52 protein-coding genes and 1 other RNA gene (1 of these 53 running past the window's edge) are annotated in these 57,671 nt (G+C 41.1%); 49 read left to right on the top strand and 4 right to left on the bottom strand.

What is annotated here, in order from left to right; translation table 11 throughout:
* The first annotated feature begins 17 nt into the window (after positions 1–17).
* The 11 genes from ACP8HI_RS14105 to ACP8HI_RS14055 all read left to right on the top strand — a co-directional run bounded on the left by ACP8HI_RS14105 (position 18) and on the right by ACP8HI_RS14055 (position 11,162).
* Positions 18–167, top strand: a complete 150-nt coding sequence (locus tag ACP8HI_RS14105) for a YqzL family protein (RefSeq protein WP_438346867.1) — start codon at positions 18–20, stop codon at positions 165–167.
* A 33-nt stretch (positions 168–200) separates the two neighbouring features.
* Positions 201–956: a DNA repair protein RecO gene (recO, locus tag ACP8HI_RS14100; RefSeq protein ID WP_438346866.1), complete on the top strand. Its 756-nt coding sequence runs from the start codon at positions 201–203 to the stop codon at positions 954–956.
* A 340-nt stretch (positions 957–1,296) separates the two neighbouring features.
* Entirely contained in the window at positions 1,297–2,184 is an 888-nt protein-coding gene (gene glyQ, locus ACP8HI_RS14095; RefSeq protein ID WP_438351836.1) for a glycine--tRNA ligase subunit alpha, read from the top strand.
* The gene (glyS, locus tag ACP8HI_RS14090) at positions 2,177–4,252 is read left to right on the top strand and encodes a glycine--tRNA ligase subunit beta (protein WP_438346865.1); all 2,076 of its coding nucleotides are present in this window, start codon (positions 2,177–2,179) and stop codon (positions 4,250–4,252) included. The genes glyQ and glyS overlap by 8 nt, the downstream gene beginning before the upstream one ends.
* Before the next feature lie 229 nt (positions 4,253–4,481).
* On the top strand, positions 4,482–4,955 hold the full coding sequence (locus ACP8HI_RS14085) for a YaiI/YqxD family protein (RefSeq protein WP_438351835.1): 474 nt from the start codon (positions 4,482–4,484) through the stop codon (positions 4,953–4,955).
* Positions 4,956–4,995: 40 nt separating this feature from the next.
* The gene (gene dnaG / locus ACP8HI_RS14080) at positions 4,996–6,816 is read left to right on the top strand and encodes a DNA primase (protein ID WP_438346864.1); all 1,821 of its coding nucleotides are present in this window, start codon (positions 4,996–4,998) and stop codon (positions 6,814–6,816) included.
* A gap of 46 nt (positions 6,817–6,862) precedes the next feature.
* On the top strand, positions 6,863–7,999 hold the full coding sequence (rpoD, locus tag ACP8HI_RS14075) for an RNA polymerase sigma factor RpoD (protein ID WP_438346863.1): 1,137 nt from the start codon (positions 6,863–6,865) through the stop codon (positions 7,997–7,999).
* 320 nt (positions 8,000–8,319) lie between these two features.
* Entirely contained in the window at positions 8,320–9,093 is a 774-nt protein-coding gene (locus ACP8HI_RS14070; RefSeq protein ID WP_438346862.1) for a tRNA (adenine(22)-N(1))-methyltransferase, read from the top strand.
* On the top strand, positions 9,069–10,184 hold the full coding sequence (locus tag ACP8HI_RS14065; RefSeq protein WP_438351655.1) for a Nif3-like dinuclear metal center hexameric protein: 1,116 nt from the start codon (positions 9,069–9,071) through the stop codon (positions 10,182–10,184). Before ACP8HI_RS14070 ends, ACP8HI_RS14065 begins: the two co-directional genes overlap by 25 nt.
* Before the next feature lie 80 nt (positions 10,185–10,264).
* An RNA gene (rnpB, locus tag ACP8HI_RS14060) (RNase P RNA component class A) lies at positions 10,265–10,674 on the top strand.
* A 203-nt stretch (positions 10,675–10,877) separates the two neighbouring features.
* Positions 10,878–11,162: a hypothetical protein gene (locus ACP8HI_RS14055; protein ID WP_438351654.1), complete on the top strand. Its 285-nt coding sequence runs from the start codon at positions 10,878–10,880 to the stop codon at positions 11,160–11,162.
* A gap of 189 nt (positions 11,163–11,351) precedes the next feature.
* Here the strand turns inward: ACP8HI_RS14055 and ACP8HI_RS14050 are convergent, their stop codons facing one another.
* Positions 11,352–13,304 (bottom strand): S8 family peptidase, encoded by a 1,953-nt coding sequence (locus ACP8HI_RS14050; protein WP_438351653.1) that lies wholly within the window; start codon positions 13,302–13,304, stop codon positions 11,352–11,354.
* Positions 13,305–13,506: 202 nt separating this feature from the next.
* Between ACP8HI_RS14050 and ACP8HI_RS14045 the strand changes: the two genes are divergently transcribed.
* The 11 genes from ACP8HI_RS14045 (at position 13,507) to ACP8HI_RS13995 (ending at position 23,454) form a co-directional block, all read left to right on the top strand.
* Positions 13,507–13,725 carry a DUF1540 domain-containing protein gene (locus tag ACP8HI_RS14045; RefSeq protein WP_438351652.1) on the top strand — a complete coding sequence of 73 codons (219 nt, stop codon included), beginning with the start codon at positions 13,507–13,509 and terminating at the stop codon, positions 13,723–13,725.
* Between the two features lie 35 nt (positions 13,726–13,760).
* Complete coding sequence (locus tag ACP8HI_RS14040; protein WP_438351651.1) at positions 13,761–14,192, top strand: hypothetical protein; 432 nt, start codon at positions 13,761–13,763, stop codon at positions 14,190–14,192.
* A gap of 472 nt (positions 14,193–14,664) precedes the next feature.
* A complete protein-coding gene (locus ACP8HI_RS14035; protein WP_438351650.1) occupies positions 14,665–15,375 on the top strand; it encodes a lytic transglycosylase domain-containing protein in 711 nt (236 codons plus the stop codon).
* A gap of 105 nt (positions 15,376–15,480) precedes the next feature.
* Positions 15,481–16,632 carry a cysteine desulfurase family protein gene (locus ACP8HI_RS14030; protein WP_438351649.1) on the top strand — a complete coding sequence of 384 codons (1,152 nt, stop codon included), beginning with the start codon at positions 15,481–15,483 and terminating at the stop codon, positions 16,630–16,632.
* A 6-nt stretch (positions 16,633–16,638) separates the two neighbouring features.
* Positions 16,639–17,865 carry a tRNA uracil 4-sulfurtransferase ThiI gene (gene thiI / locus ACP8HI_RS14025; protein ID WP_438351834.1) on the top strand — a complete coding sequence of 409 codons (1,227 nt, stop codon included), beginning with the start codon at positions 16,639–16,641 and terminating at the stop codon, positions 17,863–17,865.
* A 91-nt stretch (positions 17,866–17,956) separates the two neighbouring features.
* The gene (locus ACP8HI_RS14020) at positions 17,957–18,616 is read left to right on the top strand and encodes a TerC family protein (protein WP_438351648.1); all 660 of its coding nucleotides are present in this window, start codon (positions 17,957–17,959) and stop codon (positions 18,614–18,616) included.
* 186 nt (positions 18,617–18,802) lie between these two features.
* The gene (locus ACP8HI_RS14015; RefSeq protein ID WP_438351647.1) at positions 18,803–19,300 is read left to right on the top strand and encodes a hypothetical protein; all 498 of its coding nucleotides are present in this window, start codon (positions 18,803–18,805) and stop codon (positions 19,298–19,300) included.
* 174 nt (positions 19,301–19,474) lie between these two features.
* The gene (gene typA / locus ACP8HI_RS14010) at positions 19,475–21,313 is read left to right on the top strand and encodes a translational GTPase TypA (RefSeq protein ID WP_438351646.1); all 1,839 of its coding nucleotides are present in this window, start codon (positions 19,475–19,477) and stop codon (positions 21,311–21,313) included.
* Between the two features lie 43 nt (positions 21,314–21,356).
* A complete protein-coding gene (locus ACP8HI_RS14005; protein WP_438351645.1) occupies positions 21,357–21,653 on the top strand; it encodes a YlaH-like family protein in 297 nt (98 codons plus the stop codon).
* A 57-nt stretch (positions 21,654–21,710) separates the two neighbouring features.
* A complete protein-coding gene (locus ACP8HI_RS14000) occupies positions 21,711–22,796 on the top strand; it encodes an LCP family protein (RefSeq protein WP_438351644.1) in 1,086 nt (361 codons plus the stop codon).
* Positions 22,797–23,001: 205 nt separating this feature from the next.
* The gene (locus tag ACP8HI_RS13995) at positions 23,002–23,454 is read left to right on the top strand and encodes a pyridoxamine 5'-phosphate oxidase family protein (protein WP_438351643.1); all 453 of its coding nucleotides are present in this window, start codon (positions 23,002–23,004) and stop codon (positions 23,452–23,454) included.
* A gap of 43 nt (positions 23,455–23,497) precedes the next feature.
* Here ACP8HI_RS13995 and ACP8HI_RS13990 read toward each other — a convergent pair whose 3' ends face one another.
* Entirely contained in the window at positions 23,498–24,046 is a 549-nt protein-coding gene (locus tag ACP8HI_RS13990; RefSeq protein WP_438351642.1) for a YhcN/YlaJ family sporulation lipoprotein, read from the bottom strand.
* Positions 24,047–24,161: 115 nt separating this feature from the next.
* Between ACP8HI_RS13990 and ACP8HI_RS13985 the strand changes: the two genes are divergently transcribed.
* Both ACP8HI_RS13985 and ACP8HI_RS13980 read left to right on the top strand, forming a co-directional pair.
* Positions 24,162–25,493: a PhoH family protein gene (locus ACP8HI_RS13985; protein WP_438351641.1), complete on the top strand. Its 1,332-nt coding sequence runs from the start codon at positions 24,162–24,164 to the stop codon at positions 25,491–25,493.
* A gap of 346 nt (positions 25,494–25,839) precedes the next feature.
* Positions 25,840–27,036, top strand: coding sequence for an extracellular solute-binding protein (locus tag ACP8HI_RS13980; RefSeq protein WP_438351640.1), 1,197 nt, complete (start codon positions 25,840–25,842; stop codon positions 27,034–27,036).
* 12 nt (positions 27,037–27,048) lie between these two features.
* Here ACP8HI_RS13980 and ACP8HI_RS13975 read toward each other — a convergent pair whose 3' ends face one another.
* A complete protein-coding gene (locus ACP8HI_RS13975) occupies positions 27,049–28,149 on the bottom strand; it encodes a coiled-coil domain-containing protein (RefSeq protein ID WP_438351639.1) in 1,101 nt (366 codons plus the stop codon).
* Between the two features lie 152 nt (positions 28,150–28,301).
* Positions 28,302–28,538: a DUF2626 family protein gene (locus tag ACP8HI_RS13970; RefSeq protein WP_438351638.1), complete on the bottom strand. Its 237-nt coding sequence runs from the start codon at positions 28,536–28,538 to the stop codon at positions 28,302–28,304.
* A gap of 323 nt (positions 28,539–28,861) precedes the next feature.
* On the opposite strand from ACP8HI_RS13970, the gene ACP8HI_RS13965 reads away from it, so the two are divergent.
* The 25 genes from ACP8HI_RS13965 to ftsA all read left to right on the top strand — a co-directional run.
* The gene (locus ACP8HI_RS13965) at positions 28,862–29,512 is read left to right on the top strand and encodes an RsfA family transcriptional regulator (RefSeq protein ID WP_438351637.1); all 651 of its coding nucleotides are present in this window, start codon (positions 28,862–28,864) and stop codon (positions 29,510–29,512) included.
* A 128-nt stretch (positions 29,513–29,640) separates the two neighbouring features.
* The gene (locus ACP8HI_RS13960) at positions 29,641–30,621 is read left to right on the top strand and encodes a ketopantoate reductase family protein (protein WP_438351636.1); all 981 of its coding nucleotides are present in this window, start codon (positions 29,641–29,643) and stop codon (positions 30,619–30,621) included.
* A gap of 4 nt (positions 30,622–30,625) precedes the next feature.
* Entirely contained in the window at positions 30,626–31,015 is a 390-nt protein-coding gene (locus tag ACP8HI_RS13955; RefSeq protein WP_438351635.1) for a DUF3397 domain-containing protein, read from the top strand.
* 152 nt (positions 31,016–31,167) lie between these two features.
* Positions 31,168–32,847, top strand: a complete 1,680-nt coding sequence (locus tag ACP8HI_RS13950) for a peptide ABC transporter substrate-binding protein (protein ID WP_438351634.1) — start codon at positions 31,168–31,170, stop codon at positions 32,845–32,847.
* A 199-nt stretch (positions 32,848–33,046) separates the two neighbouring features.
* Complete coding sequence (locus ACP8HI_RS13945; RefSeq protein ID WP_438351833.1) at positions 33,047–33,979, top strand: ABC transporter permease; 933 nt, start codon at positions 33,047–33,049, stop codon at positions 33,977–33,979.
* A 3-nt stretch (positions 33,980–33,982) separates the two neighbouring features.
* Entirely contained in the window at positions 33,983–34,933 is a 951-nt protein-coding gene (locus ACP8HI_RS13940; protein WP_438351633.1) for an ABC transporter permease, read from the top strand.
* A gap of 11 nt (positions 34,934–34,944) precedes the next feature.
* On the top strand, positions 34,945–35,940 hold the full coding sequence (locus ACP8HI_RS13935; protein ID WP_438351632.1) for an ABC transporter ATP-binding protein: 996 nt from the start codon (positions 34,945–34,947) through the stop codon (positions 35,938–35,940).
* Positions 35,937–36,860 (top strand): ABC transporter ATP-binding protein, encoded by a 924-nt coding sequence (locus ACP8HI_RS13930; RefSeq protein WP_438351631.1) that lies wholly within the window; start codon positions 35,937–35,939, stop codon positions 36,858–36,860. Before ACP8HI_RS13935 ends, ACP8HI_RS13930 begins: the two co-directional genes overlap by 4 nt.
* 205 nt (positions 36,861–37,065) lie before the next feature.
* A complete protein-coding gene (gene bshC, locus ACP8HI_RS13925; RefSeq protein WP_438351630.1) occupies positions 37,066–38,700 on the top strand; it encodes a bacillithiol biosynthesis cysteine-adding enzyme BshC in 1,635 nt (544 codons plus the stop codon).
* Between the two features lie 23 nt (positions 38,701–38,723).
* On the top strand, positions 38,724–39,992 hold the full coding sequence (locus ACP8HI_RS13920) for an adenosylhomocysteinase (protein ID WP_438351629.1): 1,269 nt from the start codon (positions 38,724–38,726) through the stop codon (positions 39,990–39,992).
* Positions 39,993–40,352: 360 nt separating this feature from the next.
* A complete protein-coding gene (mraZ, locus tag ACP8HI_RS13915) occupies positions 40,353–40,790 on the top strand; it encodes a division/cell wall cluster transcriptional repressor MraZ (RefSeq protein ID WP_438351628.1) in 438 nt (145 codons plus the stop codon).
* Between the two features lie 20 nt (positions 40,791–40,810).
* Entirely contained in the window at positions 40,811–41,761 is a 951-nt protein-coding gene (rsmH, locus tag ACP8HI_RS13910; protein ID WP_438351627.1) for a 16S rRNA (cytosine(1402)-N(4))-methyltransferase RsmH, read from the top strand.
* Positions 41,762–41,807: 46 nt separating this feature from the next.
* On the top strand, positions 41,808–42,227 hold the full coding sequence (locus ACP8HI_RS13905) for a hypothetical protein (RefSeq protein WP_438351626.1): 420 nt from the start codon (positions 41,808–41,810) through the stop codon (positions 42,225–42,227).
* A gap of 18 nt (positions 42,228–42,245) precedes the next feature.
* Positions 42,246–44,498, top strand: a complete 2,253-nt coding sequence (locus tag ACP8HI_RS13900) for a penicillin-binding transpeptidase domain-containing protein (RefSeq protein ID WP_438351625.1) — start codon at positions 42,246–42,248, stop codon at positions 44,496–44,498.
* A gap of 95 nt (positions 44,499–44,593) precedes the next feature.
* A complete protein-coding gene (locus ACP8HI_RS13895) occupies positions 44,594–46,519 on the top strand; it encodes a stage V sporulation protein D (protein WP_438351624.1) in 1,926 nt (641 codons plus the stop codon).
* A gap of 43 nt (positions 46,520–46,562) precedes the next feature.
* Positions 46,563–48,047 (top strand): UDP-N-acetylmuramoyl-L-alanyl-D-glutamate--2,6-diaminopimelate ligase, encoded by a 1,485-nt coding sequence (locus tag ACP8HI_RS13890; RefSeq protein WP_438351623.1) that lies wholly within the window; start codon positions 46,563–46,565, stop codon positions 48,045–48,047.
* Complete coding sequence (locus ACP8HI_RS13885) at positions 48,047–49,441, top strand: UDP-N-acetylmuramoyl-tripeptide--D-alanyl-D-alanine ligase (RefSeq protein WP_438351622.1); 1,395 nt, start codon at positions 48,047–48,049, stop codon at positions 49,439–49,441. The genes ACP8HI_RS13890 and ACP8HI_RS13885 overlap by 1 nt, the downstream gene beginning before the upstream one ends.
* A gap of 29 nt (positions 49,442–49,470) precedes the next feature.
* Positions 49,471–50,436, top strand: a complete 966-nt coding sequence (gene mraY, locus ACP8HI_RS13880; RefSeq protein ID WP_438351621.1) for a phospho-N-acetylmuramoyl-pentapeptide-transferase — start codon at positions 49,471–49,473, stop codon at positions 50,434–50,436.
* A 2-nt stretch (positions 50,437–50,438) separates the two neighbouring features.
* Positions 50,439–51,860 carry a UDP-N-acetylmuramoyl-L-alanine--D-glutamate ligase gene (murD, locus tag ACP8HI_RS13875; RefSeq protein WP_438351620.1) on the top strand — a complete coding sequence of 474 codons (1,422 nt, stop codon included), beginning with the start codon at positions 50,439–50,441 and terminating at the stop codon, positions 51,858–51,860.
* Positions 51,861–51,911: 51 nt separating this feature from the next.
* Complete coding sequence (gene spoVE, locus ACP8HI_RS13870) at positions 51,912–53,009, top strand: stage V sporulation protein E (RefSeq protein WP_438351619.1); 1,098 nt, start codon at positions 51,912–51,914, stop codon at positions 53,007–53,009.
* A 5-nt stretch (positions 53,010–53,014) separates the two neighbouring features.
* Entirely contained in the window at positions 53,015–54,124 is a 1,110-nt protein-coding gene (murG, locus tag ACP8HI_RS13865) for an undecaprenyldiphospho-muramoylpentapeptide beta-N-acetylglucosaminyltransferase (protein WP_438351832.1), read from the top strand.
* 200 nt (positions 54,125–54,324) lie between these two features.
* Positions 54,325–55,230 carry a UDP-N-acetylmuramate dehydrogenase gene (gene murB / locus ACP8HI_RS13860; protein ID WP_438351618.1) on the top strand — a complete coding sequence of 302 codons (906 nt, stop codon included), beginning with the start codon at positions 54,325–54,327 and terminating at the stop codon, positions 55,228–55,230.
* Entirely contained in the window at positions 55,220–56,530 is a 1,311-nt protein-coding gene (gene murA, locus ACP8HI_RS13855) for a UDP-N-acetylglucosamine 1-carboxyvinyltransferase (RefSeq protein WP_438351617.1), read from the top strand. The genes murB and murA overlap by 11 nt, the downstream gene beginning before the upstream one ends.
* Before the next feature lie 58 nt (positions 56,531–56,588).
* A complete protein-coding gene (locus tag ACP8HI_RS13850) occupies positions 56,589–57,362 on the top strand; it encodes a cell division protein FtsQ/DivIB (protein ID WP_438351616.1) in 774 nt (257 codons plus the stop codon).
* 193 nt (positions 57,363–57,555) lie between these two features.
* Positions 57,556–57,671, top strand: partial view of a cell division protein FtsA gene (gene ftsA / locus ACP8HI_RS13845; protein WP_438351615.1) — the 5' end (the start) only. 1,150 nt of this gene lie beyond the right edge of the window; the window shows 116 of its 1,266 coding nt (coding positions 1–116); the start codon lies at positions 57,556–57,558; its stop codon lies off the right edge, out of view.

The raw sequence follows: 57,671 nt of genomic DNA, 5'->3' as shown, positions 1-57,671 counted from the left end.
GGAAAGGATGAATACGTATGCGAGATTTTTCGTGGAAGTATTTTGCGATGACTGGAGATGTTGATGCTTATTTACTATTTAAAGAAGCAGGTAATACATCAGATCCAGTGTTGTTCTCGTCCGATGTCACGGTCGAGGAGAAGGTTGATTATGAAGAGAACGAATGAGAAATTGCTCCGTGAATGGTTGGGGGAAGAGGCATGCTATACAGGGTGGAAGGGATTGTCATCCGCAGCATGGACTACGGTGAGGGCAACAAAATCATTACGCTTTGCACCGAGAACACGGGGAAAATAGGAGTTCTTGTCCGAGGTGCAAAGAAAGTGAAAAGCCGACATGCTGCCTTAACGCAGCTGTTTACGTTAGGAGAATATGTTTTTTTTAGAAGCGGTACAGGATTGGGTACATTGAATGCAGGTGAAATCACCGAATCTCATTATCGTCTACGTGGAGATCTCTACATGGCGGCTTACGCATCATATGCTTGTGAACTTCTTGATCGTATTCTCCATGATGAGGAGACAGGTAGTTTTTGGTTTCAGCAGTTGAAGGCATGTCTTGTTGCATTGGAAGAGGGCAAGGACCCTGGAATTATACTCAATGTATATGAAATGAAAATATTACAAACAGCGGGCTATGCTCCAGAGTTATATACATGTATTTCTTGTGAACTTTCGCGAAATGACGAAGAGCTACTGATAAGTCCCCAACTTGGTGGTGTATTATGTAGACAATGTCGTCATCTCGATCCGCAAGCTATGAAGGTTTCCCCACGGGGTCTTAAAATGTTACGTGTATTTGCACGACTTGATTTAAGGCAACTTGGAAATATTACTGTCAGAGAAGAGACCAAGGCGGAATTGAAACTGGTTATGAGAGCTTTTATTGATCTGCAATTAGGCGTGAAGCTTAAATCCAGAAATTTCCTTGATCAAATGGATAAGTATGAAATTTGACGAATGGAGTAATATCCATTAGTATGTTATAAGATTAAGTCAATTGTAACATGCGTTGATCGAGATATTTACGATTGTTGATCCTGTACGTTTAGCGAGCTAGGAATGGTGTAAGCCTAGCGGGGAGAGAATCGTGTAATGGCAACTCGGGAGCATGAAAAGAATAATAAAAGTGGATTGTGCTGAAGGTCTTAAGTTACAGCATAATCAAATAGGGTGGAACCGCGGGAATATAAGTTCTCGTCCCTATGTCTGTGCAGCAGACGTAGGGACGAGGGCTTTTTTGCTGTGCAGACGAAGAATTGTGAAAGTGATGCGAATGAGTAAAGGAGCGAGGCTAATGAATTTTCAACAGATGATTCTTACACTGCAGCAGTTCTGGGCAGAGCAAAACTGTATTATTGTCCAACCGTATGATACTGAAAAAGGTGCGGGGACGATGAATCCGATGACTTATTTACATTCGATTGGTCCAGAGCCATGGAACGTGGCTTACGTAGAGCCTTCTCGTCGCCCAGCGGATGGACGTTATGGAGAGAATCCTAATCGGCTTTACCAGCATCACCAATTCCAGGTTATTCTTAAACCTTCACCTGACAATATTCAGGAAATTTATTTAGAGAGTTTAATTCGTCTTGGTATTGATCCTTTAAAGCATGATATAAGATTTGTGGAAGACAACTGGGAAGCACCGACTTTAGGTGCGTGGGGTCTTGGTTGGGAAGTGTGGCTTGATGGTATGGAAGTGACACAGTTTACGTATTTCCAACAGGTTGGTGGAATTGATGCGAATCCTGTCGCTGTAGAGATTACATATGGGATGGAGCGTCTCGCGTCTTATATTCAGGATAAAGAGAATGTATTTGATCTTGAATGGGTGAACGGAATTACATATGGAGATGTGTTTCATCAAGCAGAATTTGAGCATTCTAAGTACACATTTGAAGTGTCTAATGTCCAAATGTTGTTCACATTATTTAATATGTATGAAGAAGAAGCAAATAAAGCTATGGAGCAACATTTAGTATTCCCTGCTTATGATTATGTATTGAAATGTTCCCATACGTTTAACCTGCTCGATGCTCGTGGAGCGATAAGTGTCACTGAACGAACCGGTTACATCATGCGTGTAAGAAACTTGGCACGCCAGATTGCTGCTACTTATTTGGAAGAACGTGAGAGATTAGGCTTCCCACTCTGCAAGAAAGGAGAGGTTAAACGTGGCTAAAGATCTATTGTTTGAAATAGGGTTGGAAGAAGTGCCCGCACGCTTTATACGTGCAGCTGTAGAACAGTTGAAAGAACGATTGGTTAACTGGCTAGATCATTCAAGAATCGCTCATGGGACGGTGCATGCGTACGCAACACCTCGTCGTTTAGCTGTTCTCGTTGAAGGTGTGGCTGAGAAACAAGAAGATATAGAGGAAGAAGCAAAAGGTCCATCCCGCAAAATAGCACAGGATGCTAGTGGCGAATGGAGTAAAGCCGCATTAGGTTTTGCTCGTAGTCAAGGAGTCGATCCTGCGCAATTCAGGTTCCAAGAACTAAACGGAGTTGAATATATTTATGTGACGAAGAGCAATTTAGGTGTAGAGACATCAAGTATTTTAGCAGAAGCATTGTTAAGCATTTTGTCTTCTATGACCTTCCCTAAAAATATGCGTTGGAGTGCCTATGACTTTAAATTCGTCAGACCTATCCGCTGGCTTATTGCCTTGTTTGGAAATGATGTGATTGATTTAGAGATAACTGGAGTGAAATCGGGAAATATAACACGAGGTCATCGCTTCTTAGGTGGTGAAGTGGTTGTTGCGGATCCATCTACATACTTGGATGTGCTTCGTACCCAGTCTGTCATTGCGAATATCGATGAGCGTAAAGAGATGATTGTGAATCAAATCGATGCCCTTGCAGAAGAGAAACAATGGAAGATTGCCGTTAAAGAGGATCTGCTTGAAGAGGTCTTGTTCCTTGTTGAGACACCAACAGTATTATTTGGAACGTTTGATCCTTCATTTCTAGAAATCCCTCAAGATGTTTTAATTACTTCTATGAGGGAGCATCAACGTTATTTCCCAGTATTGAATGACCAAGATCAATTGCTACCGTTCTTCGTTACTGTACGTAATGGGAATAACACCTCATTGGATGTTATTGCTAAGGGGAATGAGAAGGTACTGCGTGCTCGTTTGTCGGATGCGAAGTTCTTTTATCTGGAGGACCAGAAGCTTCATATTAAGGATGCCTTGTTGAAACTAGAAAATATTGTATTCCATGAAGAGTTAGGGAGCATTGCTGATAAAGTACGTAGAATCCGTCGTATCGCGGATAGTCTGTCATCTGCACTACAAGTTTCTCAAGAAGATGCAGAAGCAGTCAGTCGCGCTGCTGAAATCTGTAAGTTCGATCTTGTTACTCAAATGGTCTATGAGTTTCCTGAATTACAAGGTGTGATGGGTGAAGACTATGCACGTAAAGCTGGTGAGAAGGAAGATGTGGCGAAGGCTGTATTCCAACATTATCAACCACGCTTTGCTGGAGATGATACACCTGCTTCCCTCGTGGGTTCAATCGTTAGTATTGCTGACAAAATCGATACGATCATTGGGTGTTTCTCTGTTGGTATTATCCCAACTGGATCACAAGATCCATATGCCCTTCGACGTCAAGCACAAGGAATTGTACAAATCATGCTTGCGCAAAAGTTCCCGATCTCCTTGTCAGAGTTGCTCAATATAAGTATAGAAATCCATGGAAGTCTGCGTGAAATGAAGCTTTCTGCCGATGATATACGTAAAGCTGTAACTGATTTCTTCGGACTTCGTGTGAAAAAGATTCTTTCTGAGAATATGCGCTATGATGTCGTAGATGCTGTAATCTCAGCGGATTTCGATGATATAGCTTCTGTAGTCTCACGAGGCGAGGCTCTAATGGATGCTGTAAGTAATCAAGAGGATTTCAAGACGACAGTTGAATCCTTTAACCGTGTCAGTAACCTAAGCGGGAAAGCGGAACATCATATGATAAGCGAATCTCTTTTTCAAGAAAAAGGGGAGAAAGAGCTTTATAAAAGTTGGAACACGATCCTTCAAGACTACCATGTAGCATTACAACGACGTGATGGATTCAAGGCTTTGCAGATGTTAGGGGAAATTCGTAATGCCATTACTGAATTTTTCGATTCTGTTATGGTTATGGCAGAGGATGAGAAAATTAGGAATAATCGATTGGCACTTCTTGCTGCTATTGATCAAGATCTTAAGAAATTTGCGGATTTCTCAAAACTTGTGTTGTAACTATAAGAAAAATGGGTATATATATACGAAACGGTTTCTGTGCAAATAGTAAGAAGGTATAGCCCTTTCATCGATTTTCAATTAATTACTAGTTGATGGTAAGAAGGATTTTACCTAGTACAAAGCGTATATACTATAAGTGCGAGTTTTAAAATTCGCATATTCAGCACTAATGACTTTTTGAACAACCTCTATTAAGAAGTAAATTTAGGGTAGAATAGGTGATATTCTGGCTACACAGATAAATTGTCATATTGTCGTCGATGGAGATGCTTGTCCGGTTAAACATGAAATAGCTGTTACTGCACGCCGGTTTTCTGTCCCAGTTATTATGGTCTCATCTTATGATCATCTAATTCGAGAAGAAGAAGGCGTTACTGCTGTGCAGGTTGATCGCAGTGATCAAAGTGCAGATCTCTACATTGCGAACCATATTACACGTGGTGATGTCGTAGTGACACAGGACTATGGATTAGCTGCACTAGCATTGGCTAAAGGTTGTTACGTCATTTCTAACCGAGGATTGCAATATGGAGATAATGATATTGAATTAATGTTGGATCGAAGGCATCATCAAGCGAAGGCGAGGAGAATGGGCAAGCATTCTAAAGGACCTAAACCGATTACAGCAGATGATAAAATATTTTTTCAACACAATCTGACAAAAATTTTAGAGGGTTTGCAGGAGAACGATCAGTCGTAGCGAATAATATTTACGTGCTAAAGAGATGAAGGTGGTAAAGATGAGTGCCGGGCAAGGTAATATTCCGGAAAAAGTAATCGACTCTGTTTTGGAGCACAATGATATTGTCGATACGGTAGGTAAGTACGTTCATCTCACAAAGCAAGGAAAGTATATGAAGGGTCTCTGTCCGTTTCATTCGGAGAAGACTCCATCATTTACAGTGACACCGGAAAAGCAAATTTTCTACTGTTATGGTTGCGGCAAGGGCGGGAATTCCATTAAATTTATGATGGAAATTGAAGGATTATCATTTCCTGAGGCCGTAAAAATGATGGCAGAAGAAAGTCATATTGAAATGCCTGAAGTACAGGGATTTGCAGTCATTTCAGTTAATCCAGAGAGAGAAAGACTACTGCAAGCTTACGAATGGTCATCCAAATTCTTTCATTACTTGCTAAAGAATACGGAACATGGGAAACCCGCAATGGCGTATTTGAGGTCACGGGGATTCACCGATAAGATGATTGATCAGTTCCAAATAGGTTATGCACCAGACACGTGGAATACGTTGGTACAGTTTTTGACTAAACGTTCTTTCGATCTTGAAGAAATGGACAAGGGAGGATTATTATCCACTCGAAGTGATGGTACCGGTTATATTGATCGTTTCCGGGATCGGGTCATATTTCCCATTAACGATAGAAGTGGCAGAGTGATTGCGTTTGCTGGACGTGTACTTGGTGATGCCCAACCTAAATATTTGAATTCACCTGAAAGTCAGCTGTTTAACAAAAGTCGAATACTGTACAACCTACACCAAGCGAAAAACTCTATCCGCAAGCTGCGGCAAATCGTTCTGTTTGAAGGGTATGGTGATGTTATTGCGGCATGGGAGGCAGGCGTACAGAATGGTGTTGCGACGATGGGTACTTCATTAACGGAAAGTCATATTTCGATGATGAAGACGATGGCTGATGAATTATTGATTTGCTACGACGGCGACCGTGCTGGTCAGTCATCAGCTATGAAGAATATTCCTATGATTGAGAGTGCAGGGTTGAGAATTAAAATTGCTGTATTAAGCGACGGTCTTGATCCTGATGATTTTGTACGTAAATATGGGCCAGAACGATTTATGAGTCAAATTATTGATGGTGCTGTTTCAACAACAAAATTTAAACTTATATATCTGAAAAAAAACCATATACTGCTAGAAGAAGATGGGAAGATTGCTTATATGAAGGAAGTTCTTCCGATTATTGCAGCACTACCATCCTCGACAGAGAGGGAAGTATATCTGCGGGAATTATCTTCAGAACATCAGCTTTCATACGAAAGTCTGAAGCAGGATTGTAATCTAATTCGCCAGACGATGCAAAAAAACATGCCAGATGGGGATAATTTTGATCTTGGGTGGAATAATGGTAGGCATAAAAAAGAGAAGGTTTCTACTCCAACTTTACTACCAGCTTATCACACAGCAGAGCGAAGAATATTAGGTCTAATGCTTCAGGATGTTGAAGTCGCACAGTATGTGAGTGAGCGCCTCGGAGAAGCTTTTAATATTGAAGATCATGCAGCTATTGCTGCTTATCTATATGCCTATTATGCACAGGGTAAACACCCAGATATAAGCCGATTTATTTCATCCCTTCAGGATGATCGATTGGAGAAAACACTTAGTTCTATCTCAATGATGGATATACCCCGAGAATGGAATGTTGAGTTGTTGGACGATTACATTCGGGAAATTCATAAAGTTCCACAGCAACAGGTAATAGGACTGAAAAAAGAAGACATGATGAATGCGGAGCGTTCAGGTGACTTTTTACGTGCAGCACAAATAGCAAGTGAAATTATTGCCCTAGAGAGACAGTGAATGATCGTTATGGTTGGATTGTTTCTAGGGAGGAGGGAGTCGAATTATGGCGAATGATCAACGTACTGAAATAGAGACAGAATTGACTTTGGATCAAGTTAAAGATCAACTGGTTGAGCAAGGTAAGAAGAAATCGACATTGAATATGAAGGATATTATGGAGAAATTGTCACCATTTGATCAGGATCCTGAGCAAATGGAAGAGTTTTACGAACATTTGAGTGACTTGGAGATTGAAGTAGTCAATGAAAATGACGAAGAAGAATCGAACACTCTCCGTCCTAATGATGACTCTGAAGAACAACAGGAGGGTGAGACGGTCTTTGTTGATGATCTATCATTGCCTCCAGGGATAAAGATCAATGATCCTGTCCGTATGTATCTGAAGGAAATTGGGCGTGTTCAGTTACTATCAGCAAGCGATGAAGTTCAACTAGCTAAACGCATTGAACAAGGTGATGAAGAGGCTAAGAGACGTCTTGCAGAAGCTAATCTACGGCTCGTAGTCAGCATTGCTAAGCGGTATGTTGGACGAGGGATGTTGTTCCTTGATCTTATTCAAGAAGGTAACATGGGGCTAATCAAGGCCGTAGAGAAGTTTGATCATGGAAAAGGATTTAAATTTAGCACATATGCTACATGGTGGATACGTCAAGCTATCACTAGAGCTATCGCTGACCAAGCACGGACGATCCGAATTCCAGTTCATATGGTGGAAACCATTAATAAATTGATCCGCGTGTCTCGTCAACTGCTTCAAGAATTAGGACGTGAGCCAGCACCGGAAGAAATTGCAATTGAGATGGAGTTAAGTGTTGAAAAAGTAAGAGAGATTATGAAAATTGCTCAAGAACCTGTTTCACTTGAAACACCGATTGGGGAAGAAGACGATTCACATCTCGGAGATTTCATAGAAGATCAGGAGGCATTGGCACCTGCCGATGCAGCAGCCTATGAGCTTCTAAAAGAGCAATTAGAAGATGTATTGGACACGTTAACTGAGCGGGAAGAGAACGTATTACGTTTGCGTTTCGGTCTAGATGATGGACGTACGAGAACTCTTGAAGAGGTTGGTAAAGTGTTCGGTGTAACCCGTGAACGGATTCGCCAGATCGAAGCTAAGGCGCTTCGCAAATTACGCCATCCAAGCCGAAGTAAAAGGCTGAAGGACTTTCTGGAATAAAACGGTTTATTGGACCTTCTGCAGCTTATTTGGCTCAGCAAGGTCCTTTTTGTTCGAAATACTCGTGAATTTACCTTGGAGTGCATCTATAGTTTCGGTTTAGTATCATCATACGTATGGAAGATACCAGTGTTTATTGGTTAGAGACGTAGTAATAATATGCCTTAGCTTCTTTCATTTGGAATTATTCCCTTGATTTGTTTTATTGGTTTTTATTTTATCTCTTTTTCTTTGCCAATGCAAATGTTAACGTCAGTTATTGAGGTCGTACTTGTGGTGCATTTCTTTTCACGAAAAAAATGGAATGTGTGGGTGTCGTTATGAAATTATCGAAAAGATTACAATTTATTATGGAACAAATTCCAGATGGAAGTACGCTAGCAGATATAGGTTCTGATCATGCAATGTTACCTGTGGCGGCTATCCAAAGTGGAAAGGTACTCCGAGCAGTTGCAGGGGAAGTCAATTCCGGACCACGGGATGCAGCTGCTAAACAAGTGGCTACATCTGGTCTGAAAGACAAAATTTCTGTTAGGCTTGGTGACGGTCTAGATGTCGTAGCTCCTGGTGAAGTGGATGTTATCACAATTGCTGGAATGGGCGGTGCGCTTATCTCGAGTATATTGGAGCAAGGATTGAATAAGCTCCAAGGTGTTAAGCAGCTTATATTACAACCCAATGTAGGTGAAGATATAGTTCGACGTTGGTTATTAGATAACCATTTTGTACTAACATCAGAGCACATTATGGAAGAGGATCGTAAAGTATATGAAATATTAACGGCTGTTCCAGAGAATACTAATGGGACTATGTTAACTAATGATGAGGTCTACAGAGAGTATGAAGTGGACAGCGGTAATGGAACTGTGAAAGTGACAAAGGATATTCTAATACGCATGGGTCCTTGGCTGTTAAAGGAGAACAATGATATTTTTACAGCCAAGTGGATGTCGGAGCTTGATAAACTTACGCGAGTATTGAAATCGTTGGGTACATCGTCTTTATCCTCAGCAGAGGCTAAGTCTGAAGTCTTTGCACAAGAGATTCAGCAGATTAGGGAGGTGCTCTCATGTTTGCCAAAGGACAGACTGTAATTCAATATATGGAGCAGCTAGCTCCTAAGCATGTAGCCATGCCGGATGATCGAATAGGGCTGCAGTTGGGAACACTCCAGAAAGATATTCACAATGTTCTCATTGCGTTAGATGTGAATGATGAGGTAGTTGAGGAAGCTATTGGGCTTCAAGTTGATCTGATTATTGCGCATCATGCTATTATATTCCGTCCTCTGAAGCATCTACAGACAGATACCCCTATGGGTAGACTATATGAGAAGCTAATCAAGCATGATATTGCGGTCTATATAAGCCACACAAATCTGGATGTTACAGAAGGTGGAATGAACGATTGGATGGCGGAAGCACTAGGCATTGAGAACGGCTCCCCATTGGAAGATCTTCATACAGAGGAATTGTCCAAGCTGGTTGTCTTCGTGCCTAAGAGCCATCATCAGCAAGTTCTAGACGCCATTCTTGGGGCAGGTGCAGGCGCGATTGGAGATTACAGCCACTGTAGCTTTAATATCGAAGGATACGGAACCTTTATGCCTTTAGAGGGAACGGAACCATTTATAGGCAAGCAGGGAAGAATGGAACGTGTTGAAGAAATGCGGATTGAGACGATTGTGCCACATGGAATCCGTAGTAAAGTTATACAGGCCATGCTAAAAGCCCATCCCTATGAAGAAGTAGCCTATGATCTTTATGCAATGAATCTAAAAGGAAGAACATTGGGTCTTGGTCGCGTAGGGAAATTGAACAGACCGATGCTACTTGCAGAGTTCGTTGAGGTTGTGAAACAGAATTTACAGGTAGATCATGTAAGAGTGGTAGGAGACCTCCAGCGTTCGATTCGTAAAGCGGCTGTTCTTGGAGGTTCAGGGAGTCGATATGTATCACCTTCGATCTACCGAGGTGCGGATGTGCTTGTAACTGGGGATATTGATTACCATACGGCACAGGACGCTCTAATGGCAGGTATTGCGATTATTGATCCAGGACATAATACGGAGAAAATAATGAAATCTAAAGTGGCAGATTGGATGAGAGGAAAGCTTCAAAATGCTAAAGTTGAGACCAAAGTTCATGTGTCAGAAGTGAACACAGAACCATTTCAATTTATGTAAAGGCGAAACTTTCCAAAGTTACAAGTTGATTAGGGTTGAATCTGCGGCAAATTCGCTGTATACTATCATTTGTTGCCACGAAAGTTTGACAGACAATCGCTGGTGATGCGTAAGGCATCACGAGAGGAAAGTCCGGGCTCCATAGGGCAGGGTGCTGGATAACGTCCAGTCAGCGCGAGTTGAAGGATAGTGCCACAGAAATGGACCGCCGATGGCTGCGTAAGCGGCACAGGCAAGGATGGAACCGAGGTGTAAGAGACCCCGAGGAACGCTGGTGACTTCGTTCCTGGTAAACCCCACTTGGAGCAAGACCTAATGGAACGCAGCTTCTCTGCAAAGAGAGCAACCTTAGCCCGAGGCGCGTTTAGGTTGGTCGCTTGAGCCGATCAGCAATGTTCGGCCTAGATAGATGATTGTCGTTTGGAGTGGGAGGGTAGTTCCCGTATGTACCACGAAGAACACAGGACCCGGCTTACGGCAAACTTTCACAACTACAACTTATATGTGTAACTATTAAATGGTGTTGTTCTATCAGTTATTTACTGAGGAACAACACCATTTTTATTGACATCTGTTTTAAGGATATATAATGGGCTTTTTTCTGCATGATTCGATACAGGTTGGTCAATCGTACAATCCAAAGGTAGACACCTACAATATACTATATCAAAATCACGAAAGGAGTTATAACCTATGAGCGATTGTTCTGGATTTCAATGTCCGCAAGTAGAACCGATATTCTGTGATCCAATTGTTGTTGTTCAAGACTTCTTTTACCCTCAAGTTGTTCCTGTCATCCATACAGTTCAAGTGGTCAAGAGACATCATTGTGTCCCCGTTTCCAAACATATTTATAATTATGTGACTACGGATGAAGCAATTGAAGAGAGAGTAGGCGTTTCCGGACGGAAAGAAAAAAGACGGAATGTAACAATGGCAAAAGCAAAAGTGAAATCAAAATCAAAATCAAAAAAATAACTGTTGAGTTAAAATGAATAACACAAAAATCCGTGTGAGTTTTTAGCGCACGGATTTTTGTGTAGAACCATCAGGTTTACTCTTAATGAATTTCAAGAATTGACTCTATAGGTGAATGGAAAAGGTTGAAGCTAATTGTAGGTAGTGGTGTCCACTAAGGACGCCACTAGACGTAGGGTATGGCAATGGCTACTTAGAAGATTGATCTTTTCGAATGACGGACTGCATTTGATTCTGGATTTGTTGTGGCCAAAATTGAAGTGGAGAAGACCCATTACCTGCCGCTTTAAGTGCTTTGTAAATATCGACTTGTCCATATCCGAAATATTTATCCCTTCCTTTATCTCCTAAGTCGACGACACTTTCACGCATCAAATCCATGACTTCTTCGTTGTTGAGATTGGGATTTCTCGACCTAATGAGCCCTGCTAACGCAGCAACATGAGGACTTGCCATAGACGTTCCGGAAAGTGCAGCATACTGATTGTCAAGATAGGTACTGGCTATACTTGTGCCTGGTGCCACAACATCAATATAATCCCCGTAATTAGAAAATGAAGCGCGTTTCATATCGGAGTCTGTTGCTGATACAGAGAACACCTCAGGATAAGCAGCAGGGTATCCAGGTCGTTCTGTATTGTCATTCCCAGTAGCAGCTACAATGACAATATCTCGGTTATAGGCATATTTGATGGCATCATGTAGAAATTCAGAATCAGCATAATTACCTAGGCTCATGTTGATCACTTTGGCACCATGATCAGCTGCCCAAATAATACCTTCTGCTACGGAGTAAGTAGTACCAGCTCCTGAGCTGTCGAGTGCTTTAACCGGCATCACTTTATTATACCAACTAATCCCAGCTACACCTTCATTGTTGTTGACCACTGCGCCTATAATTCCAGAGACATGTGTACCGTGTCCCACATCGTCAGTAGGCGGCTTGGATGGATCAACGACGTTATATCCATCAACAAGATTGCCTTTCAAGTCCGGATGGGCTAAATCTACGCCTGTGTCCACAACTGCTATGATCACATCGGCACTTCCCTTGGACAAATCCCAGGCTTTGTTAGTTTCAATCGCTGGTAAATTCCATTGATACTTGGAGAATAGTAGGTCATTAGGAATGATGGGTGATATACGCGTAGAACTTTCATCCTTTACGTCATTGGTTAGATATAAATAATGAGGTTCAACATAATTAGGTTTGTATTTATTTGTGAAATAAGTTTTTAGTTCTGAATAGCTCAAGCTTTTGGCATGGAAAACGTAAGCATAACCCATTTTGCGTACCCATTTAGAGTGGATCTCACTGGAGATCGCCATTAATTCTTTGTTTGAAATAGCTTCCCGGAAGTGGACAACGATTTCGTGTTCATAATAATGGCTCGCTTTTTCATTATCGTGTCCGGTCTTTACGGTAATATCACGCAACGTATTTGTCTCCACAGATTCGATTCGGTAGTTCCCTTCCTTAGGATAGGGAATTAGGCGTAAGTTACGTTTCTGGTGACTAGATACTTCGCTCAGAACCTGTTGACTTATTAATGCAATAATACCTTTGTTTCCGTGAATTGAAGGTTCAGCCATAATAAAGTATTGGGTATCCTTTACTTGAAATGAAGGCGATTCATAGGAGCGATGATTACGTAAATGGTGTTTAGCTAATTTCTGATAAGTGTTGTATTGCTTGTTATTACTCGTATCCCAAGTAAGGTCATTTGCTTGGTAAGGAGTAGAACGCTTATTGGAGAAGTCGATCCAGGTCAGTAGTTGAATATGATGATGAGTCTTTTGCAATTGTTGGATATATGAGCCCATATCCTTTCGATTGAGGGTGTTGGATTGGTTTACTATCGTTGTAAGATGCTGTTTCGCATCCATCCGAGTTAAAGTATCTGTGGATGAAATATCTTGACTCATCATTTGTTGTTTCATGGTGTGTTCTTGTAGAGAGTTGGCGACTGGAGTCTTTGAAGCAATATGTGATTTGGAACGGTTACTATTATTAGTACTGAGATTTGATTCGGAACTGGAACTGGAACTGGAATTGAAATTGGTCTTAGGTAGTAAAACAAGCGTTGTGATCAATCCTGTTGTGACAATAAGCCCTGTAATTAGCCGTGCTCGCCGGGACATTTCAACACCTCCTATACTCATCAAAATTTTCATTAGCATTAGGAAGTAACTCGGAATTTATTCATGATCTTGATACCGATCTTGGTTCCTTCAAGCTGAAAAGCTACAAATAGGATAATCTTTGTATGTTTACATCAACTTACATAATCAAATCCGCATATCAGTTTACACTGTCGGAAACAATGAAGAAGAGGTGATATAAATGAGCAATGAGTCCAAAACATTAGTGAAGTGCAGTGTGAGTAATTGTCATTTCTGGGGAGAACAGAACTTATGTCGTGCTGAGAAAATCGTGATTGAAATTGACGCTCATGCTACTTCAAATTTGAATGAAGAATTTGGGGATGAGCCATTTGCTATTCATCAGGATAAGGCACGAACGTCATCCTCGACTTGCTGCTTAACATTTAGACCAGAGTAAAAGTAAATTTGTCCAATCTGATAGGAGGTGCTGGTATGGAAGATGATAAATATGGTTCAGAAACTCATGATGATCCAATACAAAAAGATGAAGGTGTTCGCAAAAAGAGTACACTTCATGCTAATTTGTACAAGCGTGCTGATTATCCTCGTATGACTCACAATCATAAAGAGGAGTATGCAGCAGAAATGACATCTACGCCTGCTCGTATTCATGACGATAAGATACAGAATAAAGATTCAGATGTGGAAGAGATGGACGATAGAACAGGAAAAGTCGCTGGGTATGTTGGTCTTGCATTGGGTGTTGTATCTTTATTCATGTGGTCCATCGTTCTAGGTCCCATTTCAGTGCTCATTGGATACTATGCCTATTCCCAAGGAAGAAAAGGAACTGGCGCTTGGTCAATGGGTCTAGGGATACTAGCTACGCTTAGTTATTTCTTCCTTATTCCTTTTGGAAGATAATAAGGGGCTTGGAAAACACATATGTAGGATACCGCTACGATGCCAGATTATCCATCATATGCTTTCGAAGTAGCTTTCCGTAGGAAATCTTGTAGGCGAGCGCTACGCTTCTTCAGGACAATTCCGTCATCTTCGCTACTTCGTACATCATCGATTGTTTTCTGCAAAGCTGATTATGATTTAGAATCTCTTTTAAATGATATTTCTAAGCGAACTTTCCAAGCCTCCTCGTGAGGTTAGAAAGTTCGCCTTTTTAACATAGTAAGGTGGTTTGCTTACAAAATGTGCGCGACCTGAGATGAGCAGCTCATAACCAGTTCCTTCTCACTCACCACGTGAACTCCTTCACAAAAGGACGCCGGAAAGCGTTCTTTTCTAAATAGAATCAACTTTTTAAAGGAGAAGGTAGCGTATGACCCACGCCCATGATAAAATGTAAGAAGAAGATTATGATGGAAGTTGGGATAAGGCTATGCAGATTGATAATGTGACGGCGAAACAACTTATTAACCTACAACAGAATGCTACTGTGCAGGATAAAAATGATCTTATACAGGATATACTTAGTGCTCAAACGAGTGGATCTGATTTCGGCGGTTTATTGAAGCAGATCATGACAACGTCTGAATTATCATCTGATAATCAAGTCATATCTTCAAATGCTGGAGTATCTTGGGATGATGGGCTCTTATGGCAACAGCTTGGAGTTGTGAGTAAGGATAACTTGAGTGTTTCTGAATCGAAGGGTCATTCTGGGAAGTCATTATCGACAGACTATAATGATCTGATACAGCAGGCAAGCCAACAGTATGGAATATCCGAATCATTGATCAAAGCAGTTATCGACACAGAATCATCCTTCAATCCGCAGGTAGTATCCTCAGCAGGAGCCAAAGGGTTAATGCAATTAATGGATGGAACAGCCGCGGGATTGGGAGTGAGTGATTCATTTGATCCAGCAGAGAATATTGATGCAGGAACAAGATATCTATCTTATCAATTAAAGCGATTTAATGGAGAAGAGAACGTGGCACTTGCAGCTTATAATGCGGGCCCAGGAAGAATTCAACGACTTGGGATATCAACCGATCAAGAGCTAATGAACCGCTTAGATTCACTTCCATTGGAGACTAGAAATTATATTACCAAGGTGCAGAACGCTCGCACCAAATACGAAGGATAAGAGATCACACGTGGAGGCACCAGGGTGAAAGATCAGCAAGATGATTTGCACCCTCTCCGCGGGTTGATCTTTTTGTGTTGTCGAAAAAGAAGGGAGAAGTTCATAATGATCTACTGGGACCATGCCGCAAGCACCCCACCCTATGATGATGTCATACGCACAATAACTGAGGTTATGACAAAGCACTATGGCAACCCATCATCCATGCATCAATTTGGGGAAGATGCTATCAAGTTGATCAAGCGAGCTCGAGAAGTCTGCGGAAATGCTCTCAACGTCAAGCCGACGGAAATCGTGTTTACTTCTGGAGCGACAGAAGGTAATAATATGGCGATTAAGGGTGTTGCACTTCAATATATGAATCGTGGCAAACACTTGATTACAACAAAGACGGAGCATGCATCCGTATACGAAAGCTTTCTCCAACTACAACAATGGGGGTATGAGGTTACTTTTCTTCCAGTCGATTCTCAGGGATGTGTAGATCCTGCATCTGTTACTGCAGCTATAAGAAAAGATACGATTCTCGTCAGTATTATGCATGTGAATAACGAAATGGGAGCTGTTCAACCCATAGAAGCGATTGGACAGGAAATTAAACGGTGTAATTCAAGAACATTATTTCATGTTGATGGTGTACAAGGATTCGGAAAGTTGGCCGTCGATCTAAAAAAATGGCAGGTGGATCTTTACACACTTTCTGCACATAAGTTTCGTGGTCCTAAGGGAAGTGGGCTACTTTATGTGCGTGAGGGACTGAAATTAACACCTCTTCTAACTGGCGGATCTCAGGAATCTGGATTGCGTGCAGGAACGGAGAATACCCCACAGCTCATTGCTATGGCTAAAGCGATGCGCATGGCTAATGAGCAGCAACAATCCTTTATGAATAAGGTGTCTGTTATTCGTGACAGACTTCATGCTACCATAAGAGATATTCAAGGGCTAAAGCTTCATACTCATGAGAACTCAGCACCTCATATTGTACATTTCTCTTACCCAGGAATGAGATCTGAAGTGTTGCTGCATACGTTGGAAGAACAAGGAATGCTTGTATCCACTAAATCGGCATGCTCAACCAAACAATCAGAGCCAAGCCGTGTCTTACTGTCCATGGGACTGAGCGTAGAAGAAGCATCAAGTGGAATCCGAATTAGTCTTGGAGATAGTCATACAGAAGAAGAAGTGAGTTTGTTACAGGGTGCGCTACGTACTGCCATCGAGCAACTAGAGCCATTTCTAAGAAGGGAAAATTGATAAATGATGACCTATGATATGTTACTAATACGTTTTGGAGAATTCATGTTAAAAGGCAAGAATCGTAGAAGATTTGAGAAGTCGGTAACCCTTCATGTGGAATCCGTTCTTGAACCTTTTCCGCGTCTAAAATTAAGAAGTGAGTTCGGAAGAATCTACGTGTATCTGAACGGAGAATCAGAAAAAGAACCGATTCAAGCATTAAAGAACGTATTTGGAGTTTCCTCCATCAGCCCAGTTATCGTCTGTGCGCCTGATTTAGAAGATATACTACGGACAAGCCATAGATATTTGCAAGAAATGAATCTGCAAGATGATATTACCTTTAAAGTACATGCTAGACGTGTGTGGAAAGGGTTTCCTCATTCTTCCCATGAAATGAATGATCATGTAGGATCACTTTTGTTAAAGGAATTTCAAATGCTTAATGTATGTATGCATCAACCTGAGCTTGAGCTAAGAGTGGAAATTAGAGAAAAGAAAACATATATATTCTATGAAGTGATTCCAGGTGTAGGTGGATTCCCACGGGGAAGTAATGGAAAAGCAATGATCTTACTTTCAGGCGGGATCGATAGCCCGGTAGCAGCATGGAGTTCAATGCGTAGAGGATTAACGATGGAATGTATTCATTTCTACAGTTATCCATTTACAAGTCAATTAGCTAAAAATAAAGTTGAAGATTTAGCCAGAGTGTTATCGGGTTATGTTGGTGAAATGAAAGTTCACTTCGTTCCCTTTACTGATGTGCAGACCTCGTTTACTGGAATCGGTCAGGATAATTTGATCATTACTTTAATGCGTAGGGCGATGCTACGAATTGCGACATCACTGGCTGAGAGAGAAGGGGCATTGGCGATCGTGACAGGTGATAGTCTAGGTCAAGTAGCTAGTCAGACATTATCCAGCTTGAATGCGATTGGACGCGCAACAGAGCTACCCATCCTTAGACCCTTAATTATGATGGATAAGAATGAGATTATCCAGATTTCTAAAGAGATCGGAACTTATGACCTTTCTATTCAACCCTATGAAGACTGTTGTACACTGTTCGTCTCCGAATCACCAGCTACCAATCCAAGTATACGCGCTTTAGATAGAATAGAACGTTCGATCAACGGTCTTCAGGAGCTGTTGCAAGATGCGTTTGAACGTACTGAGACAGTTGTGCTTACTCCGAATGGAGGGGGAAGCAGAGCGGTTGTGGATGCGGTACAGGAGGAGTGGTTCTAATTCAGATGGTTTATGAAATAATAAATTGATCATTTCATAAGCATACAAGCTCCATTTCATTCATACATGTATGAATGGGGGGAGTTGTACTATGGAGCAGATGTGGCTATTACTGGAGATACTAGTAATTAATTTAGTTTTGAGTGGAGATAATGCTGTCGTTATTGCTTTAGCAAGTAAAGATCTGCCTCCGGCTCAGCGCAAAAAGACAGTGTGGTGGGGAGCCATGGGAGCTATTGTCCTTAGATGTCTCCTTACTTTGGTTGCTGTGCTGATGCTAAAGATTCCATATCTACAAGCATTCGGAGGCATTATGTTATTGTGGATAGCATTCCAGTTATTATCTGACGAGAAAAAAGAACTCAGGGTGGGCGAGACACCAACGATTTCAAAAGCGATACGCACCATTATAGCAGCAGATTTCATCATGAGTCTTGATAATGTATTGGCCATTGCGGGTCTTGCGAAAGGGGATATTTCCTTAATTGTCATTGGGATTGCCCTTAGTATACCGATTGTGATCTACGGAAGTACTATTATTATTCATTGGCTGCATCGCTTTCCAATTCTTGTTTACTTCGGTGCTGGAATATTGGGGTACACAGCCGGAGAAATGATACTTCAGGATTCTAGCTTCGGGGGGTATCTATCTGCTCTTTGGCCAGATGGTCATTCAGTGTTGCCAATGGCACTAGCTATTATTGTTGTTCTATCTGGAGGATTAAGGAAAATGGCATCACACCGGGTATAGTATACCCACATCATCATCATAAATAGTGATTACCAGCAAAAGGAACTTGACGGTGAATTGTTGCCAGGTTCCTTTTTGCGTTAACAACATGGTCTTTTAAACGAATTTCATATACAATAATCTTAAAAATATGTTCATCCGGATTCTGACATGAATGGGCATACCATGAGAAAAGAGGGTGTATATATGTCTTCTAAAAGAGATATGAAGCTAGGACTGTTGATCATTATCGCCGCTGTTGTTATTTTATTAGGTAAACTTGGTGTGTTTGGCTTCCTTGGTCGTTCCCTCTGGCCGGTAGTCATATTGATTGCAGGGTTAGTCTTACAGGGGCTTTATTTCAGTCGCCGGAGACAGCCTATCCTACTCATTCCTGGTGGCATATTAACGGTATGGGGATTAGTATTTGTTATATGCAATATATGGGGCTGGGGATTGATGGCATATGTATGGCCTGCGTTGTTTCTTGGCGTAGCTATAGGATTGTATGAGTATTACTTGTACGAGAATTTACGATCAAATACGCTTTTATGGGTATCTCTTAGTATGGGGTTAGTATCATTTCTTTTCTTTCTTTTCAGCCTTATGAAAACAGGGGGGATTTATCTACTAGTGGTTATACTTATAGGTGTAGGAATCTGGTTGATCTTAGGAAGAAGAGGATCGAATAATAGTAAATGGTAACCATATCCTGTTTAAAGATGAATCCTTTTCAAGAAAAAAACTTGATTTTTTCAGATAATTAACTATAATATATAAGATATGATGAAGCGTCGGCATTGTCGCCTGACGCTTCTTTTGTGAGACACGTTGTAAAGTGTGTACAGACTTGAGAATGAAGGGATAGGTAAAATAACCATGCAATCAAGAGAACAGATTCGTAATATTGCGATTATAGCCCACGTTGACCACGGAAAAACAACATTGGTTGACCAATTACTACAACAATCGGGGATTTTCCGCGACAATGAAACACATCACGAACGCGCAATGGATTCCGGTGATATAGAACGTGAACGCGGGATTACAATATTAGCGAAAAATACAGCTATCACGTACAAGGATTTCACGATAAACATTATGGACACACCTGGTCACGCCGACTTTGGTGGAGAAGTTGAACGTATTATGAAGATGGTTGATGGCGTATTACTTGTTGTTGATGCTTATGAAGGATGTATGCCACAGACGAAATTCGTCTTGCGTAAAGCACTGGAGTCCAATCTAACACCGATCGTTGTTGTTAATAAAATTGACCGTCCAGCAGCTCGTCCATCAGAAGTAATTGATGAAGTATTAGATTTGTTTATTGAACTTGGAGCATCAGATGAACAATTGAATTTCCCAGTAGTATACGCATCTGCGTTGAACGGAACATCAAGCTTGGTTGCTGAAAAACAGGATGAAACGATGCTTGCATTGTACGAAACAGTTCTTGATCATATCCCAGCACCGACTGAGAAAATAGATGAGCCACTACAATTCTTAGTAACTTTGATGGATTATAACGAATATATGGGTCGTATTGCTATCGGACGTATTAATCGTGGTATTATTCGCCAAGGGCAATCCGTAACAGTAATTATGCGTGATGGAAAAAGTAAGACAGCACGTATAGAGAAGTTGTTTGGATTCCAAGGATTGAAACGCATTGAGGTTGAAGAAGCGGGAGCAGGGGATATTGTTGCGATCGCTGGTATTAAAGATATTAATATCGGAGAAACCATTGCAGATCCTAACAATCCAGAAGCGTTGCCAGTACTGAAGATAGACGAGCCTACACTACAGATGACTTTTGTTGTTAACAATAGTCCGTTTGCTGGTCGTGAAGGTAAATGGGTTACTTCCCGTAAATTACGTGAGCGTCTTTATAAAGAATTAGAAACAGATGTCAGCTTAAGAGTGGATGATACTGAAACACCGGAAGCATTTATTGTCTCAGGACGTGGTGAACTTCACTTAACGATTCTGATTGAGAATATGCGTCGTGAAGGATTTGAATTACAAGTATCTAAACCATCAGTTATCATTAGAGAGATCGATGGTGTCAAGAGTGAGCCGATCGAGCGTCTGATGATTGATGTACCTGAAGAAAGCATGGGAGCAGTAATGGAAAGCTTGGGTCAACGCAAAGCAGAAATGGCTAATATGGTAAATACGGGTTCAGGAAACGTACGCTTGGAATTCCTTATTCCAGCTCGTGGACTCATAGGATACCGTACACAATTCCTTACACTAACTCGTGGATACGGCGTTATGAATCATGCTTTTGATAGCTATGGTCCAGTCGTTTCTGGTCAAGTTGGTGGACGTACGAAGGGTGTATTGGTTTCTAGTGAGAACGGAAGCTCTACAGTGTATGCAATGATTGGTATTGAAGATCGTGGTACTCTATTCATAGAATCAGGTACTGAAATTTATGAAGGTATGATCGTGGGAGAGCATACACGTGATAGTGATATCGTCGTAAATGTATGTAAAGAAAAACAAGTGAATAATATTCGTTCCGCTAACAAAGAAGAAACTGTAAAAATGAAAACTCCAATTATCTTCTCGATGGAACAAGCATTGGAATATTTGAATGATGATGAATTGTGTGAAATTACACCTAAATCAATCCGTATGCGTAAGAAGATATTGAATAAAAGCGAGCGTGAACGTTCGGATAAAAATCGTAAAATGGCAAGTACAAATTAATTATTAATTTGTATTTCCCCATTATGAAGGGAGTGAAACCTATATGCAGGTATGGTTTGCAGAGCATCCTCTTGTTTCTTATATTGTCATCTTCTTGCTGATCACTTATGTTTACAATAAAGTGTTTAGAGTACATCAGAAGTTGCCTTTGTTGAAGGAGATCATATTATACATTTTGATGGCATTAGGTTCAGGTATGCTTCTTATATTTCAAGTTGACAAGCTACCGATCATTCAATGTTTGTTAGTTGCCGTTGGATTGATGCTCCTTGTACGTATTCGCTATTTTGTGGAGGGCAGACAGAAGAAGAAAGATGAAGCACCTTCCGAAAATGTGTAAATGTATTTCATGATGGGAGTACTTTTTGAACTCAAAATAATGAAATAGGTGTTTAACATGAGTCCGAGCAATACTCAACTACCTCCAAGAAACCGTGGCGGCGAAAGTAAACAACCAAAAGGTTTGCAGAAGAAAAAAAAGAAGAAAAAGAGTGCATTTAAGTCTTTTTTGAAATTTTTACTTGTTGTAATCATAGTGGCTGTATTAGGGGTTGCAGGTTATGTAGGTTGGGTGGCTCTTAAGGTAGACAAGACCATTCTTGATACTGGTAATGATAATCCGGTAGCACCAGAAGCCTCAGCCAAAGTAAAGCCGATTACTATGATTCTTCTAGGCACTGACTATCGTCCTAAGACAGGAACCCATCTAACGGATGTTATGATGATTGCTGCTTTTAATCCGGATACGAAATCAGCTACGGTAGTCTCGATTCCACGGGATACCAGAATTGAACTAGATGGAAAGGTGAGTAAAGCGAACGCCTATTATCCTTACTTTCTAGGTAAGGAGAAGAAGTCGGGAGTTTCTGCATTAGATGAAATGAAGACGATGTTCTCCAAATATTTGGATGTTCCTATTGATTATGCTACGGTTATTAATTTTCAAGGTTTTAGCGATGTTGTTGATGCACTCGGAGGTGTGAATGTTAATATCAGCATGGATATGTGTTATAAAGATAATGCAGATGGCACTGATATTAATCTCACGAAGGGCCCTGCTGAGCTGAAAGGTGAAGATGCATTAGGTTATGTCCGTTATCGTAAGTCTAGTTCAGGCTGTAAGCCTAGAACGAAGGAATCTGACGATTTCAGTCGTAACATGCGTCAAAGTGAAGTTCTTCATTCATTAATTGACCAAATGCAAACACTTAGCGGCGTGGCTAAGTTGGGCAAAGTGATTGATGCTGTAGATGAGAACATGGAGATTGATATGGAGCAAATCCAACTCAAAAACGTAATCTCGACCTATTGGAATATATCTAAAGATAATGTTAAATTTATGCCTGTAACAGGAAATTGGAAGAGCCCTTACGTTTATATTGACAATGATGAATTGGATCAAGCTAAGCAAGCTCTAAAAGATGAAATTGCTGGTAAGTCTGTGAATTTAAAGGATCAGAATGCTAGTAATTTAATTCCTTAAAGTGTGAGTTCAAAAAATCAGATTTTCAGCACTGAAGTGTATGCTTACGATGCTGCGTTTCTTCGACGTCGAATAGGCCTCTTGTTAACCTTCGTGATCAAGAGATGACTTTTTGAACAACCTCTTTAACTTGGATGTAATTTTTAACCTGTGATATAATACAATAGAACGTAATGGATTATAGCGTATAAGAGGGGGTGGATCTATGTCTGAATCCGTCACACAAATGACTGATACCTTGTTGTCACAGTTGAAATCTGAGACATTTGTCCTGTTGAATACGATAGATGTAGAAACCGGGGGACCGACTTCCAGTGCGATTTCTTGGATTTATGCTTTAAATGCTTCTACATTACGATTGGCGATTGATCATCGATCTCGGTTAGTTGAGAACATCAGGAATAATCCACTGGTGACAATCACCGTATTTGCGGATGGTAAGGTACATGCTATCAATGGTAGGGCATCTATCGTCCTAGACCCATTGCCGGAAGTTCCCTTTAAACTGTGCTGTTTCGACATCAGTATAGAGGCAGTGCGTAATGCACTGTTCTATGGCGCACAGCTATCATCAGCCCCTCAATACATTAAAACATATGACCAGCGTGCCTCAGAGAAGTTGGACGGACAAGTATTCTCTGCCATGCAAAAAGCCTAGTGAGCAATTCACTAGGCTTTTTTTAATACATTCAGCATGGGCATCATTTCTTAGGTGAAATTTTAGAATGAGGTGTTGTAGATGGTGCCACATTTTGTTTAGTTTTGACGTCTTCTGGAAGTTGAGGAATGATACGACCTACAATATCTGCGAGTTCTGATGCGAAACCAGAAACAGGTCGTCCTTCTCGAATATGTTTGCCAATTTCAGCAATACGATGGGATAAATCCATATCAGCTGTTACCAATGACTTCATCCCGCGTGGATCAGTCCGTAGAGCTTCAGCCACCGAATATTTAATGGTCCCTACTCGTGAGCGGGTTAAGCTACCCTCAACATCGATTCCCACCACGGCGGTGTTACCCATGATGACACAATGTGCCTTTGTAACGCCGGGTACTCTTTCAGCTAAAGCTTCTAAGTGATCCTTGTCGGATAGATCCTGTGCGTCACCTGCTTTCTCATTGGATGTAGAGGTAACAGATAACTTATTCATTTTTTGACTCTGAGGAGAGGGTGATGCATTTCTTGAAGCTGTACCACAGCTAGTCAATAGGGTTAGAACTAGGAGAAAGCTTAGACATAATCGCATATGTCATCCGTCCTTTCACGGAAAAAGTCATTACTCAATTTTTGGAGCATAATCTTATCATGTCCGAGATGAAAAAATTTATGTATCTATTATAAAGCGCTGTGGAGGGATTTAGATGAAGAAAATTTATGTATTGGATACGAATGTACTTTTGCATGATCCTAACTCCATATTTAGCTTTGAGGAACATAATGTCGTTATTCCAGCTATTGTACTAGAAGAAATTGATTCGAAAAAGAGAAATCCAGATGAAATAGGACGGAATGCGCGTACAGTATCGAGGTTACTGGATGGACTCAGAGAATATGGACATTTGCATAGCGGTGTGACGTTACACCATGGTGGTAGTCTAAAGGTTGAGCTTAATCACCGAAGTTTTCTTAAAATGCAAGAATTATTTGGAGAAATAAACAATGATAATCGAATTTTAGCAGTAGCACTTAATTATCAATTAGAAGAAGAGCAGAAGGCGGAACCAGCCCCAGTAGTTATTGTTAGTAAAGACGTACTAGTTAGGGTCAAAGCGGATGTTCTTGGACTTATTACACAAGATTATCTTACCGACCGTACTGCAAGTCCAAGCGAGCTATATACTGGCTACTCAACGATCAAAGTTCATCCAGCAATCATTGATGAATTTTATAGTCATCGATTCTTGCTTATTCAAGCTCTTCAATTATCATATCCCTTGTATAGTCACGAATTTGTTATTTTGAAAGATGAAATGGGTAGTGGGAAATCTGCGCTGCTCAAAGTGAATAGCGATTGCAGTCGGCTTGAACCCCTCTATTTAAGTAATGAGCCTGTATGGGGACTCAGCGCACGCAATGCCCAACAACGAATGGCGTTAGAATTATTGTTGAATGATGATATTCCATTAGTAACGATCACGGGAAAGGCGGGTACGGGTAAGACACTGATCGCTTTAGCGGCAGGTCTTTCTAAAGTAGAAGATGAACATAAATACAAAAAGCTACTTATCGCTCGACCGGTTGTACCGATGGGGAAAGATATCGGTTATCTTCCTGGAGAAAAGGATGAGAAGCTGAGACCCTGGATGCAACCGATCTATGATAATTTAGAATTTCTATTTGAAACTAAGCGTTCAGGCGATATTGATAAAATATTGATGGGGCTAGGCAGTATTCAAGTTGAGGCACTTACTTATATTAGAGGTCGATCCATTCCTGCTCAATTTATCATTATTGATGAAGCACAGAATCTATCTAGGCATGAAGTGAAGACCATCGTATCCCGTGCAGGTGAGGGAAGTAAAGTCATATTAATGGGCGACCCTGAACAGATTGACCACCCCTATTTAGATGCGGCAAGTAACGGACTAAGCTATATTGTAGAACGATTCAAGGAACAGCCAATCAGTGGTCATATTACATTAGAGAAGGGGGAACGATCTAAATTAGCCCAACTTGCAGCAGATTTACTTTAAAGGTAGTTCAAAAAGTCATCTTTTGATCGCGAAGGTTACCAAGAAGCATATTCGAGATCGGAGATTGAATTCAGCCGGTCCTCTTTTTTTGAACATGCATTTAATGTCTATATTTCCCGAGCAATAAACCTATATAATAAAAAGGATATGACGGACTGTGAAGTCGAGTAAGGCAAGACTTCACAGTTCGTCATGCTTTAAAGTTAAGTTATTCCAAATAATGGTGGGACAAGTGGTGTATTTATTTGCTAAAATGGGTTCATATGTTTTAGAGAGGAGATAGAGGCATATCAAGCGGAAAAATCATTTATTATTATTCGCGATTCTGCTACTGTCCTTAACGAGTTTGTCTCCAAGTCTTGATTTCACACAAAATGATTCACGAAAAACGAATAACGACACGTCGAAGCTATTATCCGTGGATTCGCCAAATCCAGATAGTGATCACGGACCTATTCAAATATTTGTACAATTAAGTGATGATGACTTCAATAGCCTTATGCGGATGAATCAACGATTTATTCAAGAAACAGGGATTCAGTCTGAAATTTCTAACTTTACAAAAGAGATGGCGTACGATGAATTTTCGAGGTCTTTAGCCATGGGTGAAGGGCCTGATGTGTTACTAATAGAAAGTGCATGGGTGAATACCTTTGCTACGAAAGGATATTTACTGCCTGTTGAATCCTATCTCAAGCGAGCTACGGGAAGTCATGCCCTAAGAATGCTACTCCCTATGGTGGAATGGAATGGTTATCAGTGGGCTACGCCTTTTGATATGGATCCCTATGTAATGGTATGGCAACCGAAGACTTTAGCTGAGATGGGAATTATGGAAGTCCCTAGTACGAAGATGGAATGGGCCCAATTACTGAGTAAGCAAGAAGATAGGTTAGGGAAAACACTACTTGGAATTGACGCTGGAGAACCCTATGCATTGGCTGGATTAATGGGGGGGATGGGTGCTGACATTCTACAACCTGACGATGAATCTTTACTGTGGTTAGAACAGGCGCGCCCTTACATGTACATTATAAGTAATAACAAACAGGAGGCTTGGAAATTACTCCAAGATGGAGATATGCCTCTGCAGCTTTCAACCTACTCTGAAGCTAAATCATCATGGAAATATGGGTTAAACATGGAGCTGCCATGGGATTTCTACAATAAATCTCCATTGTTTCTGCGTGGAAGTTCAATTGCAGTATCATCTCAGACGTTATTAACGGAGCAATCTGCAGAATGGATTACTTATATGACCTCAACCTCCAATCAACAAGAATGGTTGGACACAACCGACCGTTTGCCGTCGTTGACTGCAATTTACGAGAGTGAGTCAATAGATGGAAAAGAAATTCCATTTACGCAAGAACTATTGCAGGAGCCAAGTGATAGGAGTACAAAAGTCAATCAAACGATGAGCCCTTCATGGAGTGAATTAGCTAATTATGTGAATCTATTACTCACAGGACAGATGACCGTTAACCAATTCAAAGAAGCTATGTCCGGTCAAGTCGTACAGGATAGTCCGGAAAAGCAATGAAAGTACTGATTGCTACATAGACAACTTTAATGTCACAATTAAATGATTCTGCGAAGTTGTTACTTCCGTTGCTTTGAGGAATGATACAAGATTCTGCGGGTAAAACCCAAGATCGAATTCTTCTTCTAGAGCACGACAGGTTGTGTCTGGCAGTTGCAGATTGTTGAAGAATAGCTTATCCACTTGAAAAATAATCCCATTCTTAGGCTCATTCACGATGCTATACTTCCCTTCAATCGTTAGTGAAAGATTGCCGCTTTGACCAGAAGCGGTGATGGAATTATCGCCGAAATGAAAGGAGAATACATTAAATAGATCATTTTTGGAACGTAGAAAAGTATTTAGTTGATCTTCAGTAATGTCTATCGTGTAGGTTGAGCCTTTGGCGCTTATGACACCTTTCGTATTCTGAATAAACTCTGGTAAATCATTCATTGCCGAAGCAAGAGCTTTGAAATGTCGCTTTACTTCATATAACCCCACGTTCTCCCAATATAAATTAAATTCATCCATCATTTGTTGCATAGCTTCTGGATTATTGCTTGTTTCTAGACTTCCATCTATTGACTTTTGAAAGACAAGTATGCGATCGCGCTGCGAGATGAGCTTGAGTCTGATGTCGTTTAATTCATCGGAATTACGAGCTATTCTTTGTTGTGTCAATTGTAAATCGTTATATTGTGATTTATAAGTGCTCAGAATCTCTTTATCGTGGTTTATGATGAGATCATAATAGTTGTAGATCATAAAGAATTCGCTTATGTTGTGGATTGAGAGTAGAGCTGAATATAAAAAGTCACGTTCACCCATATAATAAGAGCGGATAATGTCACCGGCACGGTCTTGCATGTCTTGTATTTGACTGCTTTTTTGCAGGAGTTCTAACTGTAACTGCTCTTGCTCTTGCTCCATATCATTCTGTCGTTTATTGATACGTTCAATTTCATGATCTATTTCTAAAATAGACAAGCTTTTCTCAAGTAACTGCCGTGTTTCCTCGTCAAGGGGAACTAAAGGTTCTGCACTTATAATTCCACTAGAATAGTTAATGGAGTAAATGAGTAAGGATATTAGGATGCCCAAAATAATGAAATGAAGTTTTCTCTCTTTCAAAAGGTTTCCCCCTTTCGGTGTCATTCTGTATCTATATGTAAATATGATTCATTTTAGTTATTATAGCTTTAATTACAAACTATAAAAACGACTTTTCTGTCCTTGTATTGGACGGAAAAGCCGTTTTTGGTGAAGCGGTTACTAGATAAACGTTAGACGGGCATATCCATGACAAACACAGTCCAGTAACTGAAGCCGGTAAAAGTCACAATCATGTACAGCCAAAAGAGAAGAATATAGGTTTTCTCTGTAAACTTCAAATAACCTAAAATAACGAAGAAGGCAGTTTGTAGAAAGAACAACAACGCCATCTCCACCAAGCCGCCAGCATAAGCCATAAGCCCAATTGCGAGTGTGAAGAATCCTAAAGTCCGAAACATGCGTCCCACATTTATATCCCCTTTCTATATGTACGGTCAAAGTTAACTATGTCTATTATAGCGGTTACGGAATTAAGTGTAAATGATGAAATGCAAAAACTCTTAGCAATTGTGATGTTTGTTATAGAATTAATATATATTGTTTCAAGACAATCTGAATGATGGTGTATGAGTAACCATAAAATTGGAAATACAAAATAGTATCAAATAGATTCTATGAACTCTACGAGAGGCATAGATATGAATTAAGCAGCTTTAATACCTTATTCATTGCCGAAAAAATCGGTTTAGAAGATGGTTATTTTAGGACGTTGTTAGGAGGGTTTGATTGTATGACAGCCGTAAGACAAGATGCATGGAGTGTAGAGGACGATTTGATTTTGGCAGAAGTAACTTTGCGACATATTCGTGATGGTGGTACACAGTTATCTGCATTTGAAGAGGTTGGCGAAAAGATTGGCAGAACGTCAGCAGCATGTGGATTTAGATGGAATAGTTGTGTTCGTAAAAAGTATGAAGATGCGATTAGCATCGCAAAGGCACAGCGGCAAAAACGTAGCTACTACAAGAAGCAACCATCAGGAATGGGTTTCCAGGTTGCTAGCTTAATGAAAGTGGAAGACGATAGTAGTTATTACAAAGTTGAAGGCATTAGTGAAGAGACATTGTCTATGGAAGCGGTTATTCGCTTTTTGAGACAGTGGAAAGGGACAGTGCAGGAGAATAGCAGGCAGTTGAAGATGCTTGAGAAAGAGCTTCGTGAGAAAGATGACGAGCTAGACCAATTAAGACATGTAAACGAGAGACTGTCCAAACAAGTGAATGATGTTCAGACGGACTACCGAGTCGTCAATGATGATTACAAGGCTTTGATTCAGATTATGGATCGTGCACGACGACTAGCCTTTCTGAATGAGGAAGAGGAAGAAAGTAGATCAAGATTTAAAATGGATGCTAATGGAAACTTAGAGCGTCTCGAATAACGAGTTAGTGATCCAGTGAAGAACCCGTACAGAGTTAATAATAAACTCTGTATGGGTTTTTTAATGGAATATTCTAGTTATATAGATATAATAAGATCATGAGGCTAAATGAAATGGGGGATAGCAAGATGATAATTGATATAATTGGTGGAGGATCACTAGGGCTACTCTATGCAGCGAAATTAGCTTCTAATGGGAATAAGGTTCGTGTATGGTGTAGAAGTGAAGAACAAGCGCTCATACTAAGAACTGAAGGTCTGTTCATGGATGGTGGTGAAGCTTCTCCAATAGCGGATACAGGTCCATTTGCGGTAGAGGCAGGAATACTGGATGATTTCATAGACGAATGGAATGAAGCTCCTGGTGAATGGGTATTTTTGATGACTAAGCAAAAAGATGTGAAGGAGATAGCTTCTAGACAACTGGCAAGAATGGATGAAGAATCTTTGAAAGAAATACAAGGGATGATATGTTTTCAGAACGGGATAGGACATATAGAACTACTGAGTTTGATGTTGCCCCAGTGGCATATTTATTCAGCAATTACAACTGAGGCAGCATATAAAGTGTCACATAATAAGGTGTTCCATGCAGGTCGAGGACTTACCATGATTGGTCAATATTTACATAAGTATTCAGATCAGGAAATGAATTCAAAGAAAGATGAGAAGAAGATGATAGCTGTACTTGGAAAAGCAGGATTCTCATGTGATTTGTCGAAAGAGATCGATAAGTATGTTTATCGTAAATTATTAATAAACGCTGTTATTAACCCTTTGACGGCTATATGGGGAATTCGAAATGGAGAATTGTTAGCTACGGAAGAAAGAATGGATATGATGAGAAATCTTTTTATAGAAGGAACTGTTGTTTATGGTGCATGTGGTATTGTTTGGGACTCAGATCTATGGAATCAAATTGTAGAAGTATGTGAGATGACTGCAGCGAATAACTCTTCTATGCTTAAAGATATAAGAGAAGGTATCCCAACCGAAGTACGATGGATTAATGGGAGTATCGTATCTATGGCTGAAGCACAGGGGATAGAGGCGAATTATCACAAAGTCATGGTCCAATTAATTGAAGGAATGAAAGCGAAGGAGGGGTGAAGCCATGGGATTATTAAGTAATTCTTTTATCATTTTTAGCATTCTTCCGTTTTTTCCATTCTTATTAGTATATTTCAGTCACCTTAAGTGGAAGAATAATAAGCGCAATGCACTTTTAGTAGCCATGGATGTTACAACAGTATTTCTGATCATTTCGGTATCCGCTTTATTTAACAACATATTTACTTCACGATCTGGTTTTTATCTCATTTTGTTATTTCTTTTACTTGCAGTAGGGATGATTGGTGGAGCTCAGAATCGTATAAAGGGCAAAGTAGATGTTACACGGATGGTTAGGGCAGTATGGAGAATGGCATTCATTATTATGATGTGTAGCTATGCCTTATTCGCTGTGATTGTGCTATTCAAATATATTTATAAATCGATGTCATAGAACCATTGCAAGTATAATTAATGTCTAAAATAGTAATAATAATGTCTTTTTTCAGAAAAGGAAAGATTTTTATGTAATGTTTTGTAGATTTTTTTGACCACTGGTTGTATAATCAATTACCATATACTAAATTGCTAGGGGGATACAATCAGATGAAACAAAAACGTTTATTAAGTATGTTGGTACTCATAATGATCGTAAGTACTGTTCTTGCTGCTTGTGGGTCAAACAATGAGGGTAAGGGAGCAACAAACAAAGGTAGTAATGCAACGAATGAAACACCGGTGAAAACAAAAGATCAGGTATTACATATTAACATGAGTGCGGAGCCACCAACATTTGATCCAGGACAAGCACAAGATAGTCAGGCGAATACAGCTCTTAAGTTAATGTATGAAGGTCTAGTTCGTATGGATGAATCGGGTAAAGAGATTCCTGCGGCTGCTGAATCATGGGAAATTTCTCCGGATGGGTTACAGTATAAATTTAATCTTCGTAAAGATGCAGTGTGGAGTAATGGTGATCCTGTAACTGCTAACGATTTCGTATTTGCATGGCAACGTGTTCTAGACCCTGCCACAGCACCAGCTCCACCTTATGCTTACCAACTAGGATACATCAAGAATGCTAACGCATATAATGCTGAAGAAATTACGGATTTCTCTCAAGTTGGTATTAAAGCTGCTGATGAATATACCTTAGAAGTGACATTAGAAGATCCGACTCCATATTTCTTGGGGCTGACTTCGTTCTATACGTACTACCCAGTTCATAGTTCTGTTAAAGATGATATTGCGTGGGCAACAGACGTTAAATCAATGATCACGAATGGTGCTTATACATTATCCAACTGGACTGCTGGACAAAAGCTTGTATTCACTAAGAATGACAAGTATTGGGATAATGCTAGTATTAAATTAAGCAAGATTGAAGCATCTCTTGTAGATAGTGGCGCTTCTGAGTTATCAAGTTATAAGAGTGGACAACTTGATTATGCTGGGGCACCTAACGGTGAAATTCCTTCCGATGCTATTCCGACGGTAAAGAAGGAATTACCAAACGAATTTGACATTAAAGGGATTGCAAGTACGTATTACTATGAATTTAACGTAACTGAGAAACCTTTTGACAATGCAAAGATTCGTAAGGCGTTTGCCATGGCGATTAGCCGTCAAGATATTGTTGATAAGGTAACCCTTGGTGGACAAATTCCTGCATTTGGTTTCGTACCGCCAGGTATTAAAGGTAAAGAAGATGAGTTCCGTAACGAATATAAAGATGATTTCTTCCAAGAAAACATGGAAGAAGCTAAGAAGTTACTTGCTGAAGGTATGAGTGAAGAAGGTTACACAACACTTCCAGAGGTTACTTTGATTTATAACTCCAGTGAAAGTCATAAGAAAATTGCTTTGGCCGTAGCCGACATGTGGAGTAAAAACTTAGGTATAGATGTCAAGACTGAGAATCTTGAGTGGGGTGTCTTCCTTGATACTCGTCAGAACTTGAACTATCAAGTTGCCCGTTCAGGTTGGAGTCCTGACTACAATGATCCGATGAGTTTCATTGATCTATGGAAAACAGGTAGCGGTAACAACGATACTGGTTTTAGTAATGCAGAGTATGACCAATTGGTTAAAGATGCACTAGCGTCGCAAGATAACAATGTTCGTATGGAAAGTATGGCTAAAGCAGAGAAAATACTGATTGAAGATGAACAGGTTCTTATGCCGATCTACTATTACACTAATGTATCACTGACGAAGGAAAAGGTTAAAGGTATTTCCATTGATTATAGTGGTGCAGTTGACTTTTCACGTGCCTACATTGAGTAGAGTGACATTTGAAGTTAATTAGTTACTTCGGGGTATATATGTGGAATACCATATATATACCCCGTTTTTTTTGTCTATGATCATGATTATTCCAAGGATTTCATTCTTAGACAAATATAGTGATTAGAATTAATCCTTGTTTTCAATTAAAATAAATATATATGTTGAATGTACTTTGTTAATGGAGGTGTAAATGGGAATGGTTCGTTATGTTGCTAATAAATTTTTGTATATGCTCTTGTCTTTACTCATATTGATATCTGCAACATTCTTCCTTATGAAAGCTATTCCGGGTGATCCTTTTCAATCTGAAAAAAAACTCTCACCTGAAATTAGAGAGCGCCTTATGGTGCAATATGGATTGGACAAGCCCATGTATCAACAATACTTAAAATATGTGGGTGATATTGCTACAGGGGATTTTGGAATATCAATGAAGAAATTGAATCAAAATGTGACGACAATTATAGAGAAGACTTTCCTAACATCACTTAAACTTGGATCTGTAGCGATCGTTGTGGCCGTGGTCGTTGGAGTTCTATTGGGGATGCTTGCTGCCCTCTATCATCGAAAGCTGATCGACAATGTCGCCATGATATTAGCAGTGCTCGGTATGGCTGTACCGAGTTTTGTACTGGCTTCCTTATTGCAGTTTTATTTGGCAGAAAAGGCAGGCTGGTTTAATGTTCTGGGATTTGAGAAGCCGATCGACTATGTTCTACCTGTGATGGCGTTATCAGCGCAACCAATAGCGTTTATAGCTCGTCTTACGCGTTCGAGTATGCTTGAAGTTTTACATGCAGATTATATCAAGACGGCGAAGGCTAAAGGTCTGAACTGGTTCAATATTATGTTTAAGCATGTTATCCGCAATGGGATATTGCCTGTCGTGACTTACGTAGGTCCTATGACAGCTAATATTATTACGGGTTCTGTCGTTATTGAACAAATATTTGGTATTGGTGGCATTGGTAAAGTTTTTGTTGAATCGATTACAAATCGTGATTACACACTGATTATGGGTATCACTATTTTTTACGGAGTCATTCTAATGTTGGCAAGATTTGTAACAGATATTGCCTACGTGCTGATTGATCCGCGTATTACATTTACTAGAGGAAAGGAGGGCTAACGGTTGGATATTAATCAGACTAAAATATCTTCAGACCATGGAACACTAACACCTGAGGACTTCCGTAAGATAGGTACCGATGAGAAACAGTCTGAAGTTATTCAGAGAGAAAGTTTGTCAGCATGGAGAGACGCTTGGCGACGACTTTGTCAGAATAAACTTGCCATGACCTCTCTTATTATATTGATACTTATCGTTATTGCTTCTATTATTGGACCATGGATTACGGGTTTTGACTATAGAACGAATGATCTAGCCAATACCAATCTGCCTCCTTCTTCTCTCCACTGGTTCGGTACAGATGATTTAGGTCGTGATATGTTCGTTCGTACATGGATGGGTGCGAGAATTTCACTCACTGTTGGCTTAGCTGCTGCCCTGATTGATCTTTTCATTGGGGTTATATATGGAGGGACGATGGGCTTCTTCGGTGGGCGTGTCGATGAAATTATGAATAAGTTCTCTGAAATTTTATACTCAATTCCATATTTATTGGTAACCATTCTCTTGCTTGTTGTACTGGAGCCGAGTTTGGGTACGATTATTATTGCATTAACGATTACAGGCTGGATTAATATGTCGTGGATTGTACGTGGTGAGATGATTCAATTGAAGAATCGAGAATTTGTGTTAGCTGCTCGTTCGATGGGAGCAGGTTCGGGCCGTCTCATATTCCGTCATCTTCTACCGAATGCAGTTGGACCTATTATCGTCACTTTAACATTGTCTGTTCCAAGTGCTATATTCTCAGAAGCGTTTTTGAGTTTCTTGGGTCTAGGGGTTCAAGCACCAGTGGCATCTTTGGGATCGATGATTAGTGACGCACTTACGGGTTGGCAGTATTACCCGTGGCGGATGTTATTTCCAGCCATTCTGATCAGTTTAATTATGCTTTGTTTCAATATTTTCGGTGATGGTCTTCGGGACGCACTGGATCCTAAATTAAAGAAATAGGAGGTGGAATCATGGAGCCGATCCTACAGGTGAAAGACTTGCACGTATCATTTCATGTCAATGGAGGAGAAGTTCAGGCTGTTCGCGGAATGAACTTTGAAATTGGTGAAGGTGAAACAGTAGCAATTGTCGGAGAATCAGGAAGTGGTAAAAGTGTTACTGCTCAGACGATCATGCGTTTAATCCCTTCACCGCCATCACGTATTAAGCAAGGTGAAATTATTTTTCAAGGACACAACCTTTTAAATAAATCCAATAAGCAGATGGAAGCTATTCGCGGTAAAGATATTGGTATGATCTTCCAAGATCCTATGTCTTCCTTGAATCCTACCATTAGAATAGGTAAACAAATTACGGAAGTTATGATGAAGCATCAGAACATGTCAGCAAAAGAAGCGAAGAAACAAGCTATTGAAATGTTGGTACTTGTCGGTATCAAGAATGCAGAGGCTCGTTTCAATCAATATCCACACGAATTCTCTGGCGGCATGCGCCAACGTGTCATGATAGCGATTGCTCTTGCATGCCGACCTGCGCTTCTGATTGCTGATGAGCCGACTACGGCTTTGGATGTTACGATTCAGGCTCAGATATTGGATGTTATGAAAGAGATGCAGCAACGTTTAGGAACTTCTATTATTCTGATTACGCATGACCTTGGGGTAGTAGCTGGGATGTGTGACCGGGTTATGGTGATGTACGCGGGTGAAGTGGTTGAGACCGGTACAGTTATGGAAATATTTAAGAATCCCCAGCATCCTTATACGAAAGGGCTTCTGCGGTCGATGCCAAGACTTGATCAGAAAAGGGGTGAGCCACTTATTCCGATTATAGGAACACCACCAGATCTGATTAAGCCACCATTAGGATGTGCATTCTGTGCTCGTTGTGATGAGGCGATGAGAGTCTGTGAAACTAATAATCCAGAGACGACCGTATTTACGGATACACATACAGCGCGCTGCTGGAATTTGCATCCGATGGCTCAGAAGGGAGAATCATCATGAGTCAATCACTAATACAAGTCAACGGATTGAAGAAATATTTCAATGTGGGCAAAGGAAGTGTACTTAAGGCCGTTGATGATATTAACTTTTCTATTCGTGAAGGTGAAACGTTAGGGATGGTAGGGGAGTCTGGTTGTGGTAAGTCTACAGCTGGTCGTACGATACTTCGGCTATATGAACCGACTGCGGGTAGTGTAATTTTCAATGGTACGGATATATATAAGCTTCCACCTAACAAAATGAAAGCTATGCGTCGCGACATGCAGATGATATTCCAGGATCCTTACGCTTCACTTAATCCGCGTTTTACGGTCTCTGATATTATTGGTGAAGCATTCGATATCCATAAATTAACCGACAGTCGTAAAGAACGGAAGAAGAAGATTGAAGAACTACTGGATATGGTTGGACTCAATCCCGATCATGCTACTCGATATCCGCATGAATTCTCAGGAGGACAACGTCAGCGTATTGGCATTGCTCGTGCGCTTGCTGTAGATCCGAAATTTATTATATGTGATGAACCTATTTCTGCGCTCGATGTATCCATTCAAGCTCAGGTTGTAAATCTTCTTAAAGATCTACAGGATCGATTGGGATTGACGTATTTGTTCATCGCGCATGACTTATCTATGGTTAAGCACATCAGTGACCGGGTTGCTGTTATGTATTTGGGTAAAATAGTTGAATTGGCTGAAAGTGAAGAGTTGTATAGTAATCCGATTCACCCTTATACTCAAACACTTCTATCAGCAATTCCAATTCCAGATCCCGAAATTGAAGCTAATAAGAAGCGCATCATCATGCCAGACGATCTTGCAGGTCCAATCCATTCTGCTAATGAATCTAGTGAGAGTCTAGCAGGTGCGAAGCTTGTCGAAGTATCAAAAGGTCATTGGGTTGCAGCAACTTATGCTTAATTGACCATAAATGTTAAGTACTATTAAGCCGTCGGGGGAATTCGACGGTCTTTTTAGTTTGAAGAAATGAGTAAGTGACAGCGGTTGGCAAAATGGGTATTGAACTTCCTTTTGACTGAAAGAGGCATATTAGATACAATCAAGTAAGAATTTTAGATAATCTTCATGGATTTTTCTTATTGTGTAAGAATAGGAGGTATACCCGATGAAAGTTGTTTCTGAGCCACTGCAAAGCGGCTCGACTTTGGCAGATGATTATATTCATCATTATGAAAAAGTCGTACCACTCTACGGTGAAGATTACCACTGCGATCAGACCTGGAGTGATCGTGTGAAATGGTTGGATGATACAGAGGACAGACGGGTAAATCGTCATGCCTTAGTTGAAATATTGAAAGAGTATAATGAGAAACATAACTCTCACGATGCAGTACATACTTCGCTATATATGTTAGAAAAGCCAGGGACATTGGTTGTGACGGGTGGTCAGCAAAGTGGATTGTTCACTGGTTCTATGCTCGTTATATACAAAGCAATCACCGTTATACAAACTGCGAGAGATGCCGAGAGACGTCTGAACCGCCCCGTAGTGCCAGTATTCTGGATAGCTGGTGAAGATCATGACTGGGATGAGGTAAACCATACGTATTTAAAGTCAGAGGAGATGCAACAGTCTTCTAAACTTATGCTGCATAAATATATGGCTTCACGTACATCTGTAAGCTATACTCCTGTTTCTCCACAAGAATGGGATCAAGCCATGAAGTCATTGGCAGATGTGCTGCCGGACAGTGATGTGAAAGGCGAAATTTTGGCGAAGATCCAACATTCAACGAATACATCAGACAATCTGAGTGACGCATTTGCAAAGCATTTAGGCGATATCTTTGGAGAATATGGTCTTGTGCTCTTAGATTCAGCAGATCACCGATTACGTAAGCTTGAGGCACCTGTTTTTCAGTCGATGATTGAGCAGAATGAAGAATTGTCACGTGCTTATCGCTCGTCTGCTGATCAGATCACTTCTTTAGGCTATAAGTTGCAAGCTGACGTATCAGATGAGGGCGCCAATTTATTCTATCTTCATAATGGGAATAGACTTCTATTGTTGAAGCAAGATGGTAAATTTATGGACCGTAAAGGGCTGGTTTCCTTTACACAGGAACAACTGCTGGAAGTGCTACAGAACCACCCAGAGCGTTTCAGTAATAATGTACTTACCCGACCGATCATGCAAGATTCACTGTTCCCGGTTCTTGGGTGTGTATTAGGTCAAGGGGAGATTGCTTACTGGGCTATTACACGACAAGCATTTGAAATAATGGGCTTGAAGATGCCGATATTACTACCTCGGATGTCATTTACTTTACTTGATAGAACAGAACTGAAGTATATGGAGAAATACGCACTTTCATTTCAGGATGTGCAGTACCATTTGCAAGGGCGTCGAGAACAATGGTTATCTGAACAAGATTCATTACAGATCGACCAGAAGTTTGCGGAAGCGCGGAAGGCTTTTGAACAATTGTATGAACCGTTAATAGATGATCTTAGAATGTTGCAAAAAGGATTGTACACGTTGGGACAGAGCAATAAGGGGAAGATTATCGATCAGATTTCTTATCTTGAACGTAAATCGAAGGAAGCGCTTGAACAACGACATGATGCTGAGCTTCGTCAATGGGACCGGATAGGTGCTTCATTGTTTCCTAATGGTAAACCGCAGGAGAGAGTATATAATGTATATCAGTATTTGAATCACTATGGATTGTCCTTGATTAGAGATTTGATGAATATAACTGTGGATTACTCAGAAGAGCATCGTGTTATTATAATGTAATTTCAACTATTAGGAGGACTACTATGAATTCCAGATCACTTAAGAACAGCATCGTTAGAGATATGAAACTAGCCCCTGAAGGGCATTTGAAGATTGATTGGGTTGAGGCTCACATGCCAGTCCTTAATCGGATACGCAAGCAATTTGAAGCCGAGCAGCCTTTCAAAGGTTTGAAGGTAGCTATATCACTTCATTTGGAAGCCAAGACAGCTTATCTGGCCAAGGTAGTGCAGGCGGGAGGGGCCGAAGTTACGATCGCAGGAAGCAACCCTCTCTCTACGCAGGATGATGTATGTGCTGCATTGGTGGAAGATGGTGTTACCGTGCTTGCGAAGCATAACCCAGAGCCTGCGGAATATAAAGAAATGTTGATTGCTTTATTAGAAACAAAGCCTGATCTTATTATTGATGATGGCGGTGACCTCGTCACTATTCTTCATACGGAACGACCAGATCTCCTCGTTAACATTCGAGGTGGTGCGGAAGAGACAACTACGGGTATTCTACGGCTTAAAGCTATGGAGAAGGATCAAATGCTCAAGCTCCCTATGGTTGCTGTCAACGATGCATACTGTAAATATCTTTTTGACAATCGTTACGGCACTGGACAATCTGTATGGGATGCGATTAATCGGACAACGAACCTGGTTGTAGCTGGTAAAACAGTCGTTGTTGTGGGATATGGCTGGTGTGGTAAAGGAGTAGCGATGCGTGCAAAAGGGCTTGGGGCCAAAGTCATTGTTACTGAAGTGAATCCAATTCGGGCTGTTGAGGCTCATATGGATGGATTTCATGTTATGACTATGGTCGATGCAGCGAAATTAGGCGATTTCTTTATTACCGTAACAGGTAATCGTGATGTCATTACAGGTGAGCATTATGATGTGATGAAAGATGGAGCGATTCTTGCTAATGCCGGGCATTTTGATGTTGAGGTGAATAAGCCAGAACTTCTCACCCGCTCTAGTTCTGTTCGTACGGTTCGCCGAAATATTGAAGAATATCAATTTAAGGACGGACGTAAGATGTATTTGATTGCCGAAGGACGGTTGGTCAATTTAGGGGCAGGTGATGGTCACCCAGCAGAAATTATGGATATGACATTCGCATTGCAGGCTCTGTCTCTTAAATATGTGAATGAACATTACGAGGAATTAGGTAAAGCTGTTATTAGTGTTCCTTACTCTATTGACGAACAAGTGGCGAGATATAAATTAGAAAGTTTGGGTATTTCACTAGATACGTTAAGTTCCGAACAGGCTACTTATTTAGAGAGTTGGAATACAAACTAATTTAACCATTACTTAAATATATTGAAGATGAAGCAAGCCCCGAATTGTTGGGGCTTGCTTTTTTAGCATATTAGACACCAGAAAGTATAATTTTTTTAAGGGTCCTTAGGCCTATATTTTAGGAAGATCAAGAGTTCGTACAAGGTGTTGAAATCACTTGAAAAGGCTATATGATACTCATCTGCAATCTCAAATACCGAATGTAATCTATCGGAATATGTGTGGAATAGCGACTTTAGGCTCACGAACAATATTTCACTCATGAAAGAAGGACTTTGATTTTTGGTGGCGAATAAAGTATTCTTAAGTGGTGTAAAGTGGTGCAAAGTGGGGGAATCGGATTAAGGAGTGAGTGGAACAATGTTTATGGGAGAATTTCAACATAGCATTGACGATAAGGGGCGGATTATTATCCCTGTCAAATTCCGTGAACTTCTAGGGACCTCATTCGTTGTAACTCGTGGATTAGACCAATGTCTCTTTGTCTATCCAAGAGAAGAGTGGACACTGCTAGAACAGAAACTCAAATCACTTCCTCTGATGAAATCTGAGGCACGTGCTTTCACTAGGTTTTTTTTCTCAGGTGCTACCGAATGTGAATGGGATAAACAGGGCAGGGTAAACCTACCGGGGAATCTTAGAGATTACGCTAAATTGGATAAAGAATGTGTTGTTCTCGGTGTATCTAACCGGATGGAAATATGGAGTAAACCAATTTGGAATGAATATTACGAACAATCTGAAGAAACATTTAACGATATTGCTGAAAAATTAGTCGATTTTAACTTTGATTTTTAATAGTTTGGGGGGAGTACATTTTGTTTCATCACATCACAGTGCTCAAAGAAGAAGCAGCAGAAGGATTGCGTATCAAGAGAGATGGTATTTATGTCGACTGCACTCTAGGAGGAGCAGGGCATAGCTCCTTGATCGCATCTAAGCTTGGAGAATATGGACGATTAATTGGTTTAGATCAAGATGACTGGGCACTAGAGCATGCTAAAGAGAAATTAGCCCCATATAGCGATAAGGTTTCTTTAGTGAAAACAAACTTTCGTAATTTAGAAGAGATATTGAAGGAACAATCTGTTCCAGAGAAGGACGGTATTCCTCAGGTAGATGGTATATTGTTCGATTTGGGTGTATCTTCACCACAGTTTGACGAGGGAGAGCGCGGGTTCAGTTACAATCATGATGCTCCGTTAGATATGCGGATGGACCAATCTGCAGAGCTTACAGCAGATATTATTATCAATACATGGTCTGAACAAGAAATCGCTAGGGTGTTATTCCAATATGGTGAAGAAAAGTTCTCAAGACGGATTGCTAAATTGATCGTAGCGCGGCGAGAGAAACAGCCGATACAAACTACGGGGGAACTAGCCGAGATTATTAAAGAAGGTATTCCGGCTGCTACGAGAAGAACAGGAGGACATCCTGCTAAACGTAGTTTTCAAGGTTTACGGATCGCGGTAAATGATGAACTTGGGGCTTTCGAAGAAGGGTTACATCAAGCTGTTCGTTGTTTGGCACCGGGAGGAAGAGTATCGGTTATTACCTTCCATTCGTTAGAGGACCGGATTTGTAAGCAGATACTTAGCAGTTATGTCGCGAAATGTACATGCCCACCTGATTTTCCAATGTGTGTATGTGGAAATAATGGTCAAATAAAACTAATAAATCGTAAACCCATCGTTCCGAGTGAATTGGAACTTGAAGAGAACTCTCGCTCAAGATCTGCCAAACTTCGGGTCGCAGAGAAACTATAAGTAATTCGTATCACATGATCAGGAGAGCTCAGGGGGGGAAGAATGAATGGCATATACGCGTGGCAATTTAGCAGTAAAACCAAAACCAATAGAACGAGTATCTCCTGGATATCGTGAGCAGACAAAAGTTGTTACTCGCCGAACCTCGATTCCGATTAGAGAAAAGCTACTATATTTATTTACGGTTCTCTTATGTGTCGCTTTGGCAAGCCTTGTTATTTGGCGATACGCACATATTTATGAATTAAATAAACATAGTCAAAAAACGAGTGCAGTGATTTCAAGTAATACAGTTAAGATTTCTCAGTTGGAAGTTCAGAGACAAACATTGAAAGAAAAGATTGTTGAAACCGCACTTAAAGAAGGATATGTTCTTCCCGAGGAGGAAAGTGTCATTCATGTTCCACGTGTTTCTAGTTCAAATGATGTTACTGGAAATCTGAAAGCAGATACAGCACAAAAATAGTGGATGTGGGGACTCAGCATGATAAAAAGAATAAAGCTACGCACACTGCTTGTAGGAGGATGCATAACCCTCCTTTTTGCTATTTTAATAACTAGAGTATTTATGATTCAAGTTGTAAAAGGAGATCTATGGCATGAACTAGCCGTTAAGAACTGGTCCAAACATGATGTCATTACCGCTACAAGAGGTACGATAACGGATCGGAAAGGCGACGCACTGGCGATTGATGCACCTGCTTACACGGTGACAGTGAATCCGAAAGTGATTCATGAGAATGGGATCGAGGAAGTAGTGGTAGCTGGATTACAGCGGATTCTTGGAAAAGATGAGAATGAGCTACGTAAATTGGTTACAGCAAAAGATGATGATGGAGTATTTCGGACCAACAGAGAGGTACGCACAGAAGGTTGGAAGATCGACCAGGCTAAGCGTGATGAGGTAGCTGCGTTAATAGCCGAAATAAAGGTTCAATTAAAGAATGATAAAAAGAAATCAGATGCAGGTATTGGATTGCTCAAAGAACAAAAGAGATATTATCCCAAAAATAGTATGGCAGCACATATTATTGGTTATGCAGATCGTGATGGTAATGCCATTACAGGGCTGGAGGCTTATTATAATGAAGAGCTTAAGGGAACGAATGGATCTATAAATTATAAAAGTGATGGACAATTAGACAAACTACCCAACGCAGATGAGGTCTATGTGCCGGCTATGAACGGGAAAAATATTCAACTAACCATTGATGATACGATACAGTATTATATTGAAGATGCCATGAAAGAGGCCGTTGAGAAATACAAACCGATCAGTATGACGGTGATCGCTGTAGATCCCAATACGATGGAGATTCTAGGTTTAGCCAATATGCCTACCTTTAATCCTAATTCATATTGGGAAACACCAGAACCGGAAAATTACTATAATCATGCAGTGAGGTCACTGTATGAACCGGGTTCTACATTTAAAATTGTGACCTTGGCAGGTGCCATTGAAGAGAAGTTAATTAAACCGACAGACACGTATGTATCAGGTCAGATCAGAGTGCAAGGTACTAAGACGATACTAGGTGATATCAATCGTGTAGGTTGGGGTACCATTAGTTACTTAGAAGGTGTCAAGCGTTCGAGTAACGTTGCATTTGTGAAAATGGGTCTTGAAATGCTAGGGAAAGAAAGGTTGCTTCAATATATTAATAACTTCGGTTTTGGACAAACAACAGGAATTGAGATGGCTGGTGAGGCTTCTTGGCCTATTGATCTACCCGGAAATGTTGAAGTTGCAACGGCATCTTATGGCTATGGGGTCTTAGTTACTCCGATTCAGCAAGTGACAGCTGTTGCTGCGATAGCCAATGGTGGGAAATTGATGCAACCGCATATCATTAAAGAAAAACATGATCCGAATACAGGCATAACTGTAGTGACACAACCAGAAGTCATTCGACAGGTCATTTCACCAGAGACGGCTAAAGAAACGGGTAGCTATCTAGAACAGGTAGTCGCGGATCAAGGGTATGGAACGGGTCGCCATGCTTATATCGAAGGTTATCGAGTAGCAGGAAAGACAGGAACGGCTGTTAAGAACATTAAAGATAAGAACGGCAAGAGCGCTTATGATAAGAATAAAGCGATTGTTTCTTTTGTGGGATATGCTCCTGTCAATGATCCCAAAATTGCTGTCATTGTCATCATGGATGAGCCCAATGATCCTAATGCGGGTGGGGGTGCAGTCGCGGCACCTGTATTTGCAAAAATAGTAAGTCAATCTCTTCAGTATATGAATGTTCCTAAAACACGATCTGCTGATACTGAGAAGGGCTCTAATAAAGGGGCAAGTAAGGATAGTAGCTCGCAAGTTATTAAATATACAACCCCGGAATTGACAGGGAAATCGATTGAATCTGCAAAGAGTGAATTACTTAATACAGGTATCGCTTACGAAACATTAGGAAAAGGTAATAAAGTGATGCGACAATATCCAGCGAAAGGTTCTATAATGAGCGGTGGGCAACGGATATACCTTCTAACTGAAGATAGCGAAACCATGGGAATACCTGATTTAAAAGGGGAGTCATTGAGAGACGCACTTCAGGTGCTGACGTTAATGAAATTGAAAGTTAACGTTGAAGGTGAAGGGTATGTGGTTGAGCAACAAGAAATACAAGATCAAGGGAATCGGATTGTCCAATTAACTTTGAATCCATATTATGAAGTCACTGATGAAAGTGTAAATGAAGACGTAAAAGAAGATGTGAAAGAAGAAGAGTAGGGAAGATAGCTTGTTCTAAGCCCTGGTAATCCTGAATATTCATGATAGGAATACAGATCATGAAATGAAGTAAGGATTACTAGGGAGGGTATGCGATGAAAGTTTCAAATGTGACGCTGAGACGGAGGCTACTGTGGAGCTTGCTGTTCTTTTGCGTTCTGTTCACAGCTCTAATAGGTAGGCTTGCATATGTACAGTTTGGACAAGGTAAGGAATTATCGGCTAAAGCAGAGGCTTTGTGGCGTAGAAATCTTCCGTTCACCGCCAAAAGAGGTGAGATTCTAGACCGCAATGGAATCGCATTGGCCTACAATATCAGTTCACCGACAGTATGGGCGATTCCCGTTCAGATTAAGGATCCCGAAACGACAGCGACGGCATTATCACCTCTGCTTGGCATGAGTCAAGAGGATATTATGAAGAAAATAACGAAAAAAAAATCAATGAACGAAAAATTACAACCCGGTGGACGTAAGATCACGATGGAGCTTGCTCAGAAAATCCGTGATTTGAAGCTGCCGGGTATCATTGTTGCAGAGGATAATAAAAGGTATTATCCTTATGGTGATTTAGCTGCTCATATTCTTGGGTTTACTGGAATTGATAATCAGGGGATAACAGGGATTGAGCAAAAGTATGATGATCGATTGAAAGGCTTGGATGGAAACGTATCTTATTTATCTGATGCGGCTGGAAGACTGATGCCAGGCTCTTCGGAAAAATATGCTGAACCGAAGGATGGCTTGAGTCTCGAACTGACCATCGATAAATCAATCCAGTCCATTATCGAACGTGAACTAGACCAAGCGATGGTTCAGTTTCAAGCTCGCGGTAGCTGGGCTATAGCGATGAATCCCAAAACGGGGGAGATCCTTGGTATGGCTAGTAGACCTGGTTTTGAACCAGCACAATATCAAGAGTATCCGTCTGAAGTATATAATCGAAACCTTCCTATTTGGATGACCTACGAGCCGGGATCGACCTTTAAAATTATTACTCTCGCAGCGGCATTGGAGGAGAAAAAGGTTGATTTGGAGCGTGACACTTTTTTTGATCCGGGTTATGTTAAAGTGGGAGGAGCTACTCTGAAATGCTGGAAAAGAGGCGGTCATGGTAGCGAAACTTTTCTCGAGGTTGTGGAGAACTCTTGTAATCCAGGGTTTGTGGCATTAGGTCAAAGGCTTGGTAAAGAATCTCTCTTTAAATATATAAAAGATTTCGGCTTTGGTGCCAAGACAGGTATTGATCTGAATGGGGAAGAGAATGGGATATTATTCAAACTGTCTCGAGTAGGTCCCGTGGAGTTAGCGACTACATCTTTCGGTCAAGGAGTCTCCGTTACACCGATCCAGCAAGTGGCGGCTGTTTCAGCTGCGATAAATGGAGGTAATTTATACAAACCATATATCTCAAAGGCATGGATTAATACGGAAACGAATACGATTGTGGAAGAGAATAAACCGGAACTGGTCAGACGGGTTATTTCGGAAGAGACCTCTCTTAAAGTCAGAGAGGCACTGGAAAGTGTCGTAGCTAAAGGAACAGGTCGACCCGCTTTTATCGATGGGTATCGAGTGGGTGGAAAGACCGGAACGGCACAAATTGTCGTCAATGGTCGTTATTCTGCTTCGGAGCATATTGTATCGTTTATCGGATTTGCACCAGCGGATGATCCGCAAATTGTCGTCTATGCGGCTGTTGATAATCCGAAGGGGATTCAATTCGGCGGTGTTGTAGCTGCCCCTATTGTGCAGAATATTCTAGAGGATGCACTCCACTACATGAAAGTACCAGAACGCCAAGATCAAATGACAAAGGAATATAAATATGGAGAGACCCCGATTGTTACTGTACCTGATCTTGTCGGTGCAACGGTTCAGGATTTATATGAGGAGCTCAATATGAATTTCAACCTCTCTAAATCAGGAAGTGGTACAACCGTTGTCAGTCAGGCTCCCAAGCCGGGCAGCAGAGTAGAACGAGGTTCAACCATTCGTATATATATGGGGAGTTCTGAATAGACGTCCTTGTTGACAACAATTGAAATAAGCGAGGGATTTAGAGATGAGACTTAATGAATTAGCTTCAACCTTAATGATCAAACGCATTATTGGAAATGGTGATATTACATTATCTGGTTTACAGACGGATTCTCAGAGAGTCATCGCAGGGGATTTATTTATCTGTTTGCCTGGTCATACGGTCGATGGACATGATTATGCTGTGGAAGCTATGACCAAAGGGGCTGTAGCACTTGTTGTAGAACGTCAATTGGATATTGACCTGCCACAGATTATCGTGAAAGACTGCCGTTATGCGATGGCTGTACTATCAGATTCATTCTTTGGATCACCTAGTAAACAAATGAAGGTCATTGGAATTACAGGAACGAATGGGAAAACAACGACGGCTTATCTTATCGAGAAAATTATGAATGATCATGGTGTGAAAACGGGGTTGATTGGTACCATTCAAATGCGTTATGGAGGTCGTTCCTTCCCTATGTCTGGAACAACACCAGAAGCTTTGGAATTACAGCGTTCTTTGCATGATATGGGAGTAAGCGGTACTCGTTGCTGTGTTATGGAAGTATCCTCCCATGCATTGGAACAAGGCCGGGTTAAGGGTACTGATTTCCGCACAGTTGTGTTTACGAATCTTACTCAGGATCATCTGGATTATCACAATACGATGGAGAAATATCGTGAAGCGAAAGGGTTACTCTTTTCTAGAATGGGGAACTCCTTCCAGAGTAGTCCAGATAAACGAAAGTTCGCTGTGCTGAATGCAGATGACTCTGCGTCTAGTTATTTCAAAAATATTACGTCTTCTGAAGTGGTGACATATGGTTTAGATGAAAGTGCGGATGTGCGGGCTACTCAGATCTCGATTAGCTCGCAGGGTACTGAATTCCATGTCGATACTTTCAAAGGAAGCGCGGATGTTAAGTTGAAAATGGTCGGTAAATTTAATGTCTATAACGCACTTGCTGCAATAACTGCTGCATTACTTGAAGGCATTGAACTCGAGGAAATAAGACGTAGTCTCGAATCGTTAGCAGGCGTAGATGGACGTGTGGAAGCGGTGGATGCGGGTCAGTCATTTGCTGTCATTGTTGATTATGCTCATACACCAGATGGACTTGAAAATGTCTTGAAGACTGTGAAAGAGTTCGCAGAAGGACGAGTTTTAACTGTCTTTGGTTGTGGTGGGGATCGGGATCGAGCGAAGCGTCCATTGATGGGGAAAATTGCAGCAAAGTATAGTGATGTTGTGTTTATAACTTCTGATAATCCCCGGACAGAAGAGCCTGAAGCTATATTAAAGGAAATTGAACAGGGCCTTATCGAAGATCAGATTTCCAATGATCGCTATCAATTGATCATAGATCGTCGTACAGCTATTCAAAAGGCTATTGATATGGCAAGCCCTGAAGATGTAGTATTGATTGCGGGGAAAGGTCATGAGACCTATCAAAAAATTGGACAGACGACTCTTGAGTTCGATGATCGGGTCGTCGCCAAGGAAGCGATAAGGGGTATACAATAGTGATTAATAAAACATTGGGTGAGATAGCTGTGATGTGCGGTGGAAACATTGTGCATGCTCAGGATCAAGAAAAGCTGATTCATGGCGTTACGACAGACTCTCGTCACATTGCGGAGGGAAGCTTATTCATCCCACTCGTAGGTGAACGGTACGATGGGCATGAATTTGTAGCTAGAGGGCTGGCGGAAGGGGCAGGCGCTACACTGTGGCAGCGGGATCGAGGTATATATCCTCTAGGTGCTGTTATTGAGGTAGATGATACGTTGGTAGCGTTACAGTTGCTTGCAAAATCATATTTGAAAGAAATAGGAAGCAAAGTAGTTGGTATTACAGGAAGTAATGGTAAGACGACAACGAAAGATATGGTAGCAGCGCTTCTTGAGACGACTTACAAGGTTCATAAGACAGAAGGAAACTTTAATAATCATATTGGTCTTCCACTTACCATTCTTGGAATGAGTGAAGATGTAGATATTGTGGTGCTCGAGATGGGGATGAGCGGACGCGATGAGATCAGAATTCTCTCTGCTATTGCACAACCTGATATTGCTGTCATCTCGAATATTGGGGAATCTCATCTCTTACAGTTGGGATCACGTGAGGGAATTGCTTCAGCTAAGTTAGAAATTGTGAGTGGGATGAAGCCGGGTGGATTACTTATTTATAACGGTGATGAGCCTCTAATTCCACAAGTATTGGCTGATTCAACTACACTAAAACCAGTTGATTTACAAACATTTACGTTTGGAATCGATTCAAATAATGATGATTATCCGACTGGAATGATGTTTCACGGTAAAGGTATTATTTTCACATCATATGCTCATAAAGAGCTTAGTCTAGATCTACCATTGCTTGGACGTCATAATGTACTTAATGCTTTAGCAGCACTGGCAGTTGCACGTCATTTCGATGTGAGTGAAGACAACATTAAAGAAGGGCTCTCTCATTTACAGTTGACTGGCATGCGTATTGAGCAAATCGTTACAGCTGGTGGCTTAACTGTGTTAAATGATGCATATAATGCAAGTCCTATGTCGGTGAAAGCAGCGATTGATGTGCTGCAAGGTATGAAGGGATATCGACGTAAAATTGCAGTACTCGGGGACATGCTGGAGCTTGGTGCGCAAGAGAACGAGTATCATGCGGAAATAGGACACTACGTTACTACTGACAAAGTGAATTTGCTGTATACATTCGGTCCATTGTCCTCATATACGGCTGAAGCAGCTAGCGAGAATCTTCCGAGATCTAACGTATTTACATTTACAGATAAAGCAGAACTGATTAAACATCTCAATGAGCAGATTCAACCTAAAGACATTGTTCTTGTGAAAGGTTCTCGCGGGATGAAGTTGGAAGAAGTAGTGAATGCTCTTATTGAGAAATACTAAAAGATCTGTCGAACCGAAGGGGTGAAACCATGGACATTCAATTATTACTACTAACGATCGGAGTATCCTTTATACTCGCGGTGATAGCCGCACCCATACTCATTCCTTTGCTTCGTCGTATGAAATTTGGACAGCAGGTCCGGCAAGATGGCCCTGAGAGCCATTTGGCCAAAGCAGGAACACCGACGATGGGTGGAATCGTAATATTATTGGCATTTACTTTGTCTTACTTGAAATTTTCTATTGTTAATACTGATTTTTACGTATTATTAGTGGCAACACTTGGATTTGGTTTAATAGGCTTTCTTGATGATTATGTTAAAATCGTCTTTAAACGATCGATGGGGTTAACAGCTCGTCAGAAATTATTAGGACAACTGCTGTTTTCAGGAATCATTTGTTTTTTGCTGTTCCAAAATGGTCACGATACGAGTATTAGCATTCCTGGTACATCATGGGGATGGGACTGGGGTGGATGGTTCTATTATCCATTTATCATTATCATGTTATTAGCGATTAGTAATGCTGTTAACTTTACGGATGGATTAGATGGACTGCTCTCAGGAGTTAGTGCTATTGCATTTGGTGCCTTTGCTTTAGTTGCCCTTCAGGCGACTTCGATGCCTGCAGCGTTCTGCGCAGCAGCAATGATTGGTGCTGTACTTGGCTTCTTGGTATTTAACACGCATCCGGCCAAAGTATTTATGGGGGATACGGGATCATTAGGTATTGGTGGGGCAATCGGTGCGATTGCAATCGTTACGAAGAGTGAGTTGCTATTCCTTATTATAGGAGGAGTATTTGTCATAGAGATGCTATCTGTGGTGCTGCAAGTCGCATCATTTAAGACGAGAGGTAAACGTATATTCAAAATGAGTCCTATTCATCATCACTTTGAACTCTCAGGATGGTCGGAATGGCGTGTTGTTATCACATTCTGGGTTGTAGGCGTCGTACTTGCAGTTCTCGGACTTTATATTAACAAGGGGTTGTAATCATGAATCATCCAGACACATATAGGGGTAAACAAGTCGTTGTTCTAGGTTTAGCAAAAAGTGGTGTGCAGGTTGCTAAAGTCCTCCATAAGATTGGAGCAATAGTAAAGGTGAATGATAGAAAAGAGAAAGAACAGTGTCCCGAGGCTTCTGAATTAGAGGCTTTGGGAATTTCTGTTATTTACGGAGGCCATCCGGATGATCTCATTCATTCTGACGTTGCACTAGTCGTGAAGAATCCTGGTATACCCTACTCTACTCCGCCTTTGCTTAAAGCAAAGGAACTAGGGATTGAAGTTGTGACGGAAGTAGAGGTTGCTTATCATTTATGTGAAGCACCTATAATTGGAATTACGGGTTCAAATGGGAAGACAACAACAACAACATGGGTTAGTGAGATCTTTAGCTCTGCGGGGTTATTTCCCATTGTAGCAGGGAATATCGGGACGCCTCTTTGTGAAGCTGTGCAAGAAGCTACCGACAATGATTGGATGGTTATTGAGTTAAGTAGCTTTCAATTGAAGGGAATAGAACAATTTCGACCGCGTATTGGTTGTCTACTTAATGTTACGGAGACACATTTGGATTATCATGGCGACATGGATGACTATATTTCTTCGAAGGCTAAGTTGTTTGTAAATCAAGGAGAAGGAGATACTGCGATCCTCAATTGGGATGACCCAACCTGTCGAGCACTAGTACCTCATATGAAAGGTAAGGTCATGCCCTTTTCTATGAATGAAGAGTTACTAGAAGGCGTATTTGTTAGTCCACCATTTCATGAGAATACGGAGGATTCACTGATGCGTTGGGTTGTATATCGTGATCATGAAGGAAGGCTTCACGAGATCATCCCTGTAGAGGATATTGGTATCAAGGGTCGTTTTAATATAGAGAATGCTCTTGCAGCGTGTGCTATTGCGATTGTCGCAGGTGTTTCGGTAGACCAACTTTCTGCACCACTCTCATCTTTTCGAGCCGTGGAGCATCGACTGGAATTCGTGGGTGAAGTAGCGGGAGCTTCGTATTATAACAATTCGAAAGCAACAAATTCAAAGGCTACTACGATGGCTCTTACATCGTTTAAGGAACCTATTATATTAATTGCTGGTGGATTGGATCGCGGGTCAGATTATATGGAATTACTTGCGGCTTTTCAAGAACGCGTAAAAGCTGTCATTTTACTCGGTGAAACTAAACATAAACTTGCCACAGTAGCTGAACTTGCTGGATTAAAGGTCATTTCTCTCGTCGATACTGTTGAAGATGCAGCAACAACATTGAACACAGCTGTGAGGCAAGCAGCTGCGTTAGCGCAGAAGGGAGATATTGTACTTCTATCTCCGGCATGTGCTAGCTGGGATATGTTTACCTCCTATGAAGAACGTGGACGCATGTTTAAAGAGGCGGTGCATAATCTTTAAGTAGGGGGGTGTGGATAAGCCCCTACTTTTTTAAGTAAGAGGTGGCTTCTCATGAATCAAACACGTCCAGCACCAGATCTATGGATCCTATTATGTATTCTCAGTCTCCTCACCATTGGGATAATAATGGTTTACAGCGCAGGCTCTGTCCTTGGTTTCCGTAACTATGGGGATTCCTTTTATTTCGTGAAACGCCAGCTTCTATTTGCAGTATTAGGCATTGCTACTATGTTCGTTACAGCAAATCTCGATTATCGAATATGGACTAAATATGCCAAAGCAGGTCTAGTGATCTGCTTTATTCTGCTAGTTATTGTGCTGATCCCTGGGATTGGAAATGTACGTGGAGGAGCGCGTAGCTGGTTAGGTATTAGTTCATTTGGTATTCAACCTTCAGAGTTTATGAAGCTTGGAATGATTTTATTTCTTGCGAAATGGTTGAGTCAGGATAATTTCAATATTACTTCTTTTAGTAAAGGGCTTCTGCCTCCACTCGGATTAATCGTTACGGCATTTGGGTTAATTATGATGCAACCTGACTTAGGTACAGGTAGTGTTATGTTCGGGGCTGCCATGATGATTGTATTCACGGCTGGTGCACGTATGAAGCATCTTGGGATGTTGGTTCTTGTTGGTATCGTAGGATTCACTGGCTTAATTCTAGCTGCGCCTTATCGTTTGAAGCGAATTACAGCTTTTCTTGATCCATGGTCAGATCCATTAGGCTCAGGATATCAGATTATTCAATCCCTTTATGCTATTGGTCCAGGCGGTCTTGGTGGATTAGGGCTTGGAATGAGTCGACAAAAGTACAGCTATGTGCCGGAACCACAAACTGATTTTATATTTTCTATATTGGCTGAGGAGCTTGGGTTTATTGGGGGAATGATTGTATTACTACTATTTCTGATCCTGATCTGGCGTGGAATGCGGATTGCGATGACGATTCCAGATAGCTTCGGAAGCTTGCTTGCTGTTGGGATTGTGGGCATGCTTGCGATCCAAGTTATTGTTAATATTGGTGTTGTTATCGGTTTGATGCCTGTAACAGGTATTACATTGCCATTGATCAGTTATGGTGGTTCGTCACTGACCCTGATGCTTACTGCTCTGGGCATTCTACTTAATTTATCACGATATGCGAGGTGAACATGATGAGAGTTGTTCTTTCCGGTGGTGGAACAGGTGGCCATATATACCCTGCTGTTGCGATTGCAAGACAGTGTGAAGAAGAGGAACCTGGGTCTGTATTTTTATATATTGGTGGGAATCGGGGGTTGGAGAGTAAGCTGATCCCTGAGGAGAATATTCCATTTGAATCGATCGATATTACCGGTTTTCGAAGGAAGCTATCTATAGACAATGTCAAAACGATCTTTCGTTTTTTAAAAGGTGTTCAGACGTCGAAAGTGCTACTAACGAAGTTCAAGCCAGATGTTGTAGTAGGTACGGGTGGATATGTATGCGGGCCTGTTGTTTATGCCGCAGCAAAACTACGTATTCCATGTATTATTCATGAGCAGAATGCTATTCCAGGGTTAACGAACTCATTCCTTAGTCGCTATGTAAATACAGTTGCGGTTAGCTTTGAGAACACCGAATCCCTTTTTTCAAAAGCCCACAATGTTATTTACACTGGAAACCCAAGAGCAACAACGGTACGTTCCGCCAATAGAAATCGAGGGTTCGCTTCTTTAGGCATACCGATGGATAGTTCTGTAGTTCTTATCGTCGGTGGAAGTCGGGGAGCGCGAGTTATCAATGAGACGATGATTCAAATGGCTCCACTATTAGAACCATTAAAGCACCTTCATTTTGTTTATGTCACTGGAGAGGATTATTTCGATCAGACGCGCGAACAAATTCGAAGTAAGCTTGGAAGTATGCCTAACCACTTACATGTGCTTCCTTATGTACATAACATGCCAGAGGTACTGGCGGCAACCTCACTTATTGTGAATCGAGCAGGGGCTTCCTTTTTGGCAGAAATTAATTCTCTAGGTATACCATCCATCCTTATTCCATCTCCCAATGTTACGAACAATCATCAGGAAGCTAATGCAAGAATGCTAGAGAAGGAAGGGGCCGCTCAAGTGATATTGGAAAAGGATTTGACGGCGGACCAGTTGTTTCAATCGATTGAAAGTATTATGGGGAGTTTGGATCTTCATAAAGAGATGTCTGACTCTTCTAGCAAGCTTGGAAAACCGGATTCAGCTCAACTCATGGTTGAGGAAATGCGACGTTTAACGGGAGTGCTTTAAATTCGTGATCAAAAGATGACTTTTTGAACAACCCCTTAAAAAGGGTGTGGTGATTGTCACACACCCATGTAAGCTTACATAAGATACCGTATAATCGTGACAATCGCCCAAGGACACGGCAACATCGTACCAGAACCTAACGTTTTCCTTATTTATTGAAAGATGACTTTGTATCATTTGAAGTGAAGGAGGAGTCTACATTGCAGCAATGGATATCGCTATTAACGAATACGAATGTCGGGGAAATTAATCTGAATGAACCCATGACAAGGCACACGACATGGAAAATCGGTGGACCTGCCGATGCCCTCATCGTTACTGACACTAGAGAACAGCTGCGAGAACTACTTACTTTACTTCATCGTCATCATATTCCATGGATACAGGTTGGACGTGGCTCCAATATACTTGTGTCGGATAAAGGTATCCGCGGAGTCGTCATCAAACTGGGTTCAGGATTGGAATATGCTAACTTTCAGGGGGAAACCGTGACCGCAGGTGGTGGTTGCTCATTAGTTAGGTTGAGCGTACTGGCAGGTAAACACGGGTTAACAGGTATGGAGTTCGCAGGGGGGATTCCTGGTTCTGTCGGTGGAGCCGTATACATGAACGCTGGAGCCCATGGGTCAGATGTGTCACGCATATTCAAGTCCGCTGAGATTGTACTGGAAACAGGAGAATTGGTGACATGTACTGCTGAGGAAATGCAATTCGCTTATCGCCACTCTGTTCTACATGAGAACAAGGGAATTGTAGTAAATGCTACATTCGGGCTTAGTTATGGAGAACGCAGAGAAATAGCGGCAGCATTAGCAACCTTTAAAGAACGTCGCCGCCGCACTCAGCCGCTACAATCGCCCTGTGCAGGAAGCGTGTTCCGTAATCCGCCTGGAGATTATGCAGCAAGGCTAATAGAAGCTGCGGGATTAAAGGGTTATCGTGTCGGTGGAGCAGAAGTTTCATTGCAGCATGCCAATTTTATTGTGAATACTGGTCAAGCGACAGCAGAGGACGTGCTCACCCTTATGCACGAAATTCAGGAGAAAATTTCTACTGAGTATGGGATCTCACTGATGCCAGAGGTGTTTATAGTGGGTGAGCGGTAAACTCGGAGGTGAAGCATTGGACAAATTGGTGATTGAGGGAGGCAAAACCTTATCAGGAAGCGTTCGTATCCATGGTGCGAAAAATGCAGCGCTACCAATTCTAGCTGCATGCATGCTAACTGATGGTGAAGTTCACTTGCATAATGTCCCTCGGCTATTGGATATTGAAGTCATGATGAACATCCTGAACAGGCTCGGGTGCCAAGCAAGGCATGAGCAAGAAATGATCATTGTGGATACGTCGTCCGCCAATTCGTTTCATGTACCGGAAGATTTAATGAAACAGATGCGTTCATCTATTTTTCTTATGGGGCCTTTACTTGGTCGATTTGGGGAAGTGACTATTTACCAGCCTGGGGGATGCGCGATCGGAGAAAGAAAGATTGATCTTCATCTACATGGATTAAGGGCATTGGGCGCAACTATTGAAGAGAAAGACCAACAGATTCTTTGTAGGGCGAGTAAATTGGTCGGAGCCGATATTCATTTAGATTTTCCAAGTGTAGGCGCAACGGAGAATATTATGATGGCAGCAGTTTTGGCTGAAGGGACAACTACGATTACAAATGCAGCTAGAGAACCTGAAATACAGGATCTTCAGAATTTCTTGAATCAAATGGGAGCGGGTATCATCGGAGCTGGAACCGACACCATCACGATTCAGGGGGTTAAGAAGCTCAATCCATGCACATATGAAATTATTCCAGATCGAATTGTAGCAGGTACCGTAATGATAGCGGCTGCAGCAACACGTGGTAATGTTACGTTAACCCATTGTAATCCTGCTCATCTCACGTCATTAATTCATGTCCTAAAGCGTGCTGGTATTCAAATTGGTGTATGCAATGATATAATGACGGTAAGTTGTATGGGTCGTCCTAGAGCAGTGGAGAGGATTGTTACATCACCATACCCATCATTTCCAACTGACCTACAATCCCAGGTGATGGTATTGTTAGCTTTGTCAGATGGATTTAGTATCATGAAGGAAACGGTCTTTGAAGGAAGATTTAAACATGTCGACGAGTTGACTGTGATGGGTGCAGATATTTCTATAGATCTCAATTGTGCATTTATACGTGGAGTCCAGAGATTGTACGGGGCTACGGTTGAAGCAACGGATTTGAGGGCAGGCGCAGCCTTAGTCATTGCGGGTTTGGCTGCACAAGGCAAGACAATTGTAGAGCAGGTGCACCACATTGACCGGGGATATGATCATATTGAAATATTGTTCCAGAAGCTTGGAGCTGATATTCAGCGACATACTCCGGTGCCCAAACAGTTAGATTTGGCGAACTAAGGTCCTACTTATCCCCTCTGGAATAGAGGGGATAAGAGGCATTTTATGGAGTGTTGATATGTCGAAAATGTCTATTCCCGCACTTAAACCTAATAAACCAAGAAAAATGAAAACCAGTCGCAAAATTATTCTTATTCTTTTGTTATTGTGTGTAGTCGTACTAGCTGTCCTTTTCTTCAGAGCACCAATTAGCAGAATTACAGAAATTAAATTTCATGGAAACATATTTGCTACCAACGAGCAGTTGATACAAGCAGGTGAATTTAACGTAGGGGATCAATTCTTCGGGGTATCTGCTTCGACTTTGAAACAACGATTGATGGGTGTAGATTCAGTTCAGGATGTAACGGTGCTAAAAAAGTTTCCCGGTAAGATTAGCATACAAGTTCAAGAGTATCCTACGGTAGCCTATGAGTTGGGAGACGAGGGAACTCTAATGGCTATTCTATCAAGTGGTACAATGGTATCTGTAGACAGCAGTGGTATAGCAGTGGAGAAGCCTATTTTGACGAAATGGGATCCATTGGATCCTTATAAAGTGAAGCTTAGTCAAGCTCTTGGAAAGATCCCAAATCAATTGATATCGGACATATCTGAGATCATACCGTCTCCCACAGTTTCTTTTCCGGATCGTATTAAACTGTACACTCGTTCTAAGTTTGAAGTGATTACAGCGGTCTCTCTACTCAAGGATAAAGTGGAATATCTTAATCAAGTGACAGAGACGGAGGAGCCAGGGCTTATTACAATGCTTGAGGCCGATTCTTATGTACCTTTTTCACTATTAGAAAGTGATTCTGAATATGGGGATGGGACTACTAATACCAAGTGAAAAATGCTACAATTAAACTTATGGACAGGTTTACCCTTTTTCTTTGGATCTTACATGATTGATTAGATACTTGCTGTAATCTAATATCTAAAAAAAATGTAGAAAAAAGAGGAAAAGATGAAGGTATGTTGAATATGTAGATAGTATCTTTACAAATGGTCTTATAATTTATAATGAACAGGAGGTGCCACGGTTGAGCAACAATGACATCATTGTTAGTTTGGACATCGGTACATCCAAAGTTCGTGCTATTATTGGGGAAGTAAATAATGGAACCTTTAATATTATTGGAGTTGGATCTGCCGACTC

This window comes from Paenibacillus sp. FA6, assembly GCF_051550225.1.
Classification (GTDB): Bacteria; Bacillota; Bacilli; order Paenibacillales; family Paenibacillaceae; genus Paenibacillus_AQ.
This window is presented reverse-complemented; position numbering and strand designations above follow the sequence as displayed.

Bases quoted from the DNA above. Each gene is read 5' to 3' on its own strand.
- dnaG (WP_438346864.1), top strand. From the start codon at position 4,996: ATGAGTGCCGGGCAAGGTAATATTCCGGAAAAAGTAATCGACTCTGTT.
- typA (WP_438351646.1), top strand. From the start codon at position 19,475: ATGCAATCAAGAGAACAGATTCGTAATATTGCGATTATAGCCCACGTT.
- ACP8HI_RS13920 (WP_438351629.1), top strand. From the start codon at position 38,724: ATGAATTCCAGATCACTTAAGAACAGCATCGTTAGAGATATGAAACTA.
- ACP8HI_RS14005 (WP_438351645.1), top strand. From the start codon at position 21,357: ATGCAGGTATGGTTTGCAGAGCATCCTCTTGTTTCTTATATTGTCATC.
- ACP8HI_RS13935 (WP_438351632.1), top strand. From the start codon at position 34,945: ATGGAGCCGATCCTACAGGTGAAAGACTTGCACGTATCATTTCATGTC.
- mraY (WP_438351621.1), top strand. From the start codon at position 49,471: ATGGACATTCAATTATTACTACTAACGATCGGAGTATCCTTTATACTC.
- ACP8HI_RS13995 (WP_438351643.1), top strand. From the start codon at position 23,002: ATGTCTGAATCCGTCACACAAATGACTGATACCTTGTTGTCACAGTTG.
- ACP8HI_RS13905 (WP_438351626.1), top strand. From the start codon at position 41,808: ATGGCATATACGCGTGGCAATTTAGCAGTAAAACCAAAACCAATAGAA.
- ACP8HI_RS14030 (WP_438351649.1), top strand. From the start codon at position 15,481: ATGATCTACTGGGACCATGCCGCAAGCACCCCACCCTATGATGATGTC.
- ACP8HI_RS14035 (WP_438351650.1), top strand. From the start codon at position 14,665: ATGCAGATTGATAATGTGACGGCGAAACAACTTATTAACCTACAACAG.
- ACP8HI_RS13965 (WP_438351637.1), top strand. From the start codon at position 28,862: ATGACAGCCGTAAGACAAGATGCATGGAGTGTAGAGGACGATTTGATT.
- ACP8HI_RS13950 (WP_438351634.1), top strand. From the start codon at position 31,168: ATGAAACAAAAACGTTTATTAAGTATGTTGGTACTCATAATGATCGTA.
- ACP8HI_RS14045 (WP_438351652.1), top strand. From the start codon at position 13,507: ATGAGCAATGAGTCCAAAACATTAGTGAAGTGCAGTGTGAGTAATTGT.
- ACP8HI_RS14065 (WP_438351655.1), top strand. From the start codon at position 9,069: ATGTTTGCCAAAGGACAGACTGTAATTCAATATATGGAGCAGCTAGCT.
- ACP8HI_RS13895 (WP_438351624.1), top strand. From the start codon at position 44,594: ATGAAAGTTTCAAATGTGACGCTGAGACGGAGGCTACTGTGGAGCTTG.
- ACP8HI_RS14000 (WP_438351644.1), top strand. From the start codon at position 21,711: ATGAGTCCGAGCAATACTCAACTACCTCCAAGAAACCGTGGCGGCGAA.
- murD (WP_438351620.1), top strand. From the start codon at position 50,439: ATGAATCATCCAGACACATATAGGGGTAAACAAGTCGTTGTTCTAGGT.
- thiI (WP_438351834.1), top strand. From the start codon at position 16,639: ATGACCTATGATATGTTACTAATACGTTTTGGAGAATTCATGTTAAAA.
- ACP8HI_RS14055 (WP_438351654.1), top strand. From the start codon at position 10,878: ATGAGCGATTGTTCTGGATTTCAATGTCCGCAAGTAGAACCGATATTC.
- ACP8HI_RS13985 (WP_438351641.1), top strand. From the start codon at position 24,162: ATGAAGAAAATTTATGTATTGGATACGAATGTACTTTTGCATGATCCT.
- recO (WP_438346866.1), top strand. From the start codon at position 201: ATGCTATACAGGGTGGAAGGGATTGTCATCCGCAGCATGGACTACGGT.
- glyQ (WP_438351836.1), top strand. From the start codon at position 1,297: ATGAATTTTCAACAGATGATTCTTACACTGCAGCAGTTCTGGGCAGAG.
- ACP8HI_RS14070 (WP_438346862.1), top strand. From the start codon at position 8,320: ATGAAATTATCGAAAAGATTACAATTTATTATGGAACAAATTCCAGAT.
- ACP8HI_RS13930 (WP_438351631.1), top strand. From the start codon at position 35,937: ATGAGTCAATCACTAATACAAGTCAACGGATTGAAGAAATATTTCAAT.
- ACP8HI_RS13850 (WP_438351616.1), top strand. From the start codon at position 56,589: ATGTCGAAAATGTCTATTCCCGCACTTAAACCTAATAAACCAAGAAAA.
- ACP8HI_RS14015 (WP_438351647.1), top strand. From the start codon at position 18,803: ATGTCTTCTAAAAGAGATATGAAGCTAGGACTGTTGATCATTATCGCC.
- ACP8HI_RS13890 (WP_438351623.1), top strand. From the start codon at position 46,563: ATGAGACTTAATGAATTAGCTTCAACCTTAATGATCAAACGCATTATT.
- ACP8HI_RS13955 (WP_438351635.1), top strand. From the start codon at position 30,626: ATGGGATTATTAAGTAATTCTTTTATCATTTTTAGCATTCTTCCGTTT.
- ACP8HI_RS14020 (WP_438351648.1), top strand. From the start codon at position 17,957: ATGGAGCAGATGTGGCTATTACTGGAGATACTAGTAATTAATTTAGTT.
- mraZ (WP_438351628.1), top strand. From the start codon at position 40,353: ATGTTTATGGGAGAATTTCAACATAGCATTGACGATAAGGGGCGGATT.
- rpoD (WP_438346863.1), top strand. From the start codon at position 6,863: ATGGCGAATGATCAACGTACTGAAATAGAGACAGAATTGACTTTGGAT.
- ACP8HI_RS13900 (WP_438351625.1), top strand. From the start codon at position 42,246: ATGATAAAAAGAATAAAGCTACGCACACTGCTTGTAGGAGGATGCATA.
- ACP8HI_RS14040 (WP_438351651.1), top strand. From the start codon at position 13,761: ATGGAAGATGATAAATATGGTTCAGAAACTCATGATGATCCAATACAA.
- ACP8HI_RS13990 (WP_438351642.1), bottom strand. From the start codon at position 24,046: ATGCGATTATGTCTAAGCTTTCTCCTAGTTCTAACCCTATTGACTAGC.
- spoVE (WP_438351619.1), top strand. From the start codon at position 51,912: ATGAATCAAACACGTCCAGCACCAGATCTATGGATCCTATTATGTATT.
- ACP8HI_RS14105 (WP_438346867.1), top strand. From the start codon at position 18: ATGCGAGATTTTTCGTGGAAGTATTTTGCGATGACTGGAGATGTTGAT.
- ACP8HI_RS13960 (WP_438351636.1), top strand. From the start codon at position 29,641: ATGATAATTGATATAATTGGTGGAGGATCACTAGGGCTACTCTATGCA.
- murG (WP_438351832.1), top strand. From the start codon at position 53,015: ATGAGAGTTGTTCTTTCCGGTGGTGGAACAGGTGGCCATATATACCCT.
- ACP8HI_RS13945 (WP_438351833.1), top strand. From the start codon at position 33,047: ATGGTTCGTTATGTTGCTAATAAATTTTTGTATATGCTCTTGTCTTTA.
- ACP8HI_RS14050 (WP_438351653.1), bottom strand. From the start codon at position 13,304: ATGTCCCGGCGAGCACGGCTAATTACAGGGCTTATTGTCACAACAGGA.
- bshC (WP_438351630.1), top strand. From the start codon at position 37,066: ATGAAAGTTGTTTCTGAGCCACTGCAAAGCGGCTCGACTTTGGCAGAT.